This window comes from Georgenia sp. G2120 (assembly GCF_055326485.1).
On sequence record NZ_JBUZNL010000018.1, the window covers coordinates 1 to 50,408 of the forward strand.

The 50,408-nt window shown below is 72.9% G+C and carries 42 protein-coding genes and 2 rRNA genes; 35 read left to right on the forward strand and 9 right to left on the reverse strand.

Annotated elements, in window-relative coordinates:
- Positions 1-2,482, forward strand: a 23S ribosomal RNA gene (locus ACZLMO_RS15255); the annotation flags it as partial.
- Positions 2,483-2,656: 174 nt separating this feature from the next.
- Positions 2,657-2,773: ribosomal RNA gene (gene rrf, locus ACZLMO_RS15260) — 5S ribosomal RNA — on the forward strand.
- Between the two features lie 460 nt (positions 2,774-3,233).
- Here rrf and ACZLMO_RS15265 read toward each other — a convergent pair.
- Positions 3,234-3,971 carry a hypothetical protein gene (locus tag ACZLMO_RS15265; protein WP_463654205.1) on the reverse strand — a complete coding sequence of 246 codons (738 nt, stop codon included), beginning with the start codon at positions 3,969-3,971 and terminating at the stop codon, positions 3,234-3,236.
- 72 nt (positions 3,972-4,043) lie between these two features.
- Between ACZLMO_RS15265 and ACZLMO_RS15270 the strand changes: the two genes are divergently transcribed.
- The 13 genes from ACZLMO_RS15270 to ACZLMO_RS15330 all read left to right on the forward strand — a co-directional run bounded on the left by ACZLMO_RS15270 (position 4,044) and on the right by ACZLMO_RS15330 (position 18,725).
- Positions 4,044-5,057 carry a tetratricopeptide repeat protein gene (locus ACZLMO_RS15270; protein WP_463654206.1) on the forward strand — a complete coding sequence of 338 codons (1,014 nt, stop codon included), beginning with the start codon at positions 4,044-4,046 and terminating at the stop codon, positions 5,055-5,057.
- The gene (locus ACZLMO_RS15275) at positions 5,054-6,178 is read left to right on the forward strand and encodes an HAD-IIA family hydrolase (protein WP_463654207.1); all 1,125 of its coding nucleotides are present in this window, start codon (positions 5,054-5,056) and stop codon (positions 6,176-6,178) included. The genes ACZLMO_RS15270 and ACZLMO_RS15275 overlap by 4 nt, the downstream gene beginning before the upstream one ends.
- 10 nt (positions 6,179-6,188) lie before the next feature.
- On the forward strand, positions 6,189-6,341 hold the full coding sequence (locus ACZLMO_RS15280; RefSeq protein ID WP_425715759.1) for a hypothetical protein: 153 nt from the start codon (positions 6,189-6,191) through the stop codon (positions 6,339-6,341).
- A 1-nt stretch (position 6,342) separates the two neighbouring features.
- A complete protein-coding gene (locus tag ACZLMO_RS15285) occupies positions 6,343-7,188 on the forward strand; it encodes a TlyA family RNA methyltransferase (RefSeq protein ID WP_463654208.1) in 846 nt (281 codons plus the stop codon).
- The gene (locus tag ACZLMO_RS15290; protein ID WP_463654209.1) at positions 7,185-8,276 is read left to right on the forward strand and encodes an NAD kinase; all 1,092 of its coding nucleotides are present in this window, start codon (positions 7,185-7,187) and stop codon (positions 8,274-8,276) included. The genes ACZLMO_RS15285 and ACZLMO_RS15290 overlap by 4 nt, the downstream gene beginning before the upstream one ends.
- A gap of 8 nt (positions 8,277-8,284) precedes the next feature.
- Positions 8,285-9,964: a DNA repair protein RecN gene (gene recN, locus ACZLMO_RS15295; protein ID WP_463654210.1), complete on the forward strand. Its 1,680-nt coding sequence runs from the start codon at positions 8,285-8,287 to the stop codon at positions 9,962-9,964.
- A gap of 4 nt (positions 9,965-9,968) precedes the next feature.
- On the forward strand, positions 9,969-11,159 hold the full coding sequence (gene steA, locus ACZLMO_RS15300; RefSeq protein ID WP_463654211.1) for a putative cytokinetic ring protein SteA: 1,191 nt from the start codon (positions 9,969-9,971) through the stop codon (positions 11,157-11,159).
- A 70-nt stretch (positions 11,160-11,229) separates the two neighbouring features.
- Positions 11,230-12,339: a copper transporter gene (locus tag ACZLMO_RS15305; RefSeq protein ID WP_463654212.1), complete on the forward strand. Its 1,110-nt coding sequence runs from the start codon at positions 11,230-11,232 to the stop codon at positions 12,337-12,339.
- A complete protein-coding gene (locus ACZLMO_RS15310; protein ID WP_463654213.1) occupies positions 12,336-13,289 on the forward strand; it encodes a hypothetical protein in 954 nt (317 codons plus the stop codon). Before ACZLMO_RS15305 ends, ACZLMO_RS15310 begins: the two co-directional genes overlap by 4 nt.
- A gap of 3 nt (positions 13,290-13,292) precedes the next feature.
- The gene (murJ, locus tag ACZLMO_RS15315; RefSeq protein ID WP_463654214.1) at positions 13,293-15,122 is read left to right on the forward strand and encodes a murein biosynthesis integral membrane protein MurJ; all 1,830 of its coding nucleotides are present in this window, start codon (positions 13,293-13,295) and stop codon (positions 15,120-15,122) included.
- Positions 15,119-16,210, forward strand: coding sequence for a glycosyltransferase family 4 protein (locus tag ACZLMO_RS15320; RefSeq protein WP_463654215.1), 1,092 nt, complete (start codon positions 15,119-15,121; stop codon positions 16,208-16,210). Before murJ ends, ACZLMO_RS15320 begins: the two co-directional genes overlap by 4 nt.
- Before the next feature lie 11 nt (positions 16,211-16,221).
- A complete protein-coding gene (locus ACZLMO_RS15325; protein ID WP_463654216.1) occupies positions 16,222-18,030 on the forward strand; it encodes a CTP synthase in 1,809 nt (602 codons plus the stop codon).
- Positions 18,027-18,725: an NUDIX domain-containing protein gene (locus tag ACZLMO_RS15330; RefSeq protein ID WP_463654217.1), complete on the forward strand. Its 699-nt coding sequence runs from the start codon at positions 18,027-18,029 to the stop codon at positions 18,723-18,725. Before ACZLMO_RS15325 ends, ACZLMO_RS15330 begins: the two co-directional genes overlap by 4 nt.
- A gap of 15 nt (positions 18,726-18,740) precedes the next feature.
- Here ACZLMO_RS15330 and ACZLMO_RS15335 read toward each other — a convergent pair whose 3' ends face one another.
- The gene (locus ACZLMO_RS15335; RefSeq protein ID WP_463654218.1) at positions 18,741-19,604 is read right to left on the reverse strand and encodes a hypothetical protein; all 864 of its coding nucleotides are present in this window, start codon (positions 19,602-19,604) and stop codon (positions 18,741-18,743) included.
- A gap of 221 nt (positions 19,605-19,825) precedes the next feature.
- On the opposite strand from ACZLMO_RS15335, the gene ACZLMO_RS15340 reads away from it, so the two are divergent.
- Positions 19,826-20,500 carry an NUDIX hydrolase gene (locus ACZLMO_RS15340; RefSeq protein ID WP_463654219.1) on the forward strand — a complete coding sequence of 225 codons (675 nt, stop codon included), beginning with the start codon at positions 19,826-19,828 and terminating at the stop codon, positions 20,498-20,500.
- A gap of 18 nt (positions 20,501-20,518) precedes the next feature.
- Here the strand turns inward: ACZLMO_RS15340 and ACZLMO_RS15345 are convergent, their stop codons facing one another.
- Positions 20,519-21,121, reverse strand: a complete 603-nt coding sequence (locus ACZLMO_RS15345) for a hypothetical protein (protein WP_463654220.1) — start codon at positions 21,119-21,121, stop codon at positions 20,519-20,521.
- Positions 21,122-21,131: 10 nt separating this feature from the next.
- Positions 21,132-22,166 carry a COX15/CtaA family protein gene (locus ACZLMO_RS15350; protein WP_463654221.1) on the reverse strand — a complete coding sequence of 345 codons (1,035 nt, stop codon included), beginning with the start codon at positions 22,164-22,166 and terminating at the stop codon, positions 21,132-21,134.
- Positions 22,167-22,235: 69 nt separating this feature from the next.
- Here ACZLMO_RS15350 and ACZLMO_RS15355 point away from each other — a divergent pair, with 69 nt between their 5' ends.
- Positions 22,236-22,655, forward strand: a complete 420-nt coding sequence (locus ACZLMO_RS15355) for a serine/threonine protein phosphatase (RefSeq protein ID WP_463654222.1) — start codon at positions 22,236-22,238, stop codon at positions 22,653-22,655.
- 36 nt (positions 22,656-22,691) lie between these two features.
- Here the strand turns inward: ACZLMO_RS15355 and ACZLMO_RS15360 are convergent, their stop codons facing one another.
- Positions 22,692-23,450: an ABC transporter permease gene (locus ACZLMO_RS15360; RefSeq protein ID WP_463654223.1), complete on the reverse strand. Its 759-nt coding sequence runs from the start codon at positions 23,448-23,450 to the stop codon at positions 22,692-22,694.
- Positions 23,447-24,592, reverse strand: coding sequence for an ABC transporter ATP-binding protein (locus ACZLMO_RS15365; protein WP_463654224.1), 1,146 nt, complete (start codon positions 24,590-24,592; stop codon positions 23,447-23,449). Before ACZLMO_RS15365 ends, ACZLMO_RS15360 begins: the two co-directional genes overlap by 4 nt.
- Before the next feature lie 214 nt (positions 24,593-24,806).
- On the opposite strand from ACZLMO_RS15365, the gene ACZLMO_RS15370 reads away from it, so the two are divergent.
- The 13 genes from ACZLMO_RS15370 (at position 24,807) to ACZLMO_RS15430 (ending at position 38,182) form a co-directional block, all read left to right on the forward strand.
- Complete coding sequence (locus ACZLMO_RS15370) at positions 24,807-25,841, forward strand: alcohol dehydrogenase catalytic domain-containing protein (RefSeq protein ID WP_463654225.1); 1,035 nt, start codon at positions 24,807-24,809, stop codon at positions 25,839-25,841.
- Positions 25,838-26,266: a cupin domain-containing protein gene (locus ACZLMO_RS15375; protein WP_425715738.1), complete on the forward strand. Its 429-nt coding sequence runs from the start codon at positions 25,838-25,840 to the stop codon at positions 26,264-26,266. The genes ACZLMO_RS15370 and ACZLMO_RS15375 overlap by 4 nt, the downstream gene beginning before the upstream one ends.
- Positions 26,267-26,319: 53 nt before the next feature.
- Entirely contained in the window at positions 26,320-28,251 is a 1,932-nt protein-coding gene (locus ACZLMO_RS15380) for a helix-turn-helix domain-containing protein (RefSeq protein WP_463654226.1), read from the forward strand.
- Positions 28,252-28,355: 104 nt separating this feature from the next.
- On the forward strand, positions 28,356-29,564 hold the full coding sequence (locus ACZLMO_RS15385; protein ID WP_463654227.1) for an FAD binding domain-containing protein: 1,209 nt from the start codon (positions 28,356-28,358) through the stop codon (positions 29,562-29,564).
- 181 nt (positions 29,565-29,745) lie between these two features.
- Positions 29,746-31,164, forward strand: a complete 1,419-nt coding sequence (xylB, locus tag ACZLMO_RS15390) for a xylulokinase (protein ID WP_463654228.1) — start codon at positions 29,746-29,748, stop codon at positions 31,162-31,164.
- 306 nt (positions 31,165-31,470) lie between these two features.
- Positions 31,471-32,205, forward strand: a complete 735-nt coding sequence (locus tag ACZLMO_RS15395; protein WP_463654229.1) for a helix-turn-helix transcriptional regulator — start codon at positions 31,471-31,473, stop codon at positions 32,203-32,205.
- Positions 32,202-33,641: a Fe-S cluster assembly protein SufB gene (gene sufB, locus ACZLMO_RS15400; RefSeq protein ID WP_463654230.1), complete on the forward strand. Its 1,440-nt coding sequence runs from the start codon at positions 32,202-32,204 to the stop codon at positions 33,639-33,641. Before ACZLMO_RS15395 ends, sufB begins: the two co-directional genes overlap by 4 nt.
- Complete coding sequence (gene sufD, locus ACZLMO_RS15405) at positions 33,641-34,837, forward strand: Fe-S cluster assembly protein SufD (protein ID WP_463654231.1); 1,197 nt, start codon at positions 33,641-33,643, stop codon at positions 34,835-34,837. The genes sufB and sufD overlap by 1 nt, the downstream gene beginning before the upstream one ends.
- Positions 34,834-35,178 (forward strand): non-heme iron oxygenase ferredoxin subunit, encoded by a 345-nt coding sequence (locus ACZLMO_RS15410; RefSeq protein WP_463654232.1) that lies wholly within the window; start codon positions 34,834-34,836, stop codon positions 35,176-35,178. The genes sufD and ACZLMO_RS15410 overlap by 4 nt, the downstream gene beginning before the upstream one ends.
- Before the next feature lie 32 nt (positions 35,179-35,210).
- On the forward strand, positions 35,211-35,969 hold the full coding sequence (gene sufC, locus ACZLMO_RS15415) for a Fe-S cluster assembly ATPase SufC (protein ID WP_463654233.1): 759 nt from the start codon (positions 35,211-35,213) through the stop codon (positions 35,967-35,969).
- Between the two features lie 8 nt (positions 35,970-35,977).
- Positions 35,978-37,318, forward strand: a complete 1,341-nt coding sequence (locus tag ACZLMO_RS15420) for a SufS family cysteine desulfurase (protein WP_463654234.1) — start codon at positions 35,978-35,980, stop codon at positions 37,316-37,318.
- 1 nt (position 37,319) lies between these two features.
- Positions 37,320-37,790, forward strand: a complete 471-nt coding sequence (gene sufU / locus ACZLMO_RS15425; RefSeq protein WP_425715728.1) for a Fe-S cluster assembly sulfur transfer protein SufU — start codon at positions 37,320-37,322, stop codon at positions 37,788-37,790.
- Positions 37,787-38,182 carry a metal-sulfur cluster assembly factor gene (locus ACZLMO_RS15430; RefSeq protein WP_463654235.1) on the forward strand — a complete coding sequence of 132 codons (396 nt, stop codon included), beginning with the start codon at positions 37,787-37,789 and terminating at the stop codon, positions 38,180-38,182. Before sufU ends, ACZLMO_RS15430 begins: the two co-directional genes overlap by 4 nt.
- 34 nt (positions 38,183-38,216) lie before the next feature.
- Here the strand turns inward: ACZLMO_RS15430 and ACZLMO_RS15435 are convergent, their stop codons facing one another.
- Positions 38,217-39,284 carry an IS110 family RNA-guided transposase gene (locus ACZLMO_RS15435; protein WP_425715765.1) on the reverse strand — a complete coding sequence of 356 codons (1,068 nt, stop codon included), beginning with the start codon at positions 39,282-39,284 and terminating at the stop codon, positions 38,217-38,219.
- A gap of 565 nt (positions 39,285-39,849) precedes the next feature.
- Between ACZLMO_RS15435 and ACZLMO_RS15440 the strand changes: the two genes are divergently transcribed.
- From ACZLMO_RS15440 to ACZLMO_RS15460, 5 genes are all read left to right on the forward strand, one after another.
- A complete protein-coding gene (locus ACZLMO_RS15440) occupies positions 39,850-41,256 on the forward strand; it encodes a hypothetical protein (protein ID WP_425715727.1) in 1,407 nt (468 codons plus the stop codon).
- Positions 41,257-41,419: 163 nt separating this feature from the next.
- Positions 41,420-42,781, forward strand: coding sequence for a hypothetical protein (locus ACZLMO_RS15445; RefSeq protein ID WP_425715726.1), 1,362 nt, complete (start codon positions 41,420-41,422; stop codon positions 42,779-42,781).
- A 329-nt stretch (positions 42,782-43,110) separates the two neighbouring features.
- Positions 43,111-44,679 carry a hypothetical protein gene (locus ACZLMO_RS15450; protein WP_463654236.1) on the forward strand — a complete coding sequence of 523 codons (1,569 nt, stop codon included), beginning with the start codon at positions 43,111-43,113 and terminating at the stop codon, positions 44,677-44,679.
- A 337-nt stretch (positions 44,680-45,016) separates the two neighbouring features.
- The gene (locus tag ACZLMO_RS15455) at positions 45,017-46,264 is read left to right on the forward strand and encodes a hypothetical protein (RefSeq protein WP_463654237.1); all 1,248 of its coding nucleotides are present in this window, start codon (positions 45,017-45,019) and stop codon (positions 46,262-46,264) included.
- Between the two features lie 240 nt (positions 46,265-46,504).
- Positions 46,505-47,902, forward strand: coding sequence for a hypothetical protein (locus ACZLMO_RS15460; protein ID WP_463654238.1), 1,398 nt, complete (start codon positions 46,505-46,507; stop codon positions 47,900-47,902).
- A 109-nt stretch (positions 47,903-48,011) separates the two neighbouring features.
- Here the strand turns inward: ACZLMO_RS15460 and ypfJ are convergent, their stop codons facing one another.
- Both ypfJ and ACZLMO_RS15470 read right to left on the reverse strand, forming a co-directional pair.
- Complete coding sequence (gene ypfJ / locus ACZLMO_RS15465; protein ID WP_463654239.1) at positions 48,012-48,905, reverse strand: KPN_02809 family neutral zinc metallopeptidase; 894 nt, start codon at positions 48,903-48,905, stop codon at positions 48,012-48,014.
- A gap of 179 nt (positions 48,906-49,084) precedes the next feature.
- Positions 49,085-50,152, reverse strand: a complete 1,068-nt coding sequence (locus ACZLMO_RS15470) for an IS110 family RNA-guided transposase (RefSeq protein WP_463653755.1) — start codon at positions 50,150-50,152, stop codon at positions 49,085-49,087.
- Positions 50,153-50,408 lie beyond the last annotated feature (256 nt).

Sequence of the window (50,408 nt, forward strand, 5' to 3'; positions counted from 1 at the left end):
GTTGGGGTGACGGCGTGCCTTTTGAAGAATGAGCCTGCGAGTTAGTGGCGTGTGGCGAGGTTAACCCGTGTGGGGAAGCCGTAGCGAAAGCGAGTCCGAACAGGGCGTATGAGTCGCGCGTTCTAGACCCGAAGCGAAGTGATCTACCCATGGGCAGGTTGAAGCACGTGTAAGAGCGTGTGGAGGACCGAACCCACTTAGGTTGAAAACTGAGGGGATGACCTGTGGGTAGGGGTGAAAGGCCAATCAAACTTCGTGATAGCTGGTTCTCCCCGAAATGCATTTAGGTGCAGCGTTGCGTGCTTCTTGCCGGAGGTAGAGCTACTGGATGGCCGATGGGCCCTACAAGGTTACTGACGTCAGCCAAACTCCGAATGCCGGTAAGTGTGAGCGTGGCAGTGAGACTGCGGGGGATAAGCTTCGTAGTCGAGAGGGAAACAGCCCAGATCATCGGCTAAGGCCCCTAAGCGTGTGCTAAGTGGGAAAGGATGTGGAGTTGCAGTGACAACCAGGAGGTTGGCTTAGAAGCAGCCATCCTTGAAAGAGTGCGTAATAGCTCACTGGTCAAGTGATTCCGCGCCGACAATGTAGCGGGGCTCAAGCACACCGCCGAAGCCGTGGCACCACAGCATGTCCCTAGCCTTGGTTCAGGGGTTGTGGTGGGTAGGGGAGCGTCGCGTGGGAGGTGAAGCTGCGGGGTGACCCAGTGGTGGATCCTACGCGAGTGAGAATGCAGGCATGAGTAGCGAATGACGGGTGAGAACCCCGTCCGCCGAATGACCAAGGGTTCCAGGGCCAGGTTAATCCGCCCTGGGTTAGTCGGGACCTAAGGCGAGGCCGACAGGCGTAGTCGATGGACAACGGGTTGATATTCCCGTGACCGGCGAAGGACCGCCCATACCGAGTCCGGTGATGCTAACCACCCAAACCACTGTCATTGCCCTTCGGGGCGAGATGGTGGGGCGCGTGGGACCCGATCCGGTAGTAGGTAAGCGTATTAACAGGGGTGACGCAGGAAGGTAGCCGCGCGATCCTAATGGCTTGGATCGTTCAAGGGTGCAGGGCGAGACACAGGTAAATCCGTGTCTCATATAGCCTCAGGCCGGATGATGACACCGTATGGTGGAAAGTGGTGATCCTCTGCTGCCAAGAAAAGCCTCGACGCGAGGGACTAGCCGCCCGTACCCTAAACCGACTCAGGTGGTCAGGTAGAGAATACTAAGGCGATCGAGATAATCATGGTTAAGGAACTCGGCAAAATGCCCCCGTAACTTCGGGAGAAGGGGGGCCCTATGGGTGATCACCACTTGCGGGTGTGAGCCTGGCGGGCCGCAGAGACCAGGGAGAAGCGACTGTTTACTAAAAACACAGGTCCGTGCGAAGTCGCAAGACGATGTATACGGACTGACGCCTGCCCGGTGCTGGAAGGTTAAGAGGACGGGTCAACCCTCACGGGTGAAGCTCAGAATTTAAGCCCCAGTAAACGGCGGTGGTAACTATAACCATCCTAAGGTAGCGAAATTCCTTGTCGGGTAAGTTCCGACCTGCACGAATGGCGTAACGACTTCTCCGCTGTCTCGACCATGAACTCGGCGAAATTGCATTACGAGTAAAGATGCTCGTTACGCGCAGCAGGACGGAAAGACCCCGGGACCTTTACTATAGCTTGGTATTGGTGTTGGTTGCGGCTTGTGTAGGATAGGTGGGAGACTGTGAAGCATGCACGCCAGTGTGTGTGGAGTCATCGTTGAAATACCACTCTGGTCGTTACTAGCGTCTAACCTCGGTCCGTGATCCGGATCAGGGACATTGCCTGGTGGGTAGTTTAACTGGGGCGGTTGCCTCCTAAAGAGTAACGGAGGCGCTCAAAGGTTCCCTCAGCCTGGTTGGCAATCAGGTGTTGAGTGCAAGTGCACAAGGGAGCTTGACTGCGAGACAGACATGTCGAGCAGGGACGAAAGTCGGAACTAGTGACCCGGCGGTGGCTTGTGGAAGCGCCGTCGCTCAACGGATAAAAGGTACCCCGGGGATAACAGGCTGATCTTGCCCAAGAGTCCATATCGACGGCATGGTTTGGCACCTCGATGTCGGCTCGTCGCATCCTGGGGCTGGAGTAGGTCCCAAGGGTTGGGCTGTTCGCCCATTAAAGCGGTACGCGAGCTGGGTTTAGAACGTCGTGAGACAGTTCGGTCCCTATCCGCTGCGCGCGCAGGAAACTTGAGAAGGGCTGTCCCTAGTACGAGAGGACCGGGACGGACGAACCTCTGGTGTGCCAGTTGTTCCGCCAGGAGCATGGCTGGTTGGCTACGTTCGGGAGGGATAACCGCTGAAAGCATCTAAGCGGGAAGCCTGCTTCAAGATGAGGTTTCCACCACCTTTGGGTGGGAAGGCCCCCTATAGACCATGGGGTTGATAGGCCGGATGTGGAAGCGGCGAAAGTCGTGAAGCTGACCGGTACTAATTGGCCGACAACTTCCAACACCACGCCCCACACGAACTCTGTGTGTGGTGACTGGTTGAGAAGCGAGCACAACACATCAACAATTGCGCGTCCACTGTACGGTTCTGGAACCACCCACCCCCAGACACCAGCACACCCCTTGCGGGTTGGCTGCGTGTGTGTGGGTTGATAATTGGATGATTGGTTCCGCCAGGTTACGGCGGCAATAGCGAGGGGGAAACGCCCGGTCCCATTCCGAACCCGGAAGCTAAGCCCCTCAGCGCCGATGGTACTTCACGGGAGACCGTGCGGGAGAGTAGGACACCGCCGTACACACCATTACCGAAAGGCCCCCACCACAAGGTGGGGGCCTTTCGCGTTTCTCCGTCCTTTTGTGTCGGTCACGCGGAACTCTTCGTGATCCAACGTTGACGTCGAGCAGGAGGAGAGCGCCTGTGCCGACCGAATGTGGAGCCAGCGTCACCGTCGGTCGTCCTTCTGTGCTCGTGCCGCCTCCCGTAGTGTTCGGGGTTCGCGGGCAGACGAGATCCGGCGTCGAGCGCTCCACCCGAGAGTGCCGGCCGTGTCTGGTGAAGCAGGACCGCGTCAGCTTCGACAGGAGAACAGAGTGAGCGAGACCCCAGACGACAACGACCGCCGACCCGATCGGTCGAACGGTTCGCAGCGCGGACGGAACGACGACCAGCGTCGTCAGTCGAGCTCACGTGGCGGTGCACAGCGGGGTGGCCGCCGGTGGGAGGACCGTCCCCCTCGTCGTGACGGTGACCAGCGCTCATTCGGCAATCGTGATGACCGCGGTCCTCGCCGTGATGGGCACCGTCCGCAGGGTGGCGGTCGTCGGTGGGAGGAGCGCCCGCCTCGCCGTGACGGCGAGCGTTCCTACGGGGATCGCAACGACCGTGGTCCTCGCCGGGACGGAGACCGCCCCGAGGGTGGCGGCCGCCGCTGGGAGGAGCGCCCGCCCCGTCGCGATGGTGATCGTTCCTACGGCAATCGTGATGATCGCGGTGACCGGGGTCCCCGTCGTGACGGCGACCGACCGCAGGGTGGCGGCCGCCGCTGGGAGGAGCGCCCGCCCCGTCGCGATGGTGATCGTTCCTACGGCGACCGGAACGACCGTGGTCCTCGCCGGGACGGAGACCGCCCCGAGGGTGGCGGTCGTCGGTGGGAGGATCGCCCGCCTCGTCGCGATGGCGAGCGTTCCTACGGGGACCGCAACGACCGTGGTCCTCGCCGGGACGGTGGCCGCCCCCAGGGTGGCGGCCGTCGATGGGAGGACCGTCCCCCGCGTCGCGATGGCGAGCGTTCCTACGGGGATCGCAATGACCGGGGTCGTCGTCGTGACGGTGACCGACCGCAGGGTGGCGGCCGCCGCTGGGACGACCGACCGCCCCGGCGTGACGGCGAGCGTTCCTACGGCGACCGAGGTGACCGGGGACCCCGTCGAGATGGCGAGCGCTCCTTCGACCGAGGGCGACGCGACGACCGGAACGACCGGCAGGTCGGCCACGGTCGCCCGGGGCAGGAGCGGCGTGCGGCCGGCCCGCAGGCGCCGGACATCCCCGAGGACATCACCGCGCAGATGCTTGACCGCGACGCGCGCCGCGAGCTCCTCACGCTCTCGAAGACCAACGGGGACACGGTCGCGCGTCACCTCGTGATGGCGGGCATCTTGCTCGAGGACGACCCCGAGCGCGCTTACGAGCACGCCCAGGCTGCCGGCCGAGGTGCGGGACGCGTGGCCACGGCTCGCGAGGCCGTCGCCATCACCGCATACGCCACCGGCCGGTTCGCGGAGGCCCTCAAGGAACTGCGCGCCGTACGCCGCCTGGCGGGCCGCGACGACCACCGCGTGATGGAGGCCGACTGTGAGCGAGGCCTCGGCCGACCCGAGCGGGCACTGAGCGTCATCGCGGAGACCGACACGACCGTGCTCTCGGACGCCGAGAAGGCCGAGCTCGCGATCGTCGCCTCCGGGGCGCGCGCGGACCTCGGCGAGAACGAGGCCGGACTCCTCATCCTCCGCACCGTCCAGCTGGACGCGATCAAGGACCCGGCGATCAGGTCCCGCCTGGACTCCGTGATCGCCGACCGCCTCGACGAGGTGGGTCGTTCCGACGAGGCCACCGAGCTCCGCGGCCGCATCACCGTGCCCACGGACGACGCCAGCGACTCGTTCGATGTCATCGACCTTCAGCCCGAGGACATCGACGACGAGCCGCCGGCGCGCCCAGCGGCGCCGCAGGAGACCGTCGAGCCCAGTGCCGAGGGTGACTCGACTGCCGCGGACGAGGACGCGACCGAGGAGTCGTCGTCCACGCCTACGGGCGACGAGGACACCGGTGGACCGGAGCTCGAGTCCGAGGAGTCCGCTGAGTCCGATTCGGAGTCTGCTGTTGAGCCCGAGTCCGAGCCGGCGCCCTCGTCTGACGAGGATGCTGAGGCTGCGCCCGAGGCGCAGTCGGGGCCGGAGATTGAGGCCGAGCCGGAGGCGGAGCAGGGGATGCTCGACCTCGGGTTCGACCTGGGCGGCGACGGACCGCAGGACGAACGCCCCGCGGACGAGGAGCCGGGTTCAGGCACCATGGACCGGTGACTCTTCGCGGATCCGACCAGCCCCTGCACCTCGCGCACGACGTCGCGCTCATCGACCTCGACGGCGTCTGCTACCGGGGCGACGACCCCGTGGAGCACGCCGCGGAGTCGCTCACCGCGGCGCGCGAAGGCGGGCTGGCCGCCCGCTTCGTCACCAACAACGCCTCGCGCGAGCCGGGCACGGTGGCGGATCACCTCACCGAGCTCGGCATCGCGACCGAGCCGGACGAGGTCGTCACCGCCGCCCAGGCCGGCGCGGCCCTGCTCGCGGAGCGCTTCCCGGAGGGCTCGCCGATCCTCGTGGTCGGCGGCGCCGGGCTGCGCACCGCGGTCGCCGAGCGCGGCATGCGGATCGTGTCGGCGGCCGACGACGAGCCGGTCGCCGTCATCCAGGGCTGGGACCCGAACCTGTCCTGGGGCCCGCTCGCCGAGGCCTGCTACGCGATCGAGCGGGGCGCGGCCCACATCGCCACCAACCTCGACTTCAGCATCCCCAAGCCCGGTGGGATCGCCCCCGGCAACGGCGCGTTCGTCGACGTCGTCGCGCGCGTGTCCGGCTCGCAGCCGATCTCCACGGGCAAGCCGGAGCCCGAGATCTTCGAGACGGCCGCCCGCCGCGCCGGCGGCACCGCGCCGATCATCCTCGGCGACCGGCTCGACACCGACATCCGCGGCGCCGTGTCCGCGGGCATGGCGTCGCTGCACGTGCTCACCGGGGTCGACGACGCGCGCAACGTCGTCCTCGCCGACCCGATCGAGCGACCCACCTACCTCGCGATCGACCTGCGCGACCTCCTCGTGGCGCACCCCGAGGTCACGGGGTCGACCGCAGGCGGATCGGATGGCGCTGACACGGCCGACACCGACTCGGCCACCGCCGCCTCGACCGTCTGGACGGCCGGCAGCGCCCACGCGCACGTCGCCGACGGCGTCCTCCACCTCGACGACGGGACCGGCACCGCCACCCCGCTCGGCACGCCCGCAGGCAGCGCGCCCCCCGCGCCGGTCACCGTCAGCCTCGACGGCTACCGCGCCCTCGCGGCCGCCGCCTGGGCCTCCGCCGACGCGGGCGCGCCGCTGGATCCACAGGTGGTCCCCGAGCTGGTGGTCGAGCGGCGATAACCTGGCCCGGATGAGCGAGCAGCCCCGGCCCACCCCCGCGTCCGTCCGCGGCGACGACCGCCTGCCCGCGGACCTCGCCGAGCGGGACCTCGACGCCCAGGCGGACGCCCTCGAGGCCCTGCACGGCACGCTCCAGGCCCGACTGGCCCAGGACGGCGGCTGAGGTGGCGCGCCTGACGCGCATCGACGCCGAGCTCGTCCGCCGCAAGCTCGCCCGCTCGCGCCAGCACGCCGCAGAGCTCATCGTGGCCCACCGGGTCACGCTCGACGGCGAACCCGTGGTCAAGCCGGCACGTCAGGTCGACCCCGCGCAGGCGATCGTCGTGCGCGAGAGCGAGCAGGTCGACGACTACGTCTCCCGCGGCGCCCACAAGCTCGTCGGCGCCCTCGACGCTCTCGCCGCGCGCGGCACCCCGATCGACCCGACCGGGCGGCGCTGCCTCGACGCCGGCGCGTCCACGGGCGGCTTCACCGACGTCCTCCTGCGCCGCGGGGCGGCCGAGGTCGTCGCCGTCGACGTCGGGTACGGGCAGCTCGCCTGGTCCCTGCGCACCGACGACCGCGTCACCGTCCTCGAGCGCACGAACGTCCGCACCCTGGACCCGGCGGCGGTCGCACCGGCGCCGAGCCTCGTCGTCGGGGACCTGTCCTTCATCTCCCTCGGACTCGTCCTGCCCGCTCTGGCGGGCGCCGCCTCGGACGACGCCGATCTCCTGCTCATGGTCAAGCCCCAGTTCGAGGTCGGGAAGGACGCGCTCGGCACCGGGGGAGTCGTGCGGGACCCGGAGCAGCGGGCGGCCACCGTGGTCGACGTCGCGCGCTCCGCGCAGACCCTGGGCCTCGACACGTGGGCGATCGTCCCGAGCCCCCTGCCCGGGCCGGCCGGGAACGTCGAGTACTTCGTCGCGCTGCGCCGCGACGCGGAGCAGCCCCTCACCGGCGACGCGCTGACCGAGGCCGCGCGCGCCGCCGTCGCCGAGGGACCCGCCGGGAAGGAGGCCGCACGATGACGGAACCCCCCAAGCACCGGGCCAGCGAGACCGCCCGCGACGGCGCGCGCGAGGTCGTCCTGCTCTACCACCCCACCCGGCCCGACGCGCACGCGGCCGCGACGTCCGTGCACGAGGGACTGACCTCGGCCGGGCTGTCCGTGCGCGCCGTCAGCCCCGCGAGCGACGCCGAGCCCCGGCCGGACACCATGGTCGAGGGGGCCGAGCTCGTCGTGGTCCTCGGCGGCGACGGGTCGATCCTCACCGGCACCGAGCTCGCGCGCCCGCACGGCGTGCCCGTGCTCGGCGTCAACCTCGGTCACGTCGGCTTTCTCGCGGAGGCCGAGCCCGAGGCGCTGCCGGAGGTCGTGCGCCGCATCGTCGCTCGCGACTATCTGGTCGAGGAGCGCATGACCGTCGACGTCACGGTCCGCACGCCCGACGGCGCCACCCACCATGGGTGGGCCCTCAACGAGGCCGCGGTCGAGAAGGGGCCCGAGGGACGGATGGTCGAGGCCGCGCTCGGGGTCGACGGTCGCGGGCTGTCGACGTTCGCCTGCGACGCCGTCGTGCTCGCCACGCCCACCGGCTCGACCGCCTACGCCTTTTCCGCTGGCGGGCCGATCGTCTGGCCCGGCCTCGAGGCGCTGCTCGTGGTGCCCGTGGCCGCGCACGCCCTGTTCACCCGGCCGATGGTCGTGGGCCGCGAGTCCGTCCTCGAGGTCGAGATCCTCGCCGAGGCGCGCGGGACGGCCGTGGTGCGGTGCGACGGGCGGCGCACGATCGAGGCCCCGCCCGGCTCGCGCATCGAGGTCCGCCGCGGCACGCGACCGGCGCTCCTCGCGCTGCTGAGCGAGGCGCCCTTCTCCGGGCGGCTCGTGGCCAAGTTCGACCTCCCGGTCACCGGCTGGCGCGGCGGCCTCATGACCGCGGCCCCCCAGGACCAGGGCTCGAGCGCGTCCGGTGTCGAAGGCTCACCCGGTGTCGACAGTGCGGCCCAGCAGGAGGACACGGGCAAGGGCTTACCGGGTGTCGAGGGCTCACCCGGTGTCGAGAGTGCGGTTCAGGACGGTGGCGCGGCCGACGAGGACCAGGGGGCGGCCCCGTGATCGAGCGCGTGAGCATCGAGGACCTCGGCGTCATCGCCCGCGCCCACCTCGACCTCGGCCCGGGCCTGACCGCCCTGACCGGCGAGACCGGCGCGGGCAAGACGATGGTCCTCTCCTCGCTGCGGCTCCTCCTCGGGCACAAGGCGGATCCAGCGATCGTGCGGCACGGGGCGGAGCGCGCCGTCGTCGAGGGGGAGTGGTCCGTCCCCGACGATGCGCCGGCCCGCGACCTTGCGGCGGATGCCGGGGCCGAGCTCGACGACGACGTCCTCCTTGTGGCCCGCACCGTCTCCGCCCAGGGCCGCTCCCGCGCCCACGCCGGCGGCCGCACCGTGCCCGCCGCACTGCTCACCGACATCGGGGACGGCCTCGTCACCGTCCACGGCCAGGCCGACCAGCTCCGGCTGCGCGAGCCCGCCCGGCAGCGCGCCGCCCTCGACACCTTCGGCGGCGCCGACCACCTGGCGCTCGTCACCGCCGCGGCCGAGGCCCACGCGGCCGTCGTCGCCGCGCGGGCCGCCCTCGAGGAGCGCACCGCCGACGAGGGCCGCCGCCTCGCGGAGATCGCCGCGCTGACCCGGGTCGCCGAGCTCGTCGCCGCCGCCGACCCCAGCCCGGGCGAGGACGAGGAGCTGCGCGCCGCCTCCCTGCGCCTCGAGCACGCCGAGGCCTTACGGACCGCCGCGACCGAGGCACGCGGCGCCGTCGCCGGGGACGAGGACAGCGCGACCCCGGGGGCCTCGGCGCTCGTCGCCCAGGCCGCCCACGCCCTGGCCGCCGCGAGCGGCCACGACCCGGCCCTGACCGCGCTCGCCGAGCGGGTCGCCGCCGTCGGCCCGCTGCTCGACGACGCGGCGGTCGAGCTCGCCGGCTACCTCGACGGGCTCGACGCCGACCCCTCTGCGCTCGACACCGTGCACGCCCGCCGCGCCGAGCTCGGCCGCCTCATCCGCGACCTCGGGGTCGGGGGAGTCGACGAGGCCCTCGAGCAGGCCGAGCGGGCCGCCCTCCGCCTCGCGCAGATCGACGGCCCGGCCGCCGAGCCCGAGGCCCTCGCCGCCGCCGTCACCGAGGCGGAGGCCGCCCGCGAGCGCGCCGCCACCGCGCTCACCGCCTCCCGGAGGGCAGCCGCCGAGCGGCTGACCGCCGCCGTCGACGCCGAGCTCACGGGCCTGGCCATGCCCGGCGCCCGCCTCGGCATCGACCTGCAGGAGCTTCCCGAGCCCGGCCCGCACGGCGCCGAGGAGGTCGTCCTCACCCTGGCCACCCACCCGAGCGCGCCCGCCCGCCCGCTCGGCCAGGCGGCGTCGGGCGGTGAGCTCTCCCGCGTCATGCTCGCCCTCGAGGTCTGCCTCGCCACCGAGGCCGGCGGCGAGGCCCGCACGTTCGTGTTCGACGAGGTCGACGCCGGGGTCGGCGGCCGCGCAGCCGTCGAGGTCGGCCGCCGCCTCGCGGGGCTCGCCGAGCGCCACCAGGTCGTCGTCGTCACCCACCTCGCCCAGGTCGCCGCGTTCGCCACCGACCACCTCGTCGTCACCCGCGGGGAGGACGGCGTCACCGACGTGGTGCGGGCGCACGGGGACGCGAGGGTCGTCGAGCTGGCCCGCATGCTCGCAGGTCAGGATGACTCCGACGCGGCGCGCGCACACGCGGCAGAGCTGCTCTCGCTGGCCGGCGTGTCACCATGACGCGGTGAGGCTCTTCCAGCGACCGGCGCGGCGATCGTCCGCCGACCCCGTGGGAGTGGCGGGACCCGCCCGCGTGGACACCCGCACGAAGCGCCTGACATCCCGCCTGCGCCACGGCGACGTGGCCGTCATCGACCACGTCGACATCGACCGGGTCGCCGCCGAGTCCCTCGTGGCCGCCCGGCCCGTCGCCGTCCTCAACGCCGCCGAGTCCACCTCCGGGCGCTACCCCAACGCGGGTCCGTCGATCCTCGTCGATGCCGGCATCGTGCTGGTCGACGACGTCGGCGAGCACCTGATGGAACTCTCCGAGGGCTCGCAGGTCGATGTCCACCCCGACGGGTCGATCCACTCCGGCGGCGAGCTCGTGGGCCGCGGCGTGGTCCAGGACGACGCGACGATCGCCGAGGACCAGCGGCGGGCGCGGGCCGGGATCTCCGAGCAGCTGAAGAAGTTCGCGACGAACACGATGGAGTACGTCGAGCTCGAGCAGGACCTCATCATCGACGGCATCGGGATCCCCGCGGTGCGCACCGTGTTCGACGGCCGGCACGTCCTCATCGTGGTGCGCGGGTACCACTACAAGGAGGACCTCGCGATGCTGCGGCCCTACGTGCGGGAGTTCCGCCCGCTCATCGTGGGGGTCGACGGCGGGGCCGACGCGGTGCTCGAGTTCGGGCTGCGGCTCGACATGATCGTCGGGGACATGGACTCCGTGTCCGACGAGGCGCTGCGCTCCGGCGCGGAGATCCTCGTCCACGCCTACCGCGACGGCCGCGCGCCCGGCCAGGCCCGCGTCGAGGAGCTCGGGGTCGACCACGTGGTGGTCCCCGCCACCGGCACGTCCGAGGACGTCGCCATGCTGCTCGCCGACGAGAAGGGCGCGAGCGTCATCGTGGCCGTCGGCACGCACAACACGCTCAACGAGTTCCTCGACAAGGGGCGCGCCGGCATGGCGTCGACCTTCCTCACCCGCCTGCGGGTGGGCTCCAAGCTCATCGACGCCAAGGGCGTCTCCCGGCTCTACCGCACGCGCATCTCCGGCTGGCTCCTCGTGCTGCTCGTCCTCGCGGGCCTGCTCGCCCTTGGCGCCGCCGTGCTCGCCACGACGGCGGGCCAGGCGTTCCTCGAGCTCGCCGCCACGCGCTGGGGCGACCTCGTGGCGTGGGTGCGCTCGCTGTTCGGGTCCGGGTGAGCATGGGCTGGGTGAACTCGGCCCTCGTGGGCACGCGCACGGTGCGCACGACCGGTAGCGGGGGAGACGCATGATCGACTTCAAGTTCCACGTGGTCTCGCTGATCGCGGTGTTCATGGCGCTGGCCGTGGGCATCCTGCTCGGCGCGGGACCGCTCGGCGGCGCCCTTGGCGACACGCTGCGCGGCCAGGTCCAGGACCTGCGCGCCGACCGCGAGGCCATGCGCGAGGAGCTGACCCAGACGCAGGGCGACCTCGACTCGGTCAACACCCTGCTCGAGCAGGGCGGGCCGCGACTCGTCGAGGGCACCCTCGACGGCGGGCGGGTCGCCCTGCTGTCCACCCCCGGCGCCAACGGCGACGACTTCACCGCCGTGGAGGAGTCGCTCACCGCCGCCGGCGCCGACATCGTGGTCGAGGGCGTCCTGTCCGAGGCCCTGACCACCCCGTCGATGGGCGACGAGCGCATCGACCTCGTCGAGCAGGTCGCCCCCGACGCCGACCCGGACGACGACCCGGTCGCCGTGCTCGGCGGCGCGATCGCCGACGCCCTGACCGTGGGCCACGACGAGACGGGCGCGATCGACGACGTGGCGGCCGACGGCGAGATCCTCGACCGCATCCTCGGCACCGGCTCCGACCTCGTCAGCCTTCAGACGGACCCGGAGGACCGCGCCGACATCCTCGTCATCGTCGGCGCCCGCGCCGAGCCGGAGCCCGAGGGGGACCCCGCCGAGGACTCCGACGAGGACGGCACCCCGGACGTCCAGGCCGAGGCCGCCGAGCAGCGCATCGCGCACATCACCGCGCTCCAGGCCTACGGCGCGATGGCGGACGAGGGGCCGCTCGTGCTCGTCGGGTCCGCCGAGTCCACGCGTGACCTCGTCGGCGTGCTGCGGGAGGACCTCTCGCTCGCGCCCGGGGCCACGACCGTCGACTCGGTCGGCTCTGTCTCCTCCGCCGTCCTCACGCCGCTCGCGGTGGCCGCCACGCTCGACGGAGTGGTCGAGCAGTACGGGTTCGACGACGGGGCCGAGGCGGTCCTGCCTCCCGCGGCGCCCGCGCCGGCCGAGCGGCTGGCCGACGAGGAGCCGTCCGCGGTCGACCCCGAGTCTCCGACCGTCGGGGAGTCGCCGACCGGGGGGTCCGGCGAGAGCGCGTCCCAGGGCGGGACGTCGTGAGCTCGGCACGGGCCGGCGGTCGGTTGCGCACCGCCGTCGTGGCGCTCGGCGCCGCGGCGCTCGGTGCTGGCGTCACCGCGGCCGCGCGCCGCATCCTCGGGTCCCGCCCGCCGCGCGGTGCCGAGGTGTGGACGCGGACCAACCACGCGGGCGACCCGGTCTCCCTGCTCGGCGGGCTCGCCGCGGGGGCGGCCGTCACCGGGATCGGGCCGCTGCTCGCCCCCTGCACGCCGGTCGGCCCGCGCCTCGCGCTCGCCGCCACTGCGGCCGGGGGAGCCGCAACGGCGGCCGGCGTCCTCGACGACCACGGCGAGGACCTCACCGGCGTCCCCACCGGCCGGGCCAAGGGACTCACGGGCCACCTCGGGGCTCTCGCTCGCGGCGAGGTGACGACCGGGGCGCTGAAGATCGCGGTGGTCGGCGCGGGGGCGTCCGCGGCCGCCCTGCTGCTCCCGGGCCCGCGGCCGCTCATCGGCCGCCTCGCCGACGCCGCCCTCGTGGCCGGCTGCGCCAACCTCGCCAACCTCTTCGACCTGCGGCCCGGCCGCGCGCTCAAGGTGGCCGGGATCGTGCTCGCGCCGGTCGCTCTCGCGCCCGTGGTGCTCGGCCCGGACGCTGCCGGCTCCACCGCAGCCAGGTCCACCGCAGCCGCCAGGGCCACTGACGCGGCTGCCGGCCGCGCCACCCTCGCCGCCGGCGCGCTCGGTGTCATCGGCGCCTCGCTCCCGGCCGACCTCGCCGCGCGGGACATGCTCGGCGACACCGGGGCCAACCCGCTCGGCGCGATCGTCGGCGTCGTGCTCGCGGCGGACCCGTCGGCCGCGCGGCGGGGCATCGCTCTGGGCGCCGTCGTCGGGCTCACGCTCGCCTCCGAGCGGATCTCGTTCACCGCCGTCATCGACTCCGTGCCCGTCCTGCGGGCCATCGACCGCGCGGGCCGCGCGGCCTGAGCCGTGGGCACCGAGGACCCCCCGGGCGGGCCACGGACCGGGCGCGCACCCGCCGACGACGGATCGACGTCGGGCACGGGCTCCGGCCACCCTCCGACGACGGACGCCGCCCCCGAGGGGGCGTCCCGACGCACGACCGCCGGCTCTCCCGTCCTCGCCGGGGCGCTCGGCGCCGCCGGCCTCATCGCCGTCCTCACCCTCGCCTCCCGCGCCGCCGGGTTCGCGCGCTGGCTCGTCCAGTCCTGGGTCCTCGGCAGCTCGGCCACCGCCGACGCCTACGCCAAGGCCAACACCGTCCCCAACGTCCTCTTCGAGATCGCGGCCGGCGGGGCGCTCGTCGGCCTCGTCGTCCCCCTCCTCGCCGCGCCGCTCGCCCAGGGCCTACGCGACGAGACCGGCCGCCGCGCGTCCGCCCTGCTCAGCTGGACGATCGCGATCCTCGCCCCCGTCGGCCTCCTCGTGGCCGTCCTCGCCCGCCCGCTCGCCGGGCTCCTCCTCGGCTCCGACGCCCCGGCCGAGAGCCTCGACCTCACCGCCACCTTCCTGCGGATCTTCGCCGTCCAGGTTCCGCTCTACGGGGTGGGCACGGTCCTCACGGGCGTCGCGCAGGCCCACCGCCGCTTCGCCTGGCCGGCCCTCGCCCCGCTGCTGTCCTCGCTCGTGGTCATCGCGACGTACGGCGCCGTCGGGCTGCTCGGCGGCCCCGCGACCGACGACCCCGCGACGATCGCCCCCACGATCGTCGCGATCCTCGGCTGGGGCACCACCGCCGGTGTCCTCGCGATGAGCCTCGCGCCCGCCCTCGCCCTGCGCGGCCTCGGCCTGCGCTGGCGCCCCACGCTCCAGCTCGGCGCCGACCTGCGCCGCCGCGCCCTCGCCCTCGCCGGGGCGGGCCTCACCGCGCTGCTCGCCCAGCAGGTCGCCGTCCTCGCCGTCCTGCGCGCAACCTCCGCCGTGCCTGGCAGCTACAACGTGTGGCAGTACGCGCAGGCCGCCTACCTCCTGCCCTACGCGGTGCTCGCCGTCCCGCTCGTCACCGCCATGGCGCCCCGCATCGCCGAGCTCGCCGCCGACTCCGTGGCCCGCGCCGCCCCCGTGGTCGCCCGCTCGGCGCGCGCCGTCACCGCCGCCGGGGCTCTCGGTGCCGGCGCGCTCGTGGCCGTCGCTCCCGCCGTCACCGCCATCTTCTCCGCCCGGTTCGACATGCCGGGCATGACCCCCACCCTCACGGTCCTCGCCCTCGGCCTGCCGGGTTTCGCGCTCCTCCTGCACGCCCAGCGCTCGCTCTACGCCGTCCACCGCGCCCGCCTCGCGACGATCCCCGCCCTCGTCGGCTGGCTCGTCACCGCCCTCGCCACGGTGGTCGCGGGCCTCGCCGCCGCCGGCGCCTCGAGCGGGACCCTCCTCTCGCTCCTCGCCGCGGCCTCGAGCGCCGGCATGACGCTCGCCGGCGTCCTCGCGGCCATCTGCCTCGCCCGCGCCCTCGGCGGCCCGGCCCTCTCCGGGCTCGTCCGCACCGCCGCGACGGCGGTCCTCGGCGCCGCGTTCGCCGGCCTCGCCGGCCGGTGGGTCACCGACCTCACGCTCGGCGACGGCCTGCTCCGGGCGGTGCTCGCCGTCCTCGCGGGCGGCCTCGTGGGGCTCGCTCTCTGGGTCGGGGTCATGCTCGTCGCCGACCGCCAGGCGCTCCAGCTCCTCCGCCGCCGGGGGAGGGGTACCGGCGAGGACGCGACCACCTCGCACGACGACGAGACCCGCGACGACGAACCCCGCGCCTCCGCGACCGATGACGAGGCGGACCGCCCCGCCGACCCAGGGAAGGGACACGCATGAGGATCCTCCAGGTGACCGGCACGACCACCGGGGGCGTGGCCCGCCACGTGGCCCAGGCGATCGACGTGCTGACCGGCGCCGGGCACGACGTCCGCATGGCCGGCCCGGCCGACGTCGTCGCGGGCGCCGCCGTCCCCACCGCCACCATCGACCTGCGCGACCGCCCCTCGGCCGCCGACGCCGCCACCGTGCGCCGCCTGCGCCACCTCGCCGCCGGCGCCGACGTCGTCCACGCCCACGGCCTGCGCGCCGGCGCCGCCGCCGTCCTCGCGACCCGCTCGCTGCCTCACCGCCCCCGCCTGGTCGTCACCGAGCACAACCTCGCCGTCGGGTCCGCCCGCGTCCGCGCGATCGCCACCGGGCTCGAGGCGGTCGTCGCGCGCGGCGCCGACGTCGTCCTGCCCGTCGCCCCCGACCTCGCCGACCGCGCCCGCCGCCTCGGCGCCCGGTGCGTCGAGGTCGCCGTCATCCCCGCCCCCGAGCCGCGCCCCGCGACCACACCGGCCGACCAGGTCCGCCGCGACCTCGGCCTGCTCGACGGCCAGCGCCTCGTCCTCGCCGTGGCCCGGCTCGCCCCCCAGAAGGGCCTCGACCTCCTCGTCGACGCCGCCGCGCTCACCGAGGACCTCCTGCCCACCCGGGAGGACGGCGCGCCCGCCGCCCAGTGGTGCATCGCCGGCGGCGGACCGCTCGGCCCCGAGGTCTCCGCCGCCGCGACCGGGGCCGGCGCGCCCGTGCGGGTCCTCGGCGCCCGGTCGGACATCCCCGACCTGCTCGCCGCCGCCGACGTCGTCGTCTCGACCTCGGTCTGGGAGGGGCAGCCGATCTCGCTGGGGGAGGCGATGCACGCGGGCGCCGCCGTCGTGGCGACGGACGTCGGGGGGACGGGTCTCGTCGTCGGGGGAGCAGCCCTCCTGACCGGTCGCGACGCGGCCGAGGTGAGCTCCGGCGTCGGGCAGGTTCTTCTCGACGCCGACCTCGCGGACCGGCTGCGGGGCCTCGCACGCGAGCGGTCCGGCGAGCTGCCCACGGAGGGTGACCTGTACCGCCAGCTCGTCTCCGCCTACGGCCCCGGCCCGCGCTGCTAGTCTCGAAGCCCGTGGCACCCACTTCGCACCGGCCGCTGCCCGGCACCTCGGTCCCCAAGCAGATCTTCGTGACCGGTGGGGTGGTGTCCTCCCTCGGCAAGGGCCTCACGGCCTCCTCGCTCGGCCGGCTGCTGCGCTCGCGCGGCCTGCGGGTCGTCATGCAGAAGCTCGACCCGTACATCAACGTGGACCCGGGCACGATGAACCCGTTCCAGCACGGCGAGGTGTTCGTCACCGATGACGGCACCGAGACCGACCTCGACATCGGCCACTACGAGCGTTTCCTCGACATCGAGCTCTCCGGTCGCGCGAACGCGACCACCGGCCAGGTCTACTCCGAGGTCATCGCGCGCGAGCGGCGCGGCGAGTACCTGGGGGACACCGTCCAGGTCATCCCGCACATCACCGACGAGATCAAGGCCCGGATGCGCGCGCAGGCCGCGCCCACCGACGGCAGCGAGCCGCCGGACATCATCATCACCGAGATCGGCGGCACGGTCGGCGACATCGAGTCCCAGCCGTTCCTCGAGGCCGCGCGGCAGGTCCGCCAGGACGTCGGGCGCGAGCACGTGTTCTTCCTCCACGTCTCGCTCGTGCCCTACATCGCGGCCTCCGGCGAGCTGAAGACCAAGCCCACCCAGCACTCCGTGGCCGAGCTGCGCTCGATCGGTATCCAGCCCGACGCCCTCGTCTGCCGCACCGACCGGGCGCTGCCGGAGGGCGTGAAGAACAAGATCGCCTCGATGTGCGACGTCGAGCGGGAGGCCGTGGTCGAGTGCCCGGACGCGCCCTCGATCTATCAGATCCCCCGGGTGCTGCACTCCGAGGGGCTCGACGCCTACGTGGTGCGTCGTCTCGGTCTGTTCTTCCGCGACGTCGACTGGACCGAGTGGGACCGGCTCCTCGACCGGGTCAACCACCCCCGGCACGACGTCGAGGTCGCCCTGGTGGGCAAGTACATCGACTTGCCCGACGCCTACCTGTCCGTCACCGAGGCGATCCGCGCCGGCGCGTTCGAGCACCGCGCCCACGCGAACATCCGCTGGGTCGAGTCCGACCGGTGCGACACCCCCGAGGGGGCGCGCGAGGCCCTCGCCGGCGTCGACGCCGTGCTCGTGCCCGGCGGATTCGGCGTGCGCGGGATCGAGGGCAAGCTCGGCGCCCTGACCTGGGCCCGGGAGAACCAGGTGCCCACGCTCGGCATCTGCCTCGGCCTGCAGTGCATGGTCATCGAGGCCGCCCGCTCGCTCCTCGGGCTGAAGGCGGCGAGCTCGACCGAGTTCGACCCCGAGACGGACGAGCCCGTCATCGCGACCATGGCCGAGCAGGCCCGGTTCGTCGAGGGCGGCGGGGGCGACATGGGCGGCACCATGCGCCTCGGCTCCTACAAGGCCGCGCTGACCCCCGGGTCGGTGGTGGCCGAGACCTACGGCGCGACCGAGGTCTCCGAGCGGCACCGCCACCGCTACGAGGTCAACAACGCCTACCGCGACCGCCTCGAGGAGGTCGGGCTCAGGATCACCGGCACGCTGCCCGAGGGGAACCTCGTCGAGTTCGTCGAGCTCGACCGCGAGCAGCACCCGTACTACGTGGCCACCCAGGCGCACCCCGAGTTCAAGTCCCGCCCGACGCGCGCCCACCACCTGTTCGCCGGGCTCATCGGCGCGGCGGTCGAGCGGCAGCGCGCGACGCGGCTCCTCGAGATCGACGACTCCTCGGTCGAGAGTGCGGGTCAGGGCGGTGGCGCTCCTGTCGAGAGTGCGGTTGAGGCCGGCGGTTCTCCTGTCGAGAGTGCGGCTCAGGGCGGGGACGACGCGTGACCGGTGAGCCCCTGGCCGACGCCGACGACCACCGCCACGTGGTCCAGGCCGACCGCCTGCTCGATGGGCGGATCTTCGACATCGTCGGGGACACCGTCGAGCTGAGCCCCGGCGGGCCGACCGTGCGCCGCGAGTACCTCGTCCACCCCGGCGCCGTCGCCATCGTGGCCCTGCGGGGCGACGACGACGCCCCCGAGGTCCTCCTCGTCTCCCAGTACCGGCACGCCTCGCGCGCGTTCCTGCACGAGATCCCCGCCGGGCTGCTCGACGTCCCCGGCGAGGACCCGGTCGAGGCCGGCCGCCGCGAGCTCGCGGAGGAGGCCGACCTGCGCGCCGGCAGCTGGCACGTCCTCGCCGACGTCCTGCTCTCGCCCGGCGCCACCAACGAGTGCGTCCGCGTCCTGCTCGCCCGCGACCTCACCGAGGTGCCCGCGGGGGAGCGGCACGAGCGCGAGGACGAGGAGTCGGAGATGGTGGCGCGCTGGGTGCCGCTCGCCGACGCCGTCGCCGCCGTCCTCGACGGCCGGATCCACAACGGCGCCACGGCGCTCGGCCTGCTCGCCGCCGAGACGTCCCGCGCGCGGGGGTGGGCCGATCTGCGGCCCGCCGACGCCCCGTGGACGCTGCGGCGCTACCGGTCCACCGACGGATCGCCCGACGGCGCACTGACCGGCCTCCCGCCCGAGCACCGGTAGCCGCGGGCCTTCCCGTCACCGACGGGCGTCGAGCCTCGTCTCCTCGTGGCGCAGCAGGTACCGCATGAGGAGCCAGGCCGGCACGCCGATGAGTACGGCCAGCACCGCGCCGAGGATCAGGCCGGTCGGGAAGTCGTCGGTCACCAGGCCGCCGATCGCACCGCCGACGACGAGCACGACGGCGATGACCAGCGGGCTCCAGCGGGCGATCGCGAGCTGGGCGCGGGTGGCCGCTCGCGTCGTGGATCTCGTCGGTCGCTCGGGAGTCGTGGGAGCGCGCGGTCCCTCCGGCGCCGGGTCGTTCGTCGTCGTCGGGGGTCTCGTCGTCGGGGCGTTCCCGATCCGGATGTGATGCCCGGCGGACGCGAGCGGGTCGAGGTCGTCGACGCGCCGGCCGACGATCCAGTGCGACGCGGCCGCGAGGAACTCGCCGGGCCGTGAGCCGCCCCGGTGGAGGTCGGGCGTCTCGAAGGGCAGCGGCGTGCCCCAGCTCATGCCGTAGGCGTCCTCGAGGTCCGCGGCGTCGTCATCCTCGTTGAGGACGACGTACCGCTCGCCCTCGGGACCGGCGTAGGTCAGCTCCACGAAGCCGACCGTGTCGTCGTACGTGAGATCCACCCGTACGTACGCGTCGTCCGGCGGCCGTGCGATCGCCGTGTGCCAGTCGGTCTCGAGGTCGCGCGACGGGAACGTGAGGATCGTGTCCCCGACGACGAGAATCCGGAACGACGACGCCGTGCGGTCCGCAGCCGGCACGAGGACCAGGTCGCCGCGGCCGAGCAGGGAGCGGGCGGCGGCGAGGGCGCGGTCGGCGTCGGCCGAGGCGTGTTCGGCGATATCCGTGGCGGGCCGGCGGCGGCTCCAGCTGATCACCCGCACGCGAAAACTGCCCCTTCGGTCGAGCTGCCGGACCCGACCAGTCGAGGAAACGGTCCGGTGCTCGAGGCCGACCTCGCCGACGTCGCGGAGCGCCGGAACGCGTTCGGCGTGTCGCGTCGTCGGCGTGTCGCCGCGGACTCGCGGGCAGGAGGATGTCCGGAGGGCAAACCTCACCCGTCGAGGGGATGCGAGGGGCGGGAGTCGTCGGTGATGATCGAACGATGCACGCTGAGCTCTCCTACGAACGGTCGTGCCGCGCGCTGCTCGTCGACGGCGCCGGCGGAGTCCTTCTCGTCGCTGATCAGAGCCGCGCGGGGACCGTCTGGGCGGCTCCGGGCGGGCCCGCCGCCATGGGCGAGGCCGCGGAGCCGGTCCTGCGACGTGCGCTCCATGCCGCGACCGGGCTGCGCCTCGCCGAGGGTGCGCTGCGCGACCTCGCCTGGATCCAGCACGTGCCTACCGCGCCGGCCGGACCGAACGGCGGCGGCGAGGTCGTCGACGAGGTCTACCTCGTGCGCGTGCCCCACTTCGAGCCCGCGCCGGTGGCGGAGCCTGCACCGGCGCCAATGGCTGCCGTCGCCCGGCCCGGCGGACCGACCATGCTGCGGGACGAGCCGCTGCCCGGGACCGGCGACGTCGCGACCATGGCGCAGGGTCCCGGTACCGGCCACGGCGAAGGCGCCACCGATGTGGCGACCATGGCGCAGGTGCCCGTGCGGGAGCGCGTGTCGGTGGACAACCGGACGATCCGCTGGTGGTCGGCCGCCGAGATGACCGAGGCCGCCGGGCGCGGCACCCTGTTCAGCCCCCGCGACCTCCCGACCCGGCTGCCGGCCCTGCTCGCGTCGGCCTGGGACATGCCGGTGGGGGAGCCGGCGACGATCCACGGCTACTGATCGTGGTTCGACGACGCCTCAGCGACTGCCGGGCCCGCGGACCCAGGCCTCGGCGTGCGTCGCCACGTCCTTGCTCGACCCCTCGAGCGCGGCCTCGAGGTCCGCGACCCGGTAGCTGAACGCGCCGGCCCAGTCGGACACGACGACCTGGCCGTCGGCGACCCAGAACGTGTACGTTGCCTGCCCCTCGAGCTCGAGGACGTAGGGGGTGGCGGCGATCGGCGCGCCGTCGAGGCCGTCTACCTCGCCCTCCTCGCCGCGGCGGAGGGCGGCGTGCAGCGTGCCGAGCGTCGACTCGTCGAGCCGGCTCCACTCGTTGGTGTCCTGCCCGGCGGCGACGAGGTCCTCGACCACGAGGATGTCGGCGTAGCTGGGGATCGAGCCGGGCGCGACCTCGCGGGCGCCGAGCGTGGCGATCGTGCCGCCCACGTGGTCGGCCATCTCGAGCGACGTCCACTGGTCGGGCCGCCCGGGGTGCACCACCCGGATCGCGACCCGGTACAGGGTGTCGCCGGGCTCGACGAAGCAGGTGAGGAACCGCGTGCCGCTGGCCGAGTCGGCCCGCAGGAGCACGCCTGCGCTGCCGTCGGCGCCCCGGAACGCCTCGTGGACGATCGTCATGCGGTCGAGGTTATCGGGCGTTCGAGGGCACGGACGACGAGGTCCCGAGGTCGTTCTCCCCGGTCGTGGCCCAGCGGTCGACCGTCGAGGCCCACAGCCACGTGGTCGCACCGACGACGAGCGCCGCGATGAGCATGTGCAGGATGACGAGCCCGCCGGGAAGCCCCATGTTGTGCTGGACGATGCCGGTCACCGCGCCGGCCACGGTGAGGCCGACGAGTGTCCAGGCCGCCGTGACGGCGCGGCCGAGAGCGGGCTGCGCGCGTCGTCGTCGGAGGAGAAGAAGGAGCACGACGACGAGGACCGCCGTGAACGCGTACACCGTCCACGCGTGCGCGCGGGTGATGGCGAGCGGGTCGAGGGCCCAGCGGTAGGGGTGGGTGTCGTCTCCGGAGTGCGGGCCGGCGCCGGTGACGATCGTGCCGAGGACGGTCATGACGGCGGCCAGAGCCACGAGCACGACGATGAACGTCCGGGTCCGTGCGTCGAGCAGCCGGCGCGGCTCGGTGTCCGGCGACGCGAGGCGGACCAGGAGGTAGGTGGAGAACGCGACGAGGCCGAGCGAGACGTACATGTGCAGGCCGACGACCGCCGGGTGCAGGTCGAGCAGCACCGTGACGCCGCCGATGACCGCCTGGAGGATGACGCCGGCGAGCGGGGCGAGCGCAAGGGCGTGGAGGCGGTCGGGGCGGCGCCGGGTGGGCTCCGTGCGCCACACGAGGACGACCAGCGCGAGCGCGACGATGCCGAGCACGCCGGTCAGCGTGCGGTTCCCGAACTCGATGAACGCGTGGTAGCTCGTCTCCTCGTGGAAGACGGGCGTGAACTGTCCCGGCTCGCACATCGGCCAGGTCGAGCAGCCCAGGCCGGAGCCGGTGACGCGGACGAGCCCGCCGGTGACGATGATGCCGATCTGGCACACGAGGTTGGCGACGGCGACCCACCACGTGAGCGGCGAGACGAGGTCGCGGCGCGCGGGCCGGACCGGACCGCCTCCGCCGTGCTGCGACGTGGGGGCCTGGTCGGTGGGGGGCGCTGCGCTCACCCGGCCAGGGTACGTCCGGCGGCGGAGTTTTCCCTTGCCGATCGGGGTGACGTCGCTAGCGTCGAGGGCGTGAACGAACACCCCGCGGGCGGCCCGACGACCGGCGTGCCGACAGGCCCGCCCGGTATGTCCGACCTGACCTCCTTCGACCACATCCGCCCCGACGACGGCGAGCACGTCGGGTACCTCGGCATGACCACCGACGGACTGTTCGTCCCGTTCGACCGCCTCCACCGACGCCGCGGCCCGGCGTCCGAGCTGGACGAGGCCGAGACGCTCCTCGAGGAGCTGGGGCTCGGCTACCTCGCGGAGAGCTGGTGGCTCGAGGTCGACGGCGAGCAGGTCGCCGTGCGGATCGTCGAGCTGCGTCGGGACGTCGTGGTGGTCGCGCGAGCGATGGAGGACATGACCGCGCACGTGGCCAAGGCCCTCGACCTCACGCGGACGATCGAGCTCGCGCTGCCGACGGACCGGCTGACCCCGGCCTGAACCGCACTCTCGACCAGCTGGGGGAGCCCACGGGGGTCACTCCTGCCAGCGGACCACGCGGGCGGCGACCACGGGCAGCACGACCGCCCACCCCGCGAGGATCGCGACGGAGAGCCAGTCGAGAAAGCCCGGCGTCGCGAGCGAGCGGAGCGCCTCGCCGAGCGCGCCGGACGGGGTGACCGAGACGATGGCGCCCCACCAGGCGGGGTAGGTCGACGTCGGGGCGAGGACCCCGCCGCCGGCCGCGAGCAGGACCCACAGCGTGTTGGAGATCGCGAGCACGGCCTCCGCGCGCAGCGTCCCGCCGACGATGACGCCGAAGCCGGTGAACGCCGCCGTCCCGAGGAGCACCGTCAGCAGGCCGACGGGCACGGTGACCGGCCACGCGCCGAGGTCCGGCCGCCAGCCGACCACCAGTGCGGTCGCGGTGAGCAGCACGACCTGGACGACGACGAGCGCGAGCACCGCGCCCGCGCGCCCCGCCAGGAGGCCTCGAGGCCCGAGCGGCGTGGTGGCCAGCTGGCGCAGCACGCCCCAGCGCCGGTCGAACGCGAGCGCGATCGCCACCGACGGCAGTCCCGCGGCGCTGATCGCCAGCGCGAGGGCCGAGCCGAGGGCCGCGCCGTGCTCCTGGCCGGAGCCGGAGAGCGGGAGGTCGACGATGCCGGTCATGACAAGCCCGATCAGCGCCCCGATCGGCATGAGGAGGGTGAGCAGCAGCTGCTCGCCGTTGCGCAGCGTGCCGATCGTGTCGAAGCGGGCCTGGGCGAGGGCTCGGCGCAGCGTGGGGCTCATCGGGACCTCCGACGACGACGGGCCGAGCCCGCGGTGGGGGCCGCCTCGTCCGCGGAACCGGTACGGTCCTGGTCGGTCCGCAGCGAGCGGCCGGTGAGCTCGAGGAACGCGTCCTCGAGGGTGCGCCTGCCCGCGACGATCTCGACGCGCGCGTGGCCGGCCGGGTCGGCGTGGGCCGGCTCCTGACCCGCACGTTCGACATCGGTTGCCCCGGCCGAGTCCACGACCACCCGGTCGCCGAGCCCGGACACCCGGCGCGCGACCAGGTCCGCTGCCGAGGCGACGGCCGCCACGTCCCGCGCGTCCGGACCGCGCGTGCCGGGGGAGAGGAGCACGCGGGCGGCGTCGTCGTGGGCGGTGGTGGCGTCCGCGAGGTCGCGCCGCCCGGCCGAGGCGAGCTCCCCGGCGAGGTCGCGTGCCCAGTCCGCGGCGGGGCGGTCCGCCGGGGCGTAGGCGTCGACCACCGCGTGCCCGGCCAGGTCGCCCGGCGCGCCCGAGGCGACGACCTTCCCGGCATCGACGACGACGACCTCGTCGGCGAGCTGCTCGGCGTCGTCCATGAGGTGGGTGGTCAGCACGATCGCGACGCCGTCGGCCCGCAGCTCGCGCACGAGCGACCAGGTCTCGCGGCGCGAGCGCGGGTCGAGCCCGGCGCTCGGCTCGTCGAGGAACACGAGCCGCGGGCGGCCCACCACGGCGCACGCGAGCGCGAGGCGCTGGCGCTGCCCGCCGGACAGCCGGCGAACTGGGGTACGCGCGGAGCCGGTGAGGTCGAGGCGCTCGAGCAGCTCGCGCGGGTCGAGGGGATGGTCGTACATCCGCGTGACGTGCGCGAGGACGTCGCCCGCGCGCGGCGCCATCGGCAGGCCGCCGTCCTGCAGCATCACCCCGACCGACTCGCGCAGCTCGCCGGCCGCCGCCGGGTCGGCGCGGTCGAGGCCGAGCACGCGGATCGAACCGGAGTCCGGCCGGCGCAGGCCCACGCAGCACTCGACGGTCGTCGTCTTGCCCGCCCCGTTGGGGCCGAGCAGCGCGGTGACCTGCCCGGCCGCGGCGGTGAGGTCGATGCCGTCGGCGGCGACCCGGCCGCCGTACGCGCGGCGCAGGTCGCGCACCTCAAGGGCGGCGGGGGTGGGTGGCACCGGCTCAGGGTAGTTCGGGGTGCGGCGCGGGCCGGTGCGCGGCCGCCCGTCGGGCTCCGCCCGTCCCGGCAATTGCGGCCACGCCGTGCGCGGGTGTTCAAGCGAACATCGTGAGCGGTAGTTTGGTGTCTAGCCGGATATTCCACGGGGGACCGGCGAGCGGGTTCACTTCCGGAACGCGAAGCGTGTCAACGACGACGAAGGAGAGCACCCCATGAAGGCACTGATCTACGACGGTCCCGGCAAGATCGAGTGGCGCGAGCACCCGAAGCCGCAGATCCAGGACGCGACGGACCTCGTGCTCAAGGTGACGGCCACGACCGTGTGCGGGTCGGACTCCCACATCATCAAGGGCGGGTTCCCCGAGACGCCCGCCGGGCTCGTCCTCGGACACGAGGGCGTCGGCATCGTCGAGGAGGTCGGCTCGGCGGTCACCGCCGTCAAGCCCGGCGACCGCGTCCTCGCCACGTGCGTGACGGCGTGCGCGACCTGCCCGGCGTGCCGCGAGGGCCTGGTGGGCCAGTGCCGCACCTCCGGAGGCTGGGCGCTCGGTCACCTCATCGACGGGCTCCAGGCCGAGTACGCGCGGATCCCGTTCGCCAACACCTCGGTCTACAAGATCCCCGACGAGCTGACCGACGAGCAGGTCCTCTTCCTCACCGACATCCTCGCCACCGGCTACGAGGTCGGCGTGCTCCGCGGCAACGTGCAGCCCGGCGACACCGTGGTCATCGTGGGCTCGGGCCCGGTGGGTCTGAGCACGCTCATCACGGCCAAGCTGTTCTCGCCGTCGAACATCGTCGTCGTCGACCCCGTGGAGTCGCGGCGCGCGAAGGCGCTCGAGATGGGGGCCTCGCACGTGGCCTCCCCCGAGGAGGCGAAGTCCGTGGTCGACGAGCTGACCGACGGGCTCGGCGCGGACGTCACGATCGAGGCGGCGGGCTTCCCGGCGCCGTTCGAGCTGGCCGTCGACCTCGTCCGGCCCGGCGGCCGGATCGCCAACATCGGCGGCCACGAGACCCCGGTCTCCCTGCCGATGGAGACGCTGTGGTCGAAGATCGTCACCCTGACCACGGGCATCCCCAACGGTCTGTCCGTGCCCGCCCTCATGCGCGCGATCGAGGCCGGCACGCTGGATGCCACGCCGCTCATCACGCACCGGATGAAGCTGGACGAGATGGAGAAGGGGTACGACGTCTTCCTCAACGCGGCCGAGCACGACTCGCTCAAGGTCGTGCTGACGCCGTGACCGAGTTCCTCAACGACCTCCCGCTCGCCGGAGAGCTGATCGCCACGGACTTCGACGGCTGGTCCGACGAGCTGCGCCAGGAGTTCGACGACCGCGCGTTCGACGGCGCGGTCGGCTCCCGGCTGCTCAGCGAGAACGACCGCGTCCGCGTCTGGGAGATCCGGCTCGCGCCGGGGGAGCGCTGGCACGCCCACCGGCACGTCCTCGACTACTTCTGGACGGCGGTCAACGCCGGGACGAGCCGGCAGCACACCTTCGACGGGACCACGCGCGACGTCTCCTACGAGGCCGGCGAGACCCGCCACTTCGTGTTCGGCGCCGGCGAGTACCTGCTCCACGACATCGAGAACATCGGTGACGGCGAGCTGGTCTTCACCACCGTCGAGCACCTCGACTCCGCGAACGACCCGCTGCCCCTGCCGTGACGTCGTCGGCGCCCGAGGGAGGTGGGGAGCGAGGTCCGCGCCGCGAGCCCGCGGTGGACCTCCTTCCCGCCTCCGACGGCGCCGAGCACGACGCGATCGTCGGCGGCCGCGACGGGACCGGTGCCGGGCACGACCGGGCAGGGACCGGGCACGACGCCGGTGCGGAGCTCGGAGCGGGCGACACCTCGTTGGCAGGGTGGCTGCCCGCGCTGGCCCGGATCAGCGCGGCGCTCAACGGTGACTCGTCGGTCGTGGACCTGCTCGACGAGGTCGCCCGTACCGCCTGCGAGCTCCTCGGCTACGACTTCTGCGCGGTCACGCTGCCCACCGGCGACCGCACGGCGCTGCTCATCCAGGGGGCGCACGGGCTCTCGGCCGAGTACGTCGCCACGGTCAACGCCGAGCACCCGATCCTGCTCGACGCCCACGGCTCACCGTCCTCGAAGGCCTTCCTCACCGGGACGGCGCACCAGATCGAGGACGCGCTGCACGACCCGCGGTTCCGCCCCTGGGGCGGTGTGGCCCTGCAGCAGGGGTACGCGTCGCTGCTGGCCGTGCCGCTGGTCGCGGGCGGCGAGCCGCTCGGCACGCTCAACTGCTACACCTCGCGGCGCCACCGCGCCGACTCCCGCGAGATCGGGCTCGTCACGATGCTCGCCGACCAGGCGGCCAACGCGATCGCCACCGCCCAGCTGCGGAGCAGCGAGCAGCGGACGATCACCCGCCTCAACGAGGCCAACCGGGATCTCACCCACCAGCGGGACCTCCAGCGCCAGTCCATGGAGATCCACGAGCAGTTCACGGCCCAGACGCTCGGCGGTGGCGGGGTCGCCGCCGTCGTCACGGCGCTCGCGCGGATCCTCGGCGCTCCGGTTGCCGTCCGGGACGTGGACGGCGACCTCCTCCATGCCACCGAGCAGGACGGGGCCGCGCTGCCGGAGGCGCTCGTACTCCCGCGGTGGAGCGGTGGTGAGGAGACGTCGTTCCTCGACGGCGACCGGGACCGCACCACCGCGGTGACGGTCGACGGCGTCGAGCTGCTTCGGGCGCCCGTCCTGCTCCAGGACGACGTCGTGGCGTGGGTCTGGGCGGGGTGCCGGCCGGACCAGCTCGGCGACCTCGATCGACGGGCGCTCGATCACGCCGCCACGATGGTGGCGCTCGAGGTGCTGCGACACCGCGCGGTCGCCGAGTCGATGTGGCGGGACACCGCCGACGTGCTCGCCTCGCTCCTCGACGACGGTGCGGCGTACGGCCCGACCCTGAGGGAACGCGCCGGACGGCTCGGCCACGACCTCGCGCTCGCGCACTCCGTCCTCGTCACCCACCTGGGCGCCGAGCCCGCGGCGCCGCCGGTGCACCGGATCGCGAGCCACCTCGCGAACATGCTCGGCGCCGACGGCCCTCGTCCGCTCGTCGGCCGCCGGGGCGACCACCTCGTGGTCCTCGTGCCGGACGTCCCCGGCCGGACCGAGGCGCTGCTCGCGGCGGTCGAGGAGCACCTCGGGCGCCTGCTCGGGGCGGGCGACCGGGCCGGCGCGCCCCCGATGGTGACGGTGGGCCCTGTCGCCGACATCGGTGAGTACGGGAGCGCGGTGGTCGCCGCGGCCGGCGCCGTGGATCTCGCGCTGCGTTACGGACGCGGCGGCACCGCGGTCCACCTCGACCACACCGGGCTGACCGGTCTGCTGCTCCGCACGGCCGACACGGTCGCGCTCCAGGAGTTCGTCGACCGGACCGTCGGGGCACTCGTCGAGTACGACGCCGCCAACGGCGCCCACCTCGTCGACACCCTCCGGGTACTCCTGCGCACCAACCTCGGAGCCGCCCGCGCGGCCGAGGAGCTTTACCTGCACAAGAACACCGTCAACCAGCGTCGACGGCGGATCGAGGAGATCGTCGGCGGCGAGCTCGCAGACACCGACGTCCTGCTCGAGGTCGCCGGCGCCCTGCGCGTCCTCGACGTCCTGCGCGTCCTGACCTGACGGCACCGACGAGACACGCCCGCCCCACCGGGGGAGCCGACCGACGGCCCCCTCACCTCGCCGCGCACACCGCGAGCGGGACAACCGGAATCAGGAGACTCGACATGACAGTCCACCAGGGTCGACGCGCAGTCGTCGTCGGCGGATCCATCGGCGGCCTCACCGCGGCCCTGCTGCTGCGGGACCTCGGGTTCGAGGTGACCGTCCTCGAACGCTCCTCGTCCCAGCTCGACGGCCGGGGCGGCGGCATCGTCCTGCAGCCGGAGATGCTGCGCTGGTTCCGCGAGCGCAGCCGGCTGACCCCCGACGACGTCTCGACACGGACGGAGTGGCTCCGGTTCCTCGGGACGACGAACGACCTGCTGCACGAGGAGCGGATCGACTGGAGCTACAGCTCCTGGACCACGCTGTACCGCGCGCTGCTGTCCGACTTCGGTTCCGACGGGTACCTCCTGGGCGAGGTGGTCGTCGGCTTCTCGCAGGACGATGACGTCGCCGAGGTCCGGTGCTCATCCGGGCGCACGCTGCACGCCGAGCTCGTCGTGTTCGCCGACGGGATCTCGTCGGTCGGCCGCCGGCGGATCAACGGCGAGGTGGAGATGGAGTACGCCGGCTACGTCGGTTGGCGGGGGACCGTGCCGGAGCACGAGCTCTCCGCCGGGACGCTCGACCTGCTCGGGAATGCGCTCAGCTACTCGCTCGCGTCGCAGACCCACATCTGCATGTACCCGATCCCCGGGCCCACGTCCGAGTCCCGGCTGATGAACTACGTCTGGTACCGCAACGTCCCCGCCGGGCCGGAGCTCGACGAGATGATGATGTCGAGCACGGGCTCGCGCGGCGGGGTCTCCGTCCCGCAGGGGCTCGTCCAGCAGCGGTACGTCGACGAGATGCGCGAGGCCGCCGCCGTCCTCGCCCCGGCGGCGACCGAGCTCGTCCGGGCGACCGCGGAGCCGTACATCCAGCGCGTCGTCGACGTCCGGTCGCCCCGCATGGCCGAGGGCCGCGTCGTCGTCATCGGGGACGCCGCGTTCGCCGCACGCCCGCACGCCGCCGCGGGGACCGCCAAGGCCGCGGAGGACGGCTGGAGCCTCGCCGAGGCGCTGTCCGGCACGGAGGACGTCACCGGCGTGCTCGCCGGGTGGGAACAGGAGCGGCTGACGGTCGGGAACCAGCTCGTCGACCGGGTGGCCTGGATGGGGGACGTCGCCCAGCGGGACAGCAGCTGGGACCCGGGCGACCCGGCCATGCGCTTCGGCCTGCACGGGCCGCGCGAGGTCGCGTCGGGCGAGACCGCTCTGCCCGTGCGGTAGCCCGCGCCGCGCGGGGCGTGCCCGGCTCCGCCTGCTCGAGCGCTCGGACCGCTCGGACCGCTCGGACCGCCCGGACCGCCCGGACCGCCCGGCAGCCTCCCGCCACCCGAGCCACCCGTGCGCGCTCCCCGGCGCGCTGCCACGATGGTCGGGTCCGCACGCCCCTCCAGGAAGGTCCGTCATGACGCTCGTCGCCGGGGTCGACTCATCGACCCAGAGCTGCAAGGTCCTCGTCGTCGACGCCGGCACCGGGGAGGTGGTCCGCGAGGGCCGCGCCCCGCACCCGGACGGCACCTCGGTCGACCCGAACGCCTGGTGGGACGCCCTCCTGGCCGCGATCGAGTCCGCCGGCGGGCTCGACGACGTCGCCGCGATCTCGATCGGCGCCCAGCAGCACGGCATGGTGTGCCTCGACGAGAACGGCGAGGTGGTCCGCGACGCGCTGCTGTGGAACGACACGCGCTCCCACACGGCGGTCGACGCGCTCAACGCCGACCTCGGGGCTGACGAGTGGGTCCGCCGCACGGGCCTGTCCCTCCTGCCGTCCTACACGGTGACGAAAGTGCGCTGGATGGCGGACAACGAGCCGGAGAACGCCGCGCGCACGGCCGCCGTCGCCCTCCCGCACGACTACCTCACGTGGCGGCTGCGCGGCTTCGGCCCCGGCAACGCCGACCTCGAGGCGCTCACCACCGACCGCTCCGACGTCAGCGGCACCGGCTACTGGTCCGGCACCACCGAGGACTACGACTTCGAGCTGTTCGAGCTCGCCCTCGGCCACCGCGCGATCCTGCCGAAGGTCCTCGGCCCGACGGAGACGGCCGGCACCACGGCCGACGGGATCCCGGGGGTCCCCGCGGGCCTGCCGATCGGCGTGGGCGCGGGGGACAACGCCGCCGCCGGCCTCGCCCTCCAGCTCGAGGTGGGCGACGCCGTGATGTCGCTCGGCACGTCCGGCACCGTCTACGCCCGCACCGACCGCCCCGTCCAGGACGAGCAGCGCGTCCACGCGAGCTTCGCCGACTGCACCGGCGACCACCTGCCGCTCGCCGCCACCCTCAACGCCGCCCGCGACCTCGACGTGGTCGGCCGACTCCTCGGCCTCGACCACGACGAGCTGGCCGACCTCGCGCTCACCGCCGAGCCCGGCGCGGACGGCCTTGCCCTCCTGCCGTACTTCACCGGGGAGCGCACGCCGAACCTCCCGGACGCCCGAGGCTCCCTGCACGGCCTCACCCTCGACAACCTCACGACGGCGAACCTCGCGCGGGCGACCGTCGAGGGCATGCTCGCGAGCCAGGTGGTCATGCTCGACGCGCTCAGCCGGCTCGGCGTCCCCGTCCACCGACTGCTGCTCATCGGCGGGGCCGCCGACAACGCCGCGGTGCGGGACGTGCTGCCCCGGCTCGTCGACGTCCCCGTCGAGGTCCCGGAGCCGGGGGAGTACGTGGCCCTCGGCGCCGCCATGCAGGCCGCCGCCGTGCTCGCCGGCGAGTTCCCGGCCTGGGAGAAGGACCGCGTCGCGCTCGAGCGGCCCGGCCTCGACCCGGTCGTCACCGACCAGCACGCGGCGGCCAAGGCGGCGCTCGGGTACGCCTGACCGGCCCGACCGGCGACCGCTGCACGGCCGGCTCCGGGGCCCTCTCGCGGGCCACCCCCGGCCACCCGCACCCACGAGGCGACGACCACCCGCGACCGGCCGTTCGTCGTCGTCGTGCCCCTGGTCACAGCCCCGTCCTGCCCTGGGCGAACGCCTCGTGAGGTTAGGCCAACCTTCCTGGACGGCCCTCATTTGGCAACGCATACTGTGTGTAATTCATCGGCGACCTCGGGCGGCAGCCCGCCGCTCCTGGACGAGCCCGTTCTCGGGCCCCTCGCCGGTGATCTCGACCGACGGGAGGCACGCATGACACAGGCGAGCCCACCGCTGCACCCGACCACCGGGAACGAGGACACCTCGACGCGTGACCGCGTCCTCGGCCTCGTGCTCGAGCAGGGCCCCGTCTGCGCCGCGGACGTGGCCGAGGAGCTCGAGCTCACCTCGGCCGCCGTGCGCCGCCACATCGGCGCACTGGAGGCCCAGGGCCTCATCGCGGTGCAGCGCAACCCCGGGACGACGACGCCGCGCCGCGGCCGTCCCGCCCGGCACTACGTCGCGACCGACGCCGGCCGCGCCGAGTTCACCGACGCCTACTCCGACCTTGCCGGCCAGGTGCTCGACTTCCTCGTGGAGAAGGCCGGCGCCGAGGCGGCCGACGAGTTCGCCGACCGCAGGGTCGGGGAGCTCGAGCGCCGGTACGCCGCCCAGCTCGAGGGCACCGCACCCGGTCAGGAACGCGTCCAGGCGCTCGCCGAGGCGCTGACCGCCGACGGGTACGCCGCCACGGTCCGCAAGGTCGGCGACAAGGAGATCGCCGTCCAGCTGTGCCAGGGCCACTGCCCGGTGCAGGACGTGGCCGAGGCGTTCCCCCAGCTGTGCGAGGCGGAGACGCGCGCGTTCTCCCGCCTCCTCGGCGTCCACGTGCAACGCCTCGCGACCCTCGCGAGCGGCGGCTACATGTGCACCACCCACGTGCCACTCGCACTTCCCACACGTCAGACCACCCACCCGACATCGGTCGGCACGGAAGGACATCGATGACCACCACAACTCCTCCCACCCGGGAGCAGCTGACCCAGGAAGAGACGATCGCCTCGATCGGTCAGTACGGCTACGGATGGCACGACTCGGACGACGCCGGTGCGACTGCGCGCCGCGGCCTGTCCGAGGACGTCGTGCGCGACATCTCGGACAAGAAGGACGAGTCCGAGTGGATGCGCAAGCTGCGTCTCAAGGCCCTGCGGCTCTTCGACCGCAAGCCCATGCCCGAGTGGGGCGCGGACCTGTCCGGCATCGACTTCGACAACATCAAGTACTTCGTCCGGTCGACCGAGAAGCAGGCGACGAGCTGGGAGGACCTCCCGGAGGACATCAAGAACACGTACGACCGGCTCGGCATCCCGGAGGCGGAGAAGCAGCGCCTCGTCGCGGGCGTCGCCGCGCAGTACGAGTCCGAGGTGGTCTACCACCAGATCCGTGAGGACCTCGAGGCCCAGGGCGTCCTGTTCCTCGACACCGACACGGCGCTCAAGGAGCACCCGGAGATCTTCGAGGAGTACTTCGGCACCGTCATCCCGCCGGGGGACAACAAGTTCGCCTCGCTCAACACCGCCGTGTGGTCGGGCGGCTCGTTCGTCTACGTCCCCAAGGGCGTCCACGTCGAGATCCCGCTCCAGGCCTACTTCCGCATCAACACGGAGAACATGGGCCAGTTCGAGCGGACGCTCATCATCGCGGACGAGGGCTCCTACGTGCACTACGTCGAGGGCTGCACCGCGCCGATCTACCAGTCCGACTCGCTGCACAGCGCGGTCGTCGAGATCGTCGTCAAGAAGGACGCCCGCGTCCGGTACACGACGATCCAGAACTGGTCGAACAACGTGTACAACCTCGTCACCAAGCGCGCCACGGTCGAGCAGGGCGGCCAGATGGAGTGGATCGACGGCAACATCGGCTCCAAGGTGACGATGAAGTACCCGGCGGTCTACCTCATGGGCGAGCACGCCCGCGGCGAGACGCTCTCGATCGCGTTCGCCGGCGAGGGCCAGCACCAGGACACCGGCTCGAAGATGGTGCACCTCGCGCCGCACACCTCGAGCTCGATCGTCTCGAAGTCCGTGGCCCGCTCCGGCGGCCGCGCGTCCTACCGGGGCCTCGTCCAGGTGCTCGAGGGCGCCGCCCACAGCAAGTCCAACGTGCTGTGCGACGCGCTGCTCGTCGACACGATCTCCCGCTCCGACACCTACCCGTACGTCGACGTCCGCGTCGACGACGTGGAGATGGGCCACGAGGCCACCGTCTCCAAGGTCAGCGAGGAGCAGCTGTTCTACCTGATGTCCCGCGGCATGGAGGAGACGGAGGCCATGGCGATGATCGTCCGCGGCTTCGTCGAGCCCATCGCCCGTGAGCTGCCCATGGAGTACGCCCTGGAGCTCAACCGCCTCATCGAGCTGCAGATGGAAGGAAGCGTCGGCTGATGACCGCCACCACCCCGATCGTCGATCACTCCCAGGCGCGCGCCGACGACGCGCACAGCCACGGGGTCGTCCCCGAGTCCTCGCGGGCCGCCCGCGCCGCCTCGTTCGACCTCGCCGACCTCCCCGTGCCCCACGGGCGCGAGGAGGAGTGGCGCTTCACCCCGGTCGACGCCCTCCAGGAGATCCTCGCCGCGGAGCCGAGCTCCGCCCACCTCACGTGGGACACCGAGCTGCCCGACGGCGTCACCCTCACCGAGATCTCGGCCGAGGACGCCCGTTCCCGCACCCGGATCCTGCCCGGGGACCGCCCCGCGGCGGCCGCGATCGAGCACGCCGGTGGCGCCTCGCTCGTGTCCGTCCCGGCGAACACCGAGCTCGACAAGCCGGTCATCGTCAACCTCAGCGGAGCGTCGGTCTCGGACCTCGTGTGGGGCAACGTCGTCGTCGAGGTGGGGGCCAACGCCCGCGCCATCGTCGTCGTCCGCCACACGGGCTCGGCCACGTACGGCGAGCGGATCACGCTGGACGCCGGCGAGGGCTCGCACGTCACGCTCGTCTCCGTCCAGGAGTGGGCGGACGACGCGATCCACCTCGCGGAGAACGCGATCCAGGTCGCGAAGGACGCCACGGTCAAGCACGTCGTCGTCACCCTCGGCGGCGAGGTCGTCCGCGTCTCGACGACCGCCCGCTTCGAGGGCACCGGCGGCGACCTCGAGCTGCTCGGCCTGTACTTCACGGACTCGGGCCAGCACCAGGAGCACCGCCTCTTCGTCGACCACGCCGTGCCGTCGTGCAAGTCGAACGCGACCTACAAGGGCGCGCTGCAGGGCGAGAGCGCGCACTCCGTGTGGGTGGGCGACGTCCTCATCCGCAAGGAGGCCGAGGGCACCGACACCTACGAGCTCAACCGCAACCTCGTGCTCACCGAGGGGGCCCGCGCCGACTCGGTGCCCAACCTCGAGATCGAGACCGGCGAGATCGAGGGTGCCGGCCACGCGTCGGCGACCGGCCGGTTCGACGACGAGCAGCTCTTCTACCTGCGCGCCCGCGGCATCGCCGAGGAGGAGGCCCGCCGCCTGGTGGTGCACGGCTTCTTCGCCGAGCTCATCAAGCAGATCGGCGTGCCCGAGGTCGAGGAGGGCCTGACCCGGGCCATCGAGGCCGAGCTCGACCTCACCATGGCGAGGAGCGCGTGACCCTCACCCGCGCCGCCTCCGCGGCCGACCTCGCACCCGGGGACGTCACGCTCGTGACCGTCCCCGGGGCGGACGGCCGCGACCGGCGCATCGCGCTCGCGCGCGACGAGGACGGCAGCCTGCACGCCCTCGACGACATCTGCACCCACGAGCGGATCTCGCTCTCCGACGGCGAGGTGTTCGACGGGGCGCTGGAGTGCTGGAAGCACGGGTCGGCCTTCGACCTGCGCACCGGCCGTCCCACGTCCCTGCCCGCGACCGTGCCGGTCACCGTCTACGCCCTCGCGCTCGACGGGGACGACGTCCTCATCGACCCCGACACCATCGTCAACGCCGCCTGAGCGGCCGCCAGCTACGTAAAGGAACAGCACACATGTCCACCCTGGAGATCAAGAACCTCCACGTGTCCGTCGAGACGACGGACGGCCCGAAGCCGATCCTGCGCGGCGTCGACCTCACCATCAACAGCGGTGAGATCCACGCGATCATGGGCCCCAACGGCTCCGGCAAGTCCACGCTCGCGTACTCGATCGCCGGCCACCCGAAGTACACGGTGACCGACGGCGAGGTCCTCCTCGACGGCGAGAACATCCTCGAGATGAGCGTCGACGAGCGCGCCCGCGCGGGCATGTTCCTCGCCATGCAGTACCCGGTCGAGGTCCCCGGCGTCACGGTCTCGAACTTCCTGCGCACCGCCAAGACCGCGATCGACGGCGAGGCGCCCGCCCTTCGCACGTGGGTCAAGGACGTCAACTCCGCGATGGAGCGCCTGCGCATGGACCCGGCGTTCGCGCAGCGCGACGTCAACCACGGCTTCTCCGGCGGCGAGAAGAAGCGCCACGAGATCCTCCAGATGGGCCTCCTGCGCCCGCGCTTCGCCGTCCTCGACGAGACGGACTCCGGCCTCGACGTCGACGCGCTGCGCGTCGTGTCCGAGGGCGTCAACGCCGTCCACCAGGACGTGGGCTCCGGGATCCTGCTCATCACGCACTACACGCGGATCCTCAAGTACATCGACCCGGACTTCGTCCACGTCTTCGTCGACGGCCGCGTCGCCGAGCAGGGCGGCCGCGAGCTGGCCGACCGCCTCGAGGCCGAGGGCTACGACCGGTTCAGCCCGGTGGGGGCCTGACCGATCCGATGAGCACCACCGCCGCCGCGCCCGCCCCTGGCAGCACCGCTGCCGGGGCGGGCGCGCGCGCCGACGGACTGCCGGGCTTCGACCTGACCGCCGTCCGCGCCGACTTCCCGATACTCGACCGCACGCTCGCCGACGGCCGCCCGCTCGTCTACCTCGACTCGGGCGCGACCTCGCAGAAGCCGAGCGTCGTCATCGACGCCGAGACGCACTTCTACGAGCGGTCCAACGCCGCCGTCCACCGGGGCGCCCACCAGCTCGCCGACGAGTCCACGCAGCTCTACGAGAACGCCCGCGAGACCGTCGCCGCGTTCGTCGGCGCGCGCGCGGACGAGATCGTCTGGACGAAGAACGCCACCGAGGGTCTCAACCTCGTGGCGTACGCGTTCATCAACGCCACCGCGGGCCGCGGGGGAGCGGGCGCCGAGCGGTTCGTGCTGCGCGAGGGCGACGAGATCGTCGTCACCGAGGCCGAGCACCACGCGAACCTCGTGCCGTGGCAGGAGGTCGCCGCCCACACGGGCGCCACCCTGCGCTGGCTCGGCCTGACCGACGAGGGCCGCATCGATCTCTCGACCCTCGACGTCGTCACCGAGCGCACGAAGGTCGTCGCGATCGCGCACGCCCAGAACGTCACCGGCGCGATCAACCCGGTCGAGCAGATCCTCGCGCGGGCGAAGGAGGTCGGCGCGCTGACCGTGCTCGACGCCTGCCAGTCCGTTCCGCACCTGCCGGTCGACCTGGCCGCTCTCGGCGTGGACGTCGCCGCGTTCTCCAGCCACAAGATGCTCGGCCCCACCGGGGTCGGCGCGCTGTACGGCCGCCGCGAGGTCCTCGACGCGATGCCCCCGTTCCTCACGGGCGGCTCGATGGTCGAGATCGTCCAGATGGAGACGACGACCTTCATGCCGCCGCCCGCGCGCTTCGAGGCGGGCTCGCAGATGATCGCCCAGGCCATCGGCATGGCCGCGGCTGCCCAGTACCTCGGCGACCTCGGCATGGACGCGGTCGCCGCCCACGAGGCCGAGATGGCGGCGCTCCTGCTCGACGCCGTCCGCGGGGTCGAGGGCGTGCGGTTGCTCGGGCCGGACTCTGCCCGGGACCGGCTGGCCACCGTGGCGTTCGACGTCGAGGGGGTGCACCCCCACGACGTGGGCCAGGTGCTCGACGCGGCCGGGGTGGCCGTGCGCGTGGGGCACCACTGCGCGCAGCCGCTGCACCGGCGGCTCGGCGTCCACGCCTCCACCCGTGCGTCGGCCGGCCCGTACACCAGTGCCGACGACGTCGCCGCGTTCGCGGAGGCCCTCGCCGGTGTCCGTCCGTTCTTCGGTCTGGGGGGCTGACATGCCGTCACCGATGGAGCAGCTCTACCAGCAGGTCATCCTCGACCACTCGCGCGAGCGCCACGGCGCCGGGCTCATCGACCCCTTCGACGGGGAGTCGTTCCAGGTCAACCCGACCTGCGGCGACCAGGTGACGATGCGCGTGCGGCTCGGGAACACCGACGGCGCCCCGGTCGTTGAGGAGATCGGGTGGGACGGCCACGGCTGCTCCATCTCGCAGGCCTCGATCTCGGTGCTCACCGACCTCGTCACGGGGAAGGACGTCCGGACCGCGGACGAGCTGCACGAGACGTTCCGGGAGCTCATGCACAACCGGGGCGAGGACCTCGACGACGAACGATCCGACCGGCTCGGCGACGCAACCGCGTTCGTCGGGGTGGCCAAGTTCCACGCACGCATCAAGTGCGCCCTGCTCGGCTGGATGGCCCTGCGGGACGCGCTCGCCCAGGCACTGACCCAGGAGGACGCATGAGCGAGACGACCGACGCCCCGGGCACCCCGGAGGCGCAGACCTACACCGGCGAGATGGCCGCGCCCGCACCGGCGGGCCCGACCGCGACCCTCGCGGCCGACGTCGAGGAGGCGATGCGCGACGTCATCGACCCCGAGCTCGGCATCAACGTGGTCGACCTCGGCCTCGTCTACGGCATCACCGTGGACCAGTCCAACCACGCGAGCATCGACATGACCCTGACGTCCGCGGCCTGCCCGCTGACCGACGTCATCGAGGACCAGGCCGCGATGGCCCTCGAGGGGCTCGTCACCGAGCACCGCATCAACTGGGTGTGGCTGCCGCCGTGGGGCCCGGACAAGATCACGGGCGAGGGGCGCGAGCAGCTGCGCGCGCTCGGCTTCAACGTCTGACCCCTCTCGTCGAGATTGATCCTTCTATGTTTCGTCAAGCGGCCATGGTGGGTTCGGGGGTGCTGTTGAGGGTGCGGTAGATGCGGCGGGCGAGGTAGCGCTTGAGGCAGCGGCGGATCTCGGCCTTGGTGCGGTGCTCGCCGGCGCGGCGTTCGACGTAGGCGCGGGTCTCGGGGTCGTGACTCATCCGGGTCACGACCGCGGTATGCAGGACGCGGTTGAGTTGCCGGTCGCCCCCGCGGTTGAGGCGGTGTCGCACGGTGTTGCCCGAGGAGGCCGGGATCGGGCTGACCCCGGCCAGGGCCGCGAACGCGGCCTCGGAACGCAACCGGCCCGGGTGGGAGAACACGGTCAGTGACACGGCCGCGGTGATCGGCCCGACACCATGCATCTCGAGCAGCGGCGCGGCCAGGCTGGACTTGACCAGAACGGTGATGCGCTTCTTGTTCGTGGCGAGCTCGACGTCCAACGCCAGGATCTGGGCGGCCAGGCGGACGGCCTCGCTGCGGGCGGTCGCGGTGGCGATGTCCTCATCGCGCTCGCGCCACCGGCTGATCATGGCGATCACCTTCTTGCCCGGGGCCCGGCGCGCATCGATACCCAGGTCGCTGACGCGCAGCAGCGCGGTCAACGCGTTCGTGGCCGCGGTACGCTCACTGTTCATCTGCTCGCGGGCGGTGAGCAGGACCCGCAGCGCGGCCCGGACCCCACTAGCGGCGCGGAGGTGACGCAGCCGGCTGACCTGAAGCGGGAGGACGGCGGCCGCGATGCGGTAGGCATCCAGGGCATCGGACTTACCCACGCCCCGGTTCCCGCGCGGGTTCATCCGCGCGGCCTCCACGACCTGATAGCCGGCGTCCTGGACAACGCCGGCCAGGGTCGCGCCGTAGGACGCGGCGCCCTCGATGACCCACAACGCGGCCATATCGGCCCCGGTACGGCGAGCGGCCCAGGCGATCGCGCGGGCCATACCCGCAGGCGTGGTCGGGAACTGGGCAGAATCGATCAGCTCGCCGCGGGCGGCCAGCACCGCCAACGAATGGGTCTGAGCGTGGGTATCGACCCCGATGACGAACGGATGGGAGTGCGCGACGATAGCCATAGCGGCCTGATGTCCTTCCTACCAATGAGTGAATGGTCCGGCCGCTGGTGGCCGGTGCCGTTCTGGGTAGGAGTCACCTCGGGACAACACTGTGACGAGTCACGCCACACCAGTGGCGGACAACCTTCTGATCAGGTCTCCGAGATGGGCCAGGACGGTGCCGGCCACCCCACCCATGGGCGGACAGATCAATCTCCAGACACCCCCAACAAGGGGTCTGCGGTTCGCCGAGTCACACCCACGAGCGGAACGACCAACCACCACCCTGCCAGCCAGTCCCAGACCAGCCACCCCCACACTCACAGCGGTTGGTGCCCACCGAGATTGCGGTTGGTGCACGCCGAGATTGCGGTTGGTGCACGCCGAAACTGCGGTTGAGCCGCACCGAGATCGTGGTGGGCACTCACCGAGAGTGCGGCACGGGCCGGTACCCGAACGGGTGCCGGCCCGTCGTCGTTCCCGAGGGGTGGTATCCGAGGGTCCGGGTCCCCGCTCCATCGTGTGTGCGGCGACCCGGACCGGGTGAGAATGCGCGGACACCTGACGAATCTCGACGAGGAGCGACGTGCGCAGGACGACGGCCACCGACGACGTGGCACGAGAGGCGTGCGGGACGCGCGGTGCCCGGCGAGCGGCGGCGGCCGGCCTCGGCGCTGTCCTCCTGCTCGGGGCCTGCGGCGGTGCCGACGACCAGGACGGGGACGGAGCGGGGACGACCGCGTGGCCCACGGCGGGTCCGAGCGAGTCGGCCACGGCTGCGGAGGACGAGGCGGCCACCGGGTCGGCGAGCGCGGCGCCCGAGGCACCCACAAACGCGGTCGCTTCCGCCTCCGAGGGTCCGACGGACGGGTCCTCGGCCGACGTGGTGCGGGGCGACGTGCACGAGGTGCGGGTGCTGGACGTGGACGGCGCCGAGCAGACGCCGGGCTGGGTGGCTCCGCTCGCCGCGGCCGCGGACGAGCCGCTGCCCGGGGCCTGGGAGCTCGTCCCGGGCGGACGGTCGGGTGAGGCACCGGCCTCGCGGGCCCTCGCGCCCGACGGCACCGTGGTCGGCTGGGACGAGGGGGCCGGCGGCCCGGGCACGTGGAACCTGTTCCGGCACCTCCCGGACGGCAGCACCGAGCACCTGGTCTACGAGCTCGACGGGGAGACCGACATCGGGGTGGCGGACCCCGAGCAGACGGTGGTCGATGACGCCGCGGGTGGGCCCGGCTCGATCGCGTGGCTCGCGCGCGCGACCGACGACTCCGGGGCCTGGCGCGTGATGTCCCTCGACCCGGGGGCGGAGACGGCCACCGAGCTCGTCGCCTCCGAGGGCACGGGGATCGAGGCCACCCGGATCTGGCTGACCGACGGGGTGCTCGTCCTCGCCGACTACGACCCCGAGGTCGGGGGCCACGTCGTCCGCCCCGGCGAGACCCCGAGCGAGCTGCCGTTCGAGCTCTCGACAGCCGGCGCGTGGGACGCCGGATCGGGCCACGTGGTCGCGGTCCAGGACGGAGGGACGGACGGCCTCGCAGTAACGGCGCTCGACGTCACCGACCCCTCCGCCGAGCCGCGCATGATCGCGACTCTCGACCTTCCCGACACGGTGGCTGTCATGTCCCTCGTCGTCGCCCAGGACCATGTCGTGCTCATGGTCGAGGACGTCTCGGGGGCGCCCGTCGACAATTCCTCCTCCGGGCTTCTGGTGCTGTCCCTGGACGACGGCCGGTTCGTGGGCGGCGTGATCGCCGACTCCCCGCTCGGTGGCGGTGTGGTCGCCGGCGAGGACCTGTGGGTCGCGGCCGGCGACGACGAGGAGTCCGCCGCCTCCGGCATCTACTCCGTGGACCTGGCCGGCGGGACACCGCTCGCCCGGTCCGACTTCCCCGCGAACAGCCTGGAGTCCAGCGGCCTCGCCGTCGTGGCCAACGAGGTGATCCCGGTCCACCCCCGACCCGCGCTCGTCTGGGTCGAGCCGGTGGGGTGACGCCCGGTCAGGAACACCTCCTGCCGGCGCAGAGTCCGGGGGCGACGTCCTGTCGTCCGGATGCCAGCCGTCGTCGTCGGTCCGGGGCCTCGTCCCCGCCCACGGTGTGCGCGGGGGGCGCCGGACGGGCGACACTGTGCACGGCACCGGCGGAGGACCATCCATGAGGAGCGACGTGCGCACGACGACCACGACCACCGATGTGTCCCTGCGGGCGCGTGCGACCCGCCGCCCCGCGGCCCTCGCCCTCGTCCTGGCCCCTGCCCTCCTGCTCGGGGCGTGCGGGTCCTCGGACGACTCGGCCGACGCCGAGCCCGAGCCGGAGGCCGTCGCGCCGCCGGACGAGGCGACCGGTGCGCCGAGCGCGGAGGCCGAGGCGCCGGCCGAGAGCGGCAGCGCCGACGCGAACATCGACACACCGTCCGACGGCGCGTCCGCCCCGCCGGACTGGGACCCCCTCACGGTCACGGACATGGAGGGCACGGAGCTCTCCCCGGGGTGGGTCGCAGGCCTCGGGTCGAGCACCGCCACCGAGCTGCCCGGCGCCGGCCGGGAGCTGCCGTCCGAGGTCGACGACGACACCCGGCGCACCGACGTCGCCCCCGCACCCGACGGCGGCGTCGTCGCCTGGCACGTCACCGGCACGGACGAGGACGCGGACCACACGATGGTGCGGGAGGACGAGGACGGGACGATCGAGGAGATCCCGTACACGCTGGAGGACGACACGGACATCGGCGTCGCCGAGGCGCATCTGACCGACGTGGGCGACGACGGCACGATCGCCTGGCTCGCCACCTCCTCCGAGGGGTGGCGCGTGATGAGCCTCGGTCCCGACGCGGGGGCGGCGGTCGAGCTCGTGTCGTCGGTGGACGGCGACATCGAGGAGCCCAGCGGCCTCCGGGTCTCCGACGGGGGCGTCGTCGTCCAGGACGGCACCGACGCCCTGTACCTGCTGCTGACCGGCGAGACGCCCACCGAGCTGCCAGCCACCGCAGGGCCCGGCGGGTGGGACGTCGTCGGGTCCACGCTCGTCAGCGCGGAGGTGACGGACGCCGGCGTCGAGGTCTCGACGGTCGACCTCTCGAGCTCGCCCGACGGCATCCTCGTCGAGGACTCCCGGGCAACGATCGAGAGCGACGCCGCCGACCCGCAGGCGCAGGTCTCCGCCGGCGGGGACCACGCGAGCGTCGACGTCGTGGACGGCGCGGCCGGCGACCCGCTCGGCACGGTCGTGCTCTCGACGACGGACGGCACCTACACCGGTGCGGTCGCCCCCGGCTCGGGCACCGTCAGCAGCGTCGTCGTCGACGGGGCGCTGTGGTCCGGCCTGGCCACGTCCGACGAGTCGGGTGGTGCGTCGACCGGTGGCGGGCTGTTCGCCATCGATCTCGCCGACGGCGCGGTCACGGGGTACGACGAGGGGCGCGGCCACACCGGGCTCCGGGCGGCCGGCACCACGCTCCTCTCCACCCTCGGCAGCGGCGAGGACGGGGACACCAGGTTCGCGTGGTCCGCCTCCTGACGCTCGCCGTCTGTGCGTCTGTGCGTCGGGGCGAGACTGACCCGCACTCGTGACCACTCGGGGCGAGGCTGACCCGCACTCTCGACCACCGAGGGTGTCGGACCTGCAGGCCGGCCGCCCGGGCGCAGATCGCGCCGATGGGCCGAGGTCCCCCCGGCCCGTTCGACGGTTGTGTCGAGACCGCGCGTCACCCCGCGGGAGCCGCACGAAGATGCCGTTTCCTGGCGTATGGCCAGGTCCGGGAGCCGACGCGGGGGAGTTGTCCCGCCCCCAGAACTGCCCCGAGGTGAGCCTGCGCACGCCTCAGGTCCGTTCCTACCGTCGTGGTCATGGCCATCAGCAAGGTGGCCGAGGACAAGCGCCGGGACCGGCGCAACGACCTACTGGGGGACACCATGAGCCGCACGATCCGATCGACCGACCGCCGACCGACCATCACCCGACTCGCCGTCCTGCCGTTCGGCGCCGCCGTCGTTCTCGGCCTCGGCGCCTGCGCCGGCCAGGACGTGCCGGCCGACGGTCCGCCCGTCGCCGGTGCCGAGGACGGCGCCGAGGCAGCGCCGGACGCCGGTGCCGCGCCCGACGCGGGGACCGCACCCGAGGCCGGGTCCGGCGACGCCGCTCCGCCCGCCGAGGGCGAGGATGCCGCACCCGCCGAGGGCGAGGACGCCGCGCCGGAAGGAGGCGCGACCGACGGTGGTGTCGCTGCGGCGAGCGGCATCACGTTCACGAACGGCGAGGGCGCTCCGGTCGCCGTCTCGGAGAGCCAGACCGCCGACCCTTCGCTGCCCGCGCTGCAGCCCGAGCAGCACTTCTCCGCCGTCACCGGCGGACCGGACACGGTTGTCACTGGAATCACTCCCTCCGACGATCCCTTCGGCACCTACGAGTGGCAGACCCCGCCCGAGGGGCAGTCCGGCGACGCCACCCTCGTGCAGCGCACGTTCGACCCGTCGACCGGTGAGCAGTCGGAGGAGGAGATCGCCGCGGGTGCTGACGGCGAGTTCACCCAGGTGGACATGCCCGCCGACACCGAGGAGTCGCAGTACCCCAGCGGACCGATGGCGGTTGGCGAGGACGGCACGCTGACGTTCGCGTCGTCGACGCGCTCGCCCGTGAACTCGGTCCAGGCGGAGGAGGGCTGGAGCTACGTCGAGTACGACCCGAGCACGGGCGAGACCCGCACGCTCGTCGACTCGTCCGAGGTGCCGGTCGAGGGAACGCAGCTGGTGCACGACGACGAGCTGGCCGCACACGACGGCCGGGTCGCCTTCATGGCGTACCCCATGGAGGACCACCGCGGTCCGACCCTGTGGCTCGCCGACTCGGAGATGTTCATCGAGCCGCTCGACCTCGGTCCCGCGACGAACGTCGACTCCGTAGCTGCGCACACGGTCTGGACGGCGATCGACCTCGAGGGTACGACCAGCATCATGCGGGTCGGTGACCGCCCCGACGCCGAGGACCCCGAGGTGGTCCTCGACGTCGACCTGCCCGGCGGGGAGGTGACGGACGTGGCCGTCGCGGACCACCCAGTCGCCGTGGGCGAGGCCCAGATCGCTTTCACCGTGCAGAGTGGCGGGAACGACCTCGCGTACGTCTACGACACCAGCTCGGAGGAACTGCGGGAGGTCGTCATGGACGGCGGGGCCAACGTGGATGTCGAGGGCGGAGCCGTCGCGATCGGCGTCAGCGACCACGACGGGACCGCTCGGGGCACGTATCTCTACGACACCTTCGCCGGTGACGTCGAGTCCGTCAGCGCGGCGACCGGTACGACCGTCGAGCTCAACGGCAGCACCATGGTCTCGACCGGCCCCGGTACCGGGGACGACCCGGAGGGCTCGACCCGGATGGACGTCACGGACATCTCCGGCGCGCTGGAGCAGGTCCAGTAGCACCGGGCGGCTCAGCCGCACCACACCCACGAGGGGGCGTCCGCACGGCGGGCGCCCCCTCGTCGTGTCCGGGCCCGCAGTTCGCGTGCACGGTGCCCCATCGTCGCGTCGTCATCTCTGCGCGTCGAGCCTCCTCGAGCCCCCTACCAGGGACGATGCGACGACGCGACCTGATCGGCGGGTAGTTCTCCCGCCACCAGAACTGTCCCCTGCCGGACCTGCATCGACGCTCCGGTGGTTCGTAGCGTCGAAGACGTGGTCATCGAACGGATGCCAGGCGATGACCCACAGATGTGGCGCAGATCGAGCGCGCCGCGACCGAAGCGAAGGGAGCACCATGACCACGACGCGACGGACACACACCACCACGATCCGGCCGACCGCCGGGGCCGGCCTGCTGGCCGCCGTGGCGATCACGCTCGGCGCCGCGGGCCCCGCGACCGCCGACCAGACCGCCGCTCCGGCCGAGGACGGGCCGGACGCGCCGAACCCGAGCGGCCTCACGGTCGTCGGCCCGGACGGCGAGGAGCTCGAGCCGGGCTGGACGATGGGTCCCGGACTTCAGGGCTCCGCCGAGGCCGAGCTCGACACGTTCGACGAGATCCCGGCGACCGACACCGCCGAGGACGGGTCGCCGAGCACGAACGCCATCCGCACCGTCGGCGCGGGCTCCGAGAGCTACGCGTGGACGGGCACGGGGGTCGACGCGACCCTCGTCGAGTACGACCACGACGGCGCGGCGGAGCCGGTGGCCTACACCCTCGACGAGGACACCGACATCGGCGAGGCCGCGCCCCTCGACATGATGGCGCACCCGGACCCGAACGACGGGACCGTCCTGTGGACGGCCGGCAACGACGAGGGCACGCGCCTCATGCAGCTCGACCCGGAGGAGGGCGTGGCCACCGAGGTCGCGTCGACCGCCGACGGCGAGCTCGGCGAGACGATCGTCGGAGTCTCGGAGGGCGGCGTCGTCACCGAGTCCGCGGACGGCTCGCTCCACCACTCGACCTACGACGGCGAGACGACCGAGCTCGCCGCCTCCGCCGAGGAGGTCAGCCTGCCGGGCATCGGCGAGGCGCGCACCGCGGCGTACGACGGCAGCACCGTCGTCACGACCCGGGCGGACGAGGGCGGCGTCGTCGTCGAGCAGCTCGACGTCGAGAGCGGCGGCGAGCCCACCGAGATCGCGACGATCGAAGGCGAGGGCCTGACCGGCGGCGACGTCACGTTCGACGAGGGCCACGCCGTGGTCACCGTCTACGACGAGCAGGAGGCCGACCGGGCCGTGGTGCTCGACGTGGCCTCGGGCGAGGTTGCCGGCGTCTTCGACGGCCAGGGCGCGTCCGTCAGCGGCGCCGTCCAGGACGGCTCGTTGTGGATGACCGCGGCCACCGTGGGCGGCGAGGTCGAGCCCACCGCCACCGACGGCGCGATGTGGCGGCTCGACCCCGAGACCGCCGATGGCGAGATGTGGCTCGACGAGCCGGTCTCCGGCGCGGACGCCTCGGGCGGGCAGCTGCTCGTCGACGAGGGCCTCGGCGGCCCCGGCGACAGCTCGCGTGTGATCTCGCAGGGTCAGTAAGGACCGCACCGACGAGGGGTACCCGGACCAGGGGTGCCCCTCGTCGTCGTGCGTCGGCGCAGGTGGGAGGGCCGACCAAGGAGAGAGTCGGGGGGAGTTCTCCCGCCCCCAGACCTGCCCCGTTCCGGGCCTGCGGGGACCACCGGGTCCTCCCTAGCGTCGAGAACGTGGTCATCACCACGATGACCGGCCGATCAGCCGCAGCTCGTCCGAGCCGCGACCGACGACGAGGGGGACATCATGACCAGGACACGACGACTGACGACCCGCACCACCGCCCGCCCGATCACGGGGGCCGGCCTGCTCGCCGCCGTGGCGCTCACGCTCGGCGCCTGCGCCGGCGACCCTGCCGGGACCGCTCCCGGCGACGGCCAGCAGGAGCAGGCGCCCGCGCCAGCACCCGCGCCGGGCGACGGCGGGGAGAACACCCAGCCCGTCGAGCCGCCGGCACCCGAGGAGGGCGCGCCGGAGGACGGCGCACCGACCGACGGCGCCCCCGAGGACGACGCCGAGGCGCCCGCGGACCAGGGCGACGCCACCGGCGAGCCCACGATCACCGTGGTGGGACCGGACGGGGCGGAGCTCGAGCCGGGGTGGACCCAGGAGCTCGACATGGCGGAGGCCCCGCTCGGCGAGCTCGAGGACCACCGGACGGTCCCGGCGTCAGACAGCTCGATGGACGGGGTGGTGCGGACGAACGAGGTCGTCGCCGCCGGTCCGCTCGGGCAGCCGTACGCCTGGAGCATGGCGGGTGACGACGCCACGCTGGTCGAGTACGACCACGACGGCAACGCCACGCCCGTCGAGTACACGCTCGAGGAGGAGACCGACATCGGCCTCGCCGAGCCGCTCGACATGATGGCGCACCCCGACAGCAACGCCGACACGATCGTGTGGACCGCCGGCAGCGACCAGGGCATCCGGCTCATGCAGCTCGACCCGAACGGCGGCGCCGCGACCGAGGTCGCCTCGACGGCCGACGGCCCGATTGGCGAGACGATCGTCGGCGTGTCGGACTTCGGCATCGTCACGCAGGCCGAGGACGGCGCGCTCTACCACGCGACGTTCTCCGGAGAGACGACCGACCTCGGGGTCATGTCCGAGCCGTACTCGTCCCCCGGGAACCACGGCGTCTCGACCGCGGCGTTCGACGGTCCGACCGTGCTGACCACGCGGGCCACCGACGTCGGGATCGTCGTCGAGGCGGTCGACGTCGACCGGGACGGTGACCCCCGCCAGGTCGCGACCATCGAGGGCGAGGGCCTGGTCGCCGGCGCGATCACGGCCGACGAGGACCTCGCCGTCGTCAGCGTCCACGGCGAGAACGGCGCCGAGCAGGCAGCGGTGCTCGACGTCGAGGGCGGCACGCTCGTCGGCATCGTCGACGCGCCCGGGACGTCCGTGAGCGGCGCGGTCCAGGACGAGTCGCTGTGGATCACCGCAGCCACCGTCGGCGGTGAGGTGGAGCCCACGGCCACCGACGGCGGCATGTGGCGATTCAGCGTCAACGACGGCGCGGGCGAGCGTTGGTTCGACGAGCCCACCTCGGGCGCTGACGCCTCCGGTGGGGTGCTGCTCATCGACGGCGGCCTGGGCGGCCCGGGTGAGGACTCGTACGTCATCTCCCAGGGGCAGTGACGGGGGAGGACCGGACGCACGACCAGCCGCACGAGCACGAACGAGGGGCGCCCGATCAGCGGGCGCCCCTCGTCGTCGTGCGGGTGGGTACGGGAGGTGAGCCGCCCGCTCAGATCTGACCGACGGCGAACGTGTCGCAGTCCTGCATCGTGCCGCCCTCGTACCCGACCGTGAACCAGTGCATGCGCTGCTCGGACGAGCCGTGCGTCCACGTCTCCGGGTTGACCTCCTGGCCGGCGCCGGACTGGATCCGGTCGTCGCCGACGGCGGAGGCGGCGTCGAGGGCGTCCTGGATCTCCTCGGTGGTCGGCTCGACGAGCATCGGCTCGCCGGTCTCCTCCTGCGGGACCTGCGAGGCGTGGTTGACCCACATGCCCGCGTAGCAGTCGGCCTGCAGCTCGAGCCGGACGCCGTCGGACTGCGGACCGGTGTCCGTGCGGTTCGCCGTGGCCATCACGCCGGTCTCGTTCTGCACGTGGTGGCCGTACTCGTGGGCGAGGATGTACATCTGCGCGAGCGGCGCGTTCTCCGCGCCGAGCTGGGTCTCGAGCTGGTCGAAGAAGCCGGTGTCGATGTACGCGCTCTCGTCGGGCGGGCAGTAGAACGGGCCGACGGCGGAGGTCGCGTTCCCGCAGCCCGTCCCCACCGAGTCCTGGAACAGGACGAACTCGGGGCGGCGGTGCTCGATGTCCGCCTGCTCCGGGAGGGTGACCTCCCAGACGTCGTGCAGCGAGCCCCAGGTCAGCACCATCCGGCAGTCGACGTCCGTGTTCGCGTCCGCGCCCGTGCAGTCGCCGAGCGTCTCCTCCTCGGCCGGGGCCGCGCCGCCGCCCCCTCCGCCGCCCATGAGGCCACCGAGGTCCTGCCCCGTGAGCAGGTAGATGACCAGCGCGACGACGGCCAGACCGCCACCGCCCGCGGCCGCGGCGCCGCCACGTCCACGTCCGCGCCTGCGCACGCCCTCGCTGCCGCCGCTGCCGCTCGCCGAGTCCCGGAACGTCATGCCGGCTCCTCCTTGGTCGCTGCCGCGCGCCTGCCGGCGGGACCACCCCGTCGGGGCCGCGCGACTCCCGAGCGAACAGTAGCGAGGTCGGCGGGCGTCGGCCCGGCATTGGCGCTGCGGGGGAGCAGTGCGTCGAGTATGCGGTTCGTCGTCATCGAGATTGATCCTTCTATGTTTCGTCAAGCGGCCATGGTGGGTTCGGGGGTGCTGTTGAGGGTGCGGAAGATGCGGCGGGCGAGGTAGCGCTTGAGGCAGCGGCGGATCTCGGCCTTGGTGCGGTGCTCGCCGGCGCGGCGTTCGACGTAGGCGCGGGTCTCGGGGTCGTGACTCATCCGGGTCACGACCGCGGTATGCAGGACCCTGTTCAGTTGCCGGTCGCCCCCGCGGTTGAGGCGGTGTCGCACGGTGTTGCCCGAGGAGGCCGGGATCGGACTGACCCCGGCCAGGGCCGCGAACGCGGCCTCGGAACGCAACCGGCCCGGGTGGGAGAACACGGTCAGTGACACGGCCGCGGTGATCGGCCCGACACCATGCATCTCGAGCAGCGGCGCGGCCAGGCTGGACTTGACCAGAACGGTGATGCGCTTCTTGTTCGTGGCGAGCTCGACGTCCAGGGCCAGGATCTGGGCGGCCAGGCGGACGGCCTCGCTGCGGGCGGTCGCGGTCGCGATGTCCTCATCGCGCTCGCGCCACCGGCTGATCATGGCGATCACCTTCTTGCCCGGGGCCCGGCGCGCATCGATACCCAGGTCGCTGACGCGCAGCAGCGCGGTCAGCGCGTTCGTGGCCGCGGTACGTTCGCTGTTCATCTGCTCGCGGGCGGTGAGCAGGACCCGCAGCGCGGCCCGTACCCCACTAGCGGCGCGGAGGTGACGCAGCCGGCTGACCTGAAGCGGGAGGACGGCGGCCGCGATGCGGTAGGCATCCAGGGCATCGGACTTACCCACGCCCCGGTTCCCGCGCGGGTTCATCCGCGCGGCCTCCACGACCTGATAGCCGGCGTCCTGGACAACGCCGGCCAGGGTCGCGCCGTAGGACGCGGCGCCCTCGATGACCCACAACGCGGCCATATCGGCCCCGGTGCGGCGAGCGGCCCAGGCGATCGCGCGGGCCATGCCCGCAGGCGTGGTCGGGAACTGGGCAGAATCGATCAGCTCGCCGCGGGCGGCCAGCACCGCCAACGAATGGGTCTGGGCGTGGGTGTCGACCCCGATGACGAACGGATGGGAGTGCGCGACGATAGCCATAGCGGCCTGGTGTCCTTCCTACCAATGAGTGGATGGTCTGGTCGCTGGTGGCCGGTGCCGTTCTGGGTAGGAGTCACCTCGGGACAACACTGTGACGAGTCACGCCACACCAGTGGCGGACAACCTTCTGATCAGGTCTCCGAGATGGGCCAGGACGGTGCCGGCCACCCCACCCATGGGCGGACAGATCAATCTCCAGACACCCCCAACAAGGGGTCTGCGGTTCGCCGAGTCACACCCACGAGCGGAACGACCA

Excerpts from the sequence above, each read along its gene's own strand:
- ACZLMO_RS15420 (WP_463654234.1), top strand. The coding sequence starts at position 35,978 with ATGAGCACCACCGCCGCCGCGCCCGCCCCTGGCAGCACCGCTGCCGGG.
- xylB (WP_463654228.1), top strand. The coding sequence starts at position 29,746 with ATGACGCTCGTCGCCGGGGTCGACTCATCGACCCAGAGCTGCAAGGTC.
- ACZLMO_RS15290 (WP_463654209.1), top strand. The coding sequence starts at position 7,185 with ATGACGGAACCCCCCAAGCACCGGGCCAGCGAGACCGCCCGCGACGGC.
- ACZLMO_RS15395 (WP_463654229.1), top strand. The coding sequence starts at position 31,471 with ATGACACAGGCGAGCCCACCGCTGCACCCGACCACCGGGAACGAGGAC.
- ACZLMO_RS15280 (WP_425715759.1), top strand. The coding sequence starts at position 6,189 with ATGAGCGAGCAGCCCCGGCCCACCCCCGCGTCCGTCCGCGGCGACGAC.
- ACZLMO_RS15305 (WP_463654212.1), top strand. The coding sequence starts at position 11,230 with ATGATCGACTTCAAGTTCCACGTGGTCTCGCTGATCGCGGTGTTCATG.
- ACZLMO_RS15370 (WP_463654225.1), top strand. The coding sequence starts at position 24,807 with ATGAAGGCACTGATCTACGACGGTCCCGGCAAGATCGAGTGGCGCGAG.
- ACZLMO_RS15460 (WP_463654238.1), top strand. The coding sequence starts at position 46,505 with ATGACCAGGACACGACGACTGACGACCCGCACCACCGCCCGCCCGATC.
- ACZLMO_RS15470 (WP_463653755.1), bottom strand. The coding sequence starts at position 50,152 with ATGGCTATCGTCGCGCACTCCCATCCGTTCGTCATCGGGGTCGACACC.
- ACZLMO_RS15455 (WP_463654237.1), top strand. The coding sequence starts at position 45,017 with ATGACCACGACGCGACGGACACACACCACCACGATCCGGCCGACCGCC.
- sufC (WP_463654233.1), top strand. The coding sequence starts at position 35,211 with ATGTCCACCCTGGAGATCAAGAACCTCCACGTGTCCGTCGAGACGACG.
- ACZLMO_RS15435 (WP_425715765.1), bottom strand. The coding sequence starts at position 39,284 with ATGGCTATCGTCGCGCACTCCCATCCGTTCGTCATCGGGGTCGATACC.
- ypfJ (WP_463654239.1), bottom strand. The coding sequence starts at position 48,905 with ATGACGTTCCGGGACTCGGCGAGCGGCAGCGGCGGCAGCGAGGGCGTG.
- ACZLMO_RS15360 (WP_463654223.1), bottom strand. The coding sequence starts at position 23,450 with ATGAGCCCCACGCTGCGCCGAGCCCTCGCCCAGGCCCGCTTCGACACG.
- ACZLMO_RS15345 (WP_463654220.1), bottom strand. The coding sequence starts at position 21,121 with ATGACGATCGTCCACGAGGCGTTCCGGGGCGCCGACGGCAGCGCAGGC.
- ACZLMO_RS15430 (WP_463654235.1), top strand. The coding sequence starts at position 37,787 with ATGAGCGAGACGACCGACGCCCCGGGCACCCCGGAGGCGCAGACCTAC.
- ACZLMO_RS15340 (WP_463654219.1), top strand. The coding sequence starts at position 19,826 with ATGCACGCTGAGCTCTCCTACGAACGGTCGTGCCGCGCGCTGCTCGTC.
- sufD (WP_463654231.1), top strand. The coding sequence starts at position 33,641 with ATGACCGCCACCACCCCGATCGTCGATCACTCCCAGGCGCGCGCCGAC.
- ACZLMO_RS15450 (WP_463654236.1), top strand. The coding sequence starts at position 43,111 with ATGGCCATCAGCAAGGTGGCCGAGGACAAGCGCCGGGACCGGCGCAAC.
- sufU (WP_425715728.1), top strand. The coding sequence starts at position 37,320 with ATGCCGTCACCGATGGAGCAGCTCTACCAGCAGGTCATCCTCGACCAC.
- ACZLMO_RS15270 (WP_463654206.1), top strand. The coding sequence starts at position 4,044 with ATGCTTGACCGCGACGCGCGCCGCGAGCTCCTCACGCTCTCGAAGACC.
- sufB (WP_463654230.1), top strand. The coding sequence starts at position 32,202 with ATGACCACCACAACTCCTCCCACCCGGGAGCAGCTGACCCAGGAAGAG.
- ACZLMO_RS15445 (WP_425715726.1), top strand. The coding sequence starts at position 41,420 with ATGAGGAGCGACGTGCGCACGACGACCACGACCACCGATGTGTCCCTG.
- ACZLMO_RS15385 (WP_463654227.1), top strand. The coding sequence starts at position 28,356 with ATGACAGTCCACCAGGGTCGACGCGCAGTCGTCGTCGGCGGATCCATC.
- ACZLMO_RS15320 (WP_463654215.1), top strand. The coding sequence starts at position 15,119 with ATGAGGATCCTCCAGGTGACCGGCACGACCACCGGGGGCGTGGCCCGC.